A 52245-nucleotide genomic window follows, 5' to 3' on the forward strand; every position below is an offset into this window, starting at 1 on the left:
AGCAGGGTGAGCACGCCGGCCGAGGCGGGCGGGCAGTCCTGGGGCAGGATCCGGCCCATCTCGCGCTTGACGGCGCCGATGGCGCTGAGTTGCCTGGCCAGCTCCTCGAACTGACGGTGAGCGGCCACCGGCTCCTCCACGATCCTCGTTCGCATTTTGTTGCTTGGGGCAACCATAGGCAAGTTGGTTGCTGAAGGCAAACGATTGGTCCGGGATGAAAGTAAAGGAAGGGGAAAGTCTGTGGCCGCCGACGGTCAACGGGTCCGACGCGTCCCGCAAAGGCGCAGGTCGGAGGCGGTATCGCGAGCCCCGGCCGATACCGGTCGGTAGCGGGACAGCCTCAGACGACCCGCCCGTGACCCCGCCCACACCCCGGCCACCCCCCGTAGGCCGGCCCTCCCCGCTCCGTAGGCGCCCCTGCCGCGCACCCAGGGGTGCCCGCTCGCCCCCGGTTCGCTAGGGTCCTTGCCCATGGCGACCAACCCGCAGAACCAGGCCGGCGGCAACTACGACCCGGCCGGCAGCACGCAGATGTTCCGGGCCTTCGTGGACGAGGGCGGCACCCCGCAGGCCGGCGGTGGCGGCGGCCGCCGCGCGGCGGCCCCGCAGCAGGCGTCCGGCCCGCGCGTGGGCGTCATCGTCGGCGTGATCGTCGCGGTGCTGGTCGTCGCGGGCGCGGCCTGGCTGGCGCTGGCGTAACGCCCCGCACCTCCCCGTACGGGGGCCCGGCGTCCCGGGCTCCCGGCCGCGGCGGACGGCTCAGTTCAGGGCCGCGATCCGCTCCGCGGACCGCTGCGCATCCGCCAGTACGCCCGTCAGCCCGCCGTGCACCAGCCGCCCGGCACGCTTGACCGTGCGCCCGGCCACCAGGACCGTGTCGACGTTCCCCGGGTGCGCGGCGGTCACCACCGCGCCGATCGGATCGTGGTCCACCGGGGCGAGATTGACCGCGTCGGCGCGCAGCAGCACCAGATCGGCGCTCTTGCCGATCCCCAGCGACCCGGTCTCGTCGCCCAGGCCGAGCGCCGCGGCCCCCTCGGCGGTGGCCATGCGCAGCACGTCCGCCGCCCGGACCGCGGGCCCCTCGCCGTCGCCCCCCTCGAAGTGACTGCTCGTCAGCGCGGCCCGCATCTGCGAGAACATGTCGCCCGGCGCCGAGGTGACCGCGTCCGCGCCCAGCCCCGTGGTGATGCCCGCCCGGCGCAGCCGGGGGGCCATCGGCGCACCGAACCGCATCGAGGCCTCGATCGCCGGGGTGATCGCCACCGCGCCGCCGGACTCGGCGATCAGCCGCAGCTCGGAGTCGGGCAGCGAATTGCCGTGCACGTAGAGGGTGCCGGGGGCGATCAGCCCGTGCTCCCGGAGCGCGGCGACCGGCTCCGGCGCCACCGGCCCGGCCGTCACGTGCACCACGACGGGCAGCGCCAGCTCACGGGCCAGCAGCCAGTCCTCGCGCACCGTCTCCGGCGGGCCGAACGAGGGGCCGACGGGCGCCAGGGCCATCGTGAGCAGCGCCTCGGATGAGCCGAAGTGCTCGGTGCGCACCCGCCGCACCCAGTCGGCCCGCCGGGCGCCCTCGTCGAAGACCGGGTAGCCGTAGCCGAATACGGCGCGGATCCCGGCGTCCCGCAGCCCCTCGACGGCGGCCGCGCTGTGCTCCGGGGAGTACTGGACGTGGGAGAAGTCCTGCACGGTGGTGATCCCCGCGTCCAGGCACTCCAGGGCGCCCAGGAGGTTGCCGGTGTGCACGTCGGCGGGGGTGAAGCGGCCGGCGAGGTCGCCGAGGATCCGGCTGAGGTAGCCGTCCAGGCTCTCGTCGACGGCGGCCGAGCGCAGCACCGCCTGCCACACGTGCCGGTGGGTGTCGACGAACCCGGGCAGCACGATCATGCCGCGGGCGTCGAGCACCTCGATGCCGGGATCGTCCCCGTCGAGCGGCAGCCCGGGGCCCACGGCGGCGATCCGGCCCTCCTCGACGAGGACGTCGGTGTGCGGGTGGACGGTGGGGTGGGGGTCGGTGTCGATGACCAGACCGCCGCGCAGCAGCAGGCGCGGGGGGCGACGGCTCTCGCTTCCCATGGCAGATCACACCTCTACACACTCGGAAGAAAGCTTTTTAGAAAGCTATCATGGTGGTGAACTATCCTGCCCGACGTGACCGCCGCGCCCGGACCAGGATCCGACCCCGTCGACGCGCTGATCGGCGCCTGGCGGGCCGAGCTGCCCGACGTGCTGCGCCCCTCGACGGAGCTGTCGAAACGCATAACGCAGCTGGCCGGCGCGCTGGACCGGGCCACCCGCCGGATACTGCCCGAACTCGGCCTCACGGTCGCGGAGTTCGACATCCTGACCGCGCTGCGCCGAGCGGGTGAGCCGTACGCGATGAAGCCGAACGCGCTCGCCCGCGCCCTGCTGCTGTCGTCGGGCGGCATCAGCAACGTGGTCAACCACCTCGCGGCCCGCGGTCTCGTCCTGCGGGAGCCCTCCTCGGACGACGGGCGCAGCACCGTCATCCGGCTGACCCCGGACGGCGTGGCCGCCGCCGAGCACGCCGTCCGCCTCCATGCCGACGCCCACGAGTCGGTCTTCGCCGAGGCGTCCCCCGCCGCCGTGCACGCGGCCGCCCGGGCCCTGCGCGAGGTGGGCGTCCGCAGCGGCCCGGAGCCCCGGCCGCTGCGCACGGGACGGAACCGCAGCCGCTCGTGAGGGGCCGGAACGTCGCGGTCCGGGAGGCGCCCCGCCGTCCGGGGCGGCGGCCCCGTCCGGGCCGCCGCCCTCGGTGTGCGGGGTGCCGCCACCGGCCCGGGGGCCGGCCGCCCTATCCGGCGTCCGCGGCCGCCTGGAGCGCGGCGATGTCGATCTTCTTCATGCCGAACATGGCCTTCATGGCACGGGCCGCCCGGTCCTGGTCCGGATCGTTGAGCAGCTCCGCCATCCCGCCCGGCGCCACCTGCCAGGACAGGCCGTACCTGTCCTTCAGCCAGCCGCAGGGGCCCTCCTCGCCGCCCTCGGAGAGCTTGGCCCAGTAGTAGTCGATCTCGTCCTGGTCGGCGCAGGTGATCATCAGCGAGATCGCCTCGCTGAAGGTGAATTCCGGGCCGCCGTTGATCGCCAGGTACTCCTGGCCGTCGAGCTCGAACACCACGGTCAGCACGGTGCCCGCCGGACGCGGGCCCGCCTCGTTGTAGTGGGTGACGTCCTTGATCCGCGAGTTCGGGAACACCGAGCAGTAGAACTCGGCGGCCTCCTTGCCCTGGGTGTCGAACCAGAGGTTGGGGGTGATCTTGGGCATGGTCTTCTCCCTGGGACGGATGCGCTGCCGGTGGCCGCGTCTGTGCCTCTTCAGACCGTCGCACCCCGCGGAACTCATCGCTCTCCAGGAAGGAACATTCGGAGGCTTTTCGGGTCGGGGAGCGAGTGCGGACGTGCGGGCCCCCGCGCCGCCCCGCTTCCGGCTACTTCCAGGTGAAGGACACGTCCCTGGTGTCGAGGTGCATGCCCGCCGGGACCCGCCAGCCGTCCACGCACACCCGCCAGCTGCCGGACTTCTTCCGGCCCGGCGCGAGCGGCAGCGGCAGCTCGTGGGTGGAGGTGATCGTGGCCCAGTCGATGCCGAGGCCGCCGATGATGTGGGTGCCGAACGTGACGGTCCCGGCGGTGACGGGCCGGTCGCCGGTGTTGAGGAAGTCGAGGGAGACCTTCTCGCACCAGCGGACATCGGTGTCGGCGAGGCGGGGCCTGCCGATCAGGAGACCCGCGGGGGCGCCCGGACCGGGCGGCAGGGTGGGCGAGGGCGGCTCGGGGGAGGGCGAACCGTGCGAGGGGGGCCGGGAACCGTGCGGCGGCGCGGGCGAGTTGGGCGTGGCCGGCGGGGGAGCGGGAGTGCTTCCACCGCCCCGGCCGGCAGGTTTCCCGGGCGAGGGGGTGGTGCGGGCGCCCGGAGTGGCGGCGTCGCCTCCGGCCCGGCCCGGGCCGGAGGCGGGAGCGGAGCCGCTGTCGGAGGACGCGCTCGCGCCGGGGCGCGTGGGGTGCGTGGCGCAGTCGTCGCCGTGACCGCGGTCGCCGCTGCCGTGAGCGCCGTCGCCGCCGTCCAGCGGCGTCAGCTCGACACCGTCGCGGGGCGGTACGGGGGTGCCCGGCGGATGGCCGCCGGCGGGGTCCGCCGCGCCCACCGCGGCGTAGCCCTGCCCGGCCGCGGTCCCGCAGCCGGTGAGCAGAACACCCAGACACAGCACGGCCGCAGAGGCACGGGCAGCAGTCGTCCGTCGCATCGGGCCAGTGTTGCTGACGGGGTGTCAGGTGTACAGAGGGCGGACGGACGGCTCTCGAACGGGCGGGCGTGCGCCGCGTGCGCCACGCCCCCGCGGCCTCCGGTCCTCTGCAACTGTCCGCCGAGCGGCACCACGGAGCGCCGTACGGCCCCCCGGCGGACCGTTCCTCAGTCGGAGATCAGGCCCTCGCGCAGCTGCGCCAGGGTGCGGGTCAGCAGCCGGGAGACATGCATCTGGGAGATGCCGACCTCCTCGCCGATCTGGGACTGCGTCATGTTGGCGAAAAAGCGCAGCATGATGATCTGGCGCTCGCGGGCCGGGAGTTTGGCCAGCAGCGGCTTGAGGGACTCGCGGTACTCCACGCCCTCCAGCGCGCTGTCCTCGTAGCCGAGGCGGTCCGCGAGGGAACCCTCGCCGCCGTCGTCCTCGGGGGAGGGGGAGTCGAGCGAGGAGGCGGTGTAGGCGTTGCCGACGGCCAGGCCGTCGACCACGTCCTCCTCCGACACCCCCAGGCACAGGGCGAGTTCGGGGACGGTCGGGGAGCGGTCCAGCTTCTGGGAGAGCTCGTCGCTGGCCTTGGTGAGGGCCAGGCGCAGCTCCTGGAGCCGGCGCGGGACCCGCACGGACCACGAGGTGTCGCGGAAGAACCGCTTGATCTCACCGACCACCGTCGGCATCGCGAACGTCGGGAATTCCACGCCGCGTTCGCAGTCGAAACGGTCGATCGCCTTGATCAGGCCGATCGTGCCGACCTGGACGATGTCCTCCATCGGCTCGTTGCGGCTGCGGAAGCGGGCGGCCGCGTACCGCACGAGCGGGAGGTTCAGCTCGATGAGCGTGTCGCGGACGTAGGTGCGCTCCGCGCAGTCCTTGTCGAGCGAGGCGAGCCGCAGGAACAGGGAGCGGGAGAGCGTGCGGGTGTTGATGGCGTCGTCGTCGTGCACGTGCGGTGCGGGCGCGGGAATCGCGGAAAGCACCTTTGAGCTGCCCAGTTCTACGGACATGCCACCCCCTTGAGGTCGCGGACGGGTCGCTGCGGCGTCCCCGGGCCGGGGTGGACCGGGGAGGGATACCTCCACCTGAATACCGGAGGCAGCGCTACGGCAAACGCGGTTCCTGCAGAATGTCACATGTCGGCAACACGCTGTAGCGCCATGTCGACATATCTGCGCAGGCCGTGCGGGGACGGTCGCCCGTCCCGGTTAGGCGTCGATCCTGTTTGCGGATCGCAGCCGGGCGAAGCTCCGCGACAGTAGCCGTGAGACGTGCATCTGCGACACCCCCAGCTCCGCACTGATCTGGGACTGCGTCAGATTGCTGTAGTAACGCAGCAGAAGGATCCGCTGCTCGCGCTCGGGCAGCTGGACGAGGAGGTGCCGGACGAGGTCGCGGTGCTCGACCCCGGCGAGTTCCGGGTCCTCGTAGCCGAGGCGGTCGAGCAGTCCGGGCAGGCCGTCGCCCTCCTGGGCGGCCTCCAGCGAGGTGGCGTGATACGAGCGGCCGGCCTCCAGGCAGGCCAGCACCTCGTCCTCGCCGATCTTGAGGCGCTCGGCGATCTCGGCGGTGGTGGGGGAGCGGCCGTGCAGCACCGTCAGGTCCTCGGTGGCGCCGTTGACCTGCACCCACAGCTCGTGGAGGCGGCGCGGCACATGGACGGTGCGGACATTGTCTCGAAAGTAGCGTTTGATCTCGCCGACGACGGTGGGCATCGCGAAGGTGGGGAACTGGACGCCCCGGTCCGGATCGAAGCGGTCGATCGCGTTGATCAGGCCGATGGTGCCGACCTGGATAACGTCTTCCATGGGTTCGTTGCGGCTGCGGAAGCGGGCCGCGGCATAGCGGACCAGCGGAAGATTGGCCTCGATCAGCGCGGCACGGACCCGGGTGTGCTCCGGGGTGCCGGGGTCGAGGTCCGTCAGCTCGGCGAACAGCACCTGTGTGAGTGCCCGCGTGTCCGCGCTTCGGCTCTCGCGGGATGGAGCCTTGGGCGCAGTACGGGCCGTCACGGTCACGCCACCCTTCACAGTGCATGTATCCGGCAAAAGCGGTCATAGCATCACAAGACATGTGCACTGTGTGCAAGCACCCCATAACGCCGTGTTGAACAGAGAGTTGGGGTGGGTGCGGGGGATCCGGGGGGCCGGTGGGCGGCGGCGGGCGCCCGGGGGTACGGCAAAGCCCCCCGCCCGTACGGGACGAGGGGCTCGGCGGGGCCGGGCGCGGGGGCGCCGCGGCTCAGAATTCGTAGTCGGCGATCACCCAGGTGGCGAATTCACGCCACTGTGCGGCGGCCGCCTGATGGGCCGGATGCTCCAGGTAGCGCCGGAGGGCGTCCTTGTCGGCCACGGCCGAATTGATCGCGAAGTCGTGGGCGATCGGACGGTCGGTGATGTTCCAGGCGCACTCCCAGAACGTCAGCTCCGGAATCTCGCCCTCCAGCGCCGCGAAGGCACGGACGCCGGCCTGCACGCGTTCCTCGTCGCGGGAGACGCCGTCATTGAGCTTGAACAGGACCAGGTGGCGGATCACAGGGGCCTCCGTGGGCGGGCGGGTGCGGCTGGACCGTGCGGCCGGGCCGGTGGCCGGACGGGCGCGGGGCGGACCGCCGGGCGGCCTCGGCGCCGCCGGCCGGACGTGGCCTAGCTGATCAGCTGGGTCATGAACTGACCCATGCCCTGTGCGGCGGACGAGATGCCCTCGAAGCCTATCTGGACCAGGTCGGCGGCGCGCTTGGGGGAGGTGATGATCGTGTACAGCACGAAGACGATCAGCAGATACAGCACGATCTTCTTGGCCTGCGCCATCAGCCCGACTCCCCTACGCAGTCCCCTACGGCAGTGCCTGCAGTTCCCGTCTGCAGTCGGGCGAGTGTAACCACACGTGTTCGATCGCGGGGGCGGCGCCTGCGGGGCGGGCGCCGGTCCCGTCGCACGATCCGGCATCTCCTCTTGATCCGGATTTTATGGACCAAAGGCCCGCCAAAGGGGGCCCTTCGCCTGCCTGTTGAGACGGTCCGCGGCGGCACCATGGGCAGCGTGGTCCGCTGGATCTGGCAGGAATCCAGGGGACCCGGGACAGGACCTCACTGCGGGGTCCACGCCGACCGTCCCCGGACGGCGGCGCGGACTTGGGGGTTCGTCCGCATCGGGGGGAGCGGTCGTCCGTCGACGCCGCTCCCCCCGCCCGATCCCGGCCCCGCCTCGGCGCCGGCCCCCGGAGACCACCGGGGGCCAGGACACGACCCCGAGGCGGGGCTTCGTCGTGCGCGGCCGGCGGCGGCGTCCCGTGCCGAGCGCCCCCGGCCCGTGTGACGCACCGGTCCCCGGCGGGCCGCAACCAAGGGCGAGCGCCGCCGCGTCCTGCACTCCGTACGACTCGGATGTCCCGGGTGCTCCGCCGCGCCGTGTCCGGACCCGCCGCCATGCATCATGTACGCGACACAACGGAGCGCGGCAGCGCGCCGCGCCGCGGCGTGGGGCCGCGTGGGACCAGAAAGGAACACGGGCTCCAACGATGAAGATCGACTGGGACCGGCGTACCTGCGCACGCCGCGGGCACATCACCTACCTCCCGCACGAGGAGCACCTCCGGGAGAGGCTGCACGCCGCCACCGCCCTCGGCGAGGCCTGGCGCTGTCTGCGCTGCGGAGACTTCGTCCTCGGCGACCCGCACGGCTCCGGTCCGGCCGCCGACGCCCCGCTGGTCCCGCGCGGGAAGGTGCTACGCGATCTGTTCATCCTGCGCTTCCTGGCGGTCGAGCGGGCGGTGCGCGGGGTGTTCATCGTGCTGGCCGCGGTCGGCGTGTGGCAGTTCAGCAACCGCAAGGACGCGGTCCGCCGGTTCTTCGACGAGTACCTCGCCGTGCTCCGCCCGGTGGCCCGGCACTTCCACTACGACCTGGACCAGTCGCCGGTCGTCGGCACCATCCAGAAGACCTTCGGCTACCGGCACTCCACCCTGGTGCTGGTGGCCGCGCTGCTGCTGGTCTACGCCCTCGTGGAGATCGTCGAGGGCGTCGGTCTGTGGCGCGCCAAGCGCTGGGCGGAGTATCTGACGGTGGTCGCCACGGCGGCCTTCCTGCCGCTGGAGATCTACGAGCTGACCGAGAAGGTCAGCTGGCTCAAGATCGCCACGTTGGTGATCAACATCCTCGCGGTGCTCTACATCGCGGTCACCAAGCGGCTGTTCGCGCTGCGCGGCGGCCGCGCGGCCTTCGAGGCGGAGCGGCACAGCGCCTCCCTGCTGGAGGTCGAGACCTCGGCCGGAGTGCCCGCGGCCACCCATAATGGCTGAACGATCGATCCGAGGGGGAACCACACCATGTCCGTGAACTCCGCACCGTCCCGGCCCGATTCGCCCCGCGCGCAGGCCCGGTCCGTTCGCCCGCGCGCGCTGCGGCGGCGCCCGGCCGTCGTGCTGGCACTGCTCGCCGGACTGCTGGCGGCGGCCGTCGCCCCGGCGACCGCGGCCGGCCGCGGCGCGCCCGACACCGCGCGGGTGGCGACCACCGCGAGCGCCCCGGGCCACGGCCACGCCGCCCCGGCACGCCCCGCGGCCGCCCCCGCGCGCTCCGCCACCGCCCACCGTCACTCCGCACAGCTCACCTCGGCCTTCAAGGTCAAGAAGTCGAAGTGGAAGTCGAAGACCAAGAAGAAGGGCGGCTTCTTCAAGAAGCTCGGGATCTTCCTGGTCGTGCTCTTCGTGCTCTTCGTCGTCGCCGTGATCCTGGTGATCTGGCTGATCGTGCGCTTCTTCCGCCGCGCGGGCCGCAACCGGCGCAACGCCTAGCGTCCGCTCCCCGGCCGCCGCGGCGCTCGGCGGCCGGGGCGGGCCGGCCCCCGGACACGACGAAGGCCCCGATCCCTGAGGCATCGGGGCCTTCGTTTCGAGCGGTAGCGGTGGGATTTGAACCCACGGAGGAGTTGCCCCCTCACGCGCTTTCGAGGCGCGCTCCTTCGGCCGCTCGGACACGCTACCGAGAGAGAGCTTAGCCCACGGGTGGCCGTGCGCCGAAATCGGATTCCGGGAACCGGCCGCCGGGGCACCGGGGCGCGCTCAGCGCTCGCGGAAGAAGGCCGTGAGCAGCCCGGCGCACTCAGCCTCCAGGACCCCGGTGATGACCTCGGGGCGATGGTTGAGACGGCGGTCACGGACCACGTCCCAGAGGGAGCCGGCCGCCCCCGCCTTGGCGTCCCGGGCACCGTAGACGACCCGGTCCACGCGGGAGAGCACGAGCGCGCCCGCGCACATCGTGCACGGTTCGAGGGTGACGACGAGCGTGCAGCCGGTCAGCCGCCACTCCCCGGTGTCGCGGGCCGCCGCGCGCAGCGCGAGGACCTCGGCGTGCGCGGTCGGGTCGCCGGTGGCCTCGCGGGCGTTATGGCCGGTGCCGAGGACCGTGCCGTCCGCGGACAGCACGACGGCGCCCACCGGGACGTCACCGGTCCCGGGGGCGCGGGCGGCCTCGTCCAGCGCCTGCCGCATCGGTGCGATCCACGGATCGCGCAGCGGGTCGGGCGCGGGGGAGGGGAGTGAGGCGGAAGGGGGGACGGTCATGCCCCCAGTGTCGGGGACGTGACCGGGGGCCGGACCCGCCCCTGGGGGCGGGGACCCGGCCGGGACCGCTCAGCGCACGGCTTCGAGGACTTCCGTGCAGCCCAGCGAGTCGGCGATGGTGCTCAGCGCATCGCCGTCCAGGGTCAGCAGTTCCTGCTCGCTGACGCCCAGGTCGGCCAGCAGGGCGGCGTCGCCGAGCGGACCGCGGGGCGGGCCGTCCGAGCCGTTCACCGCGTCCAGGGTGTCGTCCGGTGCGTGGTCGTTGTTGTCGTCGGGGTCGGGGTCGGGTTCGCCGTCCTCCGTGCCGTCCAGGTCGAGGCTGTCCAGGTCGTCGGCCGCGTCGTCCTCCTCGCGGCCGAGCAGCTCGTCGGTCAGCATCGCGCCGTACGAGCTTTTGGCGGCGGCGGCGGCGTTGGACAGGAAGACCCGCGGGTCGTCCTCCCCGTCGACCCGGATGACGCCGAACCAGGCGTCCTCCTGCTCGATGAAGGCCACCACCGTGTCGTCGTCGACCGCCGCCTCTCGGGCCAGATCGGCCAGATCGGTCAGCGTCTCCACATCGTCGAGCTCCGTATCGCTCGCTTCCCACCCGTCTTCGGTGCGCGCGAGCAGTGCGGCGAAGTACACCGTGACTCTCCCACTGGTCATAGGCGTGCCGGGCCGGGCGGGGCGGCGCTGCACGCCGTTGGTCCCGCCCCTTTCGGAATCGTGGCAGAAACAACGCCGCCGCGCGGGGTCTTCGGTGCTGCGTCGTGCGGAGGTTGTGCGAGATGTCGCTCACGTGCCGCAGCGCAGACGGGTGCGCGGGGGTGTTCCGCTACCAGCGGAATGTACGCATCCGCACTGCCTGGCGCATGCGTTCGGCCCGTACGCGGCGCGGCTGGACGCGGTCGCGCAGCTCCTTGGCCTCGTGCAGGTCCCGCAGAAATTGGGCACGGCGCCGTCGGCGCGCCGCTTCCGTCCCCTCGTCCGGGGCCGGGTCCCGGCTGCCGGGGACGGTGTCGTTCGGGTCGTCGGTCCGCTTGCGGTCGGGCACGCGCACACCACCTCGGGCAAAATCCTCGCCCTCTGACAGGAGAGCCGATCGGGCGTATGTGCCCCCTTTCCCTCCTTTCGGTGGTTTGATGCCCACCACGTGCCACGGTTGCGCCGGTCGGCCGGGCACTGCACGGCGGGCGCCGGGGCCTTCCGGCTCGGTTACTGTCGATGTCATGCGGATCCACGTCGTCGACCACCCGCTGGTGGCGCACAAACTCACCACACTGCGCGACAAGCGCACCGACTCCCCGACTTTCCGGCGGCTCGCCGATGAGCTGGTCACCCTGCTCGCCTACGAGGCCACCCGTGATGTGCGCACCGAGCAGGTCGACATCGAGACCCCGGTGACGGCGACCACCGGCGTGCGGATGTCGCACCCGCGCCCCCTGGTCGTCCCGATCCTGCGGGCCGGACTGGGCATGCTGGAGGGCATGGTCCGGCTGCTGCCCACCGCCGAGGTCGGCTTCATGGGCATGGTCCGCAACGAGGAGACGTACGAGGCGCACACCTACGCCACGCGGATGCCCGACGATCTCTCGGGCCGTCAGGTGTACGTCGTCGACCCGATGCTCGCCACCGGCGGCACGCTGGTCGCGGCGATCCGTGAGCTGATCCAGCGCGGCGCGGACGACGTCACCGCGATCTGCCTGCTGGCCGCGCCGGAGGGCGTGGAGGTCATGGAGAAGGAGCTGGCCGGCGCGCCGGTGACGGTGGTCACCGCGGCGGTCGACGAGCGGCTCAACGAGGCCCGTTACATCGTGCCGGGCCTGGGCGACGCGGGCGACCGCATGTACGGCACGGCCGGCTGAGCCCACCGCGCCCCGCTCACCCGATCACTGTCCGGGCCCCGCACCACGCATGGTGCGGGGCCCGTCCGTACGCGCTCAGCACTTGGCGTCGCCGGAGGGGGCCGGGGACGGACGGGTCAGCAGGGCAAGGGACTTCGCGGCGTCCTGCGAGGCGGTGAGGTTCTTGAAGGTGTCGCCGATGATCAGGTCGAGGTCGGCGCCCTTGCGGGCGTCGGTCTTCTGCTGCGCGCCGGCGAGCTGGGTGGAGAGCACCTTCATCGGGCCCTGGACCGCGGCCGCGGGGCCGAGCAGTATCCCGGCGCCCTTGACCTTCTTGTCGTAGGCGGCGGGGGCGTTGCCCACCTTGCCGATCTTGAAGCCGCGCTTCTCCAGCTCGTCCGCGGTGCGTTTGGCGAGCCCGGAGCGCGGGGTGGCGTTGAAGACGTTGACGGTCAGGGCGCCGGGCGCGGGCAGCTTGCGGGCGGCGTCGTGGGCCCGTGCCGTCCCGGCCTTGGCGCTCTCGGTGCAGTGCCGCTCACCCGGGGCGGCGTGGGCGGTGTCGGACCGGCCGCCGAACACGTCGATGAGCTGCAGGGAGCCCCAGGCGGCCAGGCCGAGGACGCAGGCCGTGGCGGCGAGGGAAAGGACGATCCGGCGGCGGTGGCGGGGGCGGCGCATCCGCGGATACCTGTCGCCCGTGATGCGGTACTTCCCGCCCATGCCCGGGGGCGTCAGCATGCTCATGGGCGCAGCGTAGTGCGGGTGGCCGTCCGTGCCTACTAGATGATCAACGCGTGGCGCGAGACCCAACCCAAAAGGGTCAATACGGACAGGGTGGCTTGGGTGTCGACGGGCGTAAAGAGGGGATTTCCGGCCTGTTGGGCGGCGGGGCGCCGCGGGTCAGCCGAGTTCGAGCACGCGGGCGTGCAGCACCTGGCGCTGCTGGAGGGCCGCGCGGACCGCGCGGTGCAGCCCGTCCTCCAGATAGAGGTCGCCCTCCCACTTCACGACGTGCGCGAAGAGGTCGCCGTAGAACGTCGAGTCCTCGGCGAGCAGCGTCTCCAGATCGAGCTGCTGCTTGGTCGTCACCAACTGGTCGAGGCGTACCGGGCGCGGGGCGACGTCCGCCCACTGGCGGGTGCTCTCCCGGCCGTGGTCCGGGTACGGCCGGCCGTTTCCGATGCGCTTGAAGATCACACGGAAAGCCTACCGGGCGAGCGGCACCGGGCGCAGCCATGCCGCAGCAGTGCAAAAGGATCATTGGTGGCAAATTTGGATCATTGGGGAGCGGCGGCCCGGAGGATATGGCCGGAAGCGACCCGAACGGCCTATCGCGTGGCGCGATGCGGCGGCCGCTCCCCCGGCCCGCGCCACGGCGCGGGGCTCACCACGGACGGGCGGCCGCCCGGCTCGGCTGCCAGTACGTGACGGTGGCGGTGCGCGGGTCGACCCGGACCGGGGGGCCGTCCAGGCCGACCTGGACGGGGGCGCTGCGGGCGGCCAGCGCGACGCCGAACTGGGAGATCCGGTGGTGGTCCGGGCCGCCCCGCCCGCCGTTGCGGGTGACGACCATGGCGTAGGCGGTGGCGTCGGGCTTCAGGGCGACCGGGGAGAACGGGCGGCTGCCGGGGATCGCCGGGAGGGCGGGCCGCCGGCCGTCGCCGAACCGCAGCAGGGGGTAGCGCTGGGCGGCGAAGTCGCAGGTCCGGTCGGAGATGTTGGTGACGGTCAGCAGCATCCGGTGGTGTCGCCGCGGCATCGCGCCGGCGTGGAACTTGAGCATCTCGGGGGTGCAGGCCGCCGGTCCGCCGGGGGCGGGGGGAGGATTCTGGCCGTCTCCCGGGGCGGGGTGGTCGGGGGCCGGTGAGACGGCGGTGACGGGGCCGCCGGCCCGGCCGCCGTAGCCGTGGCAGGCCGTTGCCAGTGCCAACACGGCGGCGACGAGCAGACCCGCGGCGGCGGCCCGGCTGCGCAGGGCGGTGAACGGCATAGGGAGCTCCCCCCGGAACGGTGGCGTGCACACGACCTTCGGCGTGGGTGCTGGCGATCCGCTAACGCGCGGCTAACGCGGGCCGGTGCCGGGGGGCCGCGGGCCGGCGTGGTCCCGGTGCGGGGGTGGCGGCCGGATCGGTGGAGTATGCATCAATCACTCAATGTACGGCCTGAGTTGAGGGGGACGCAGGGGGTCCCGCGGTACCGGTGCCCTCCGGGGTGGGGCCGGCCGGCGGGGGCGTGGAGGGCGGATCGGGGGTGGCGGAGGAGCCGTCGCCCGGCCGTGCGCCCGCCCCGGGCGTGGCGGTGCCCGGCGGGTGCGGCCGTGCGGTGCCGGCGGGTGCGCCGGAGGGGCCGGGGCCGTGGTGGGGGGTGGCCGGCGGCCTGCTGGGGGAGGGGGTCGGAGTCGGTGTCCGGCCGGAGCCGGTGGAGGGGGCGGGGCTCACGGGGCTCGGCGGCCGGGCGGGCGCCGGCCGGTCCGGCCGGCCGTCCGGGGCGGCCACCAGGACGCCCACCGCGACGGCGGCGGCCGCGGCCGCGGCGGCCAGCGGCAGGCCGAACCGGCGCAGCGGGGGCTGCCGCAGGACGGACAGCCGGCCGCGGCGCAGGTGCGGCCCGGGGGGTGCGGCGGGCCGCAGGTCCCGGATGCCGATGCTCTCCGCGCGGGCCGTGAGGGCCTGGCGCAGCCGCTCCTCCACCGGGCCGTGCGGGGCGGCGGCGCCGGGGACGGAGCCCGTGCCGCCGGGGTGCGGGGAGCCGTCGCCGCTGTCGCCGGGCAGGCCCGGGGTGCGGCCGGTGCCCGGGCCGGGGCCGTTCATGACCGCGCCTCCAAGATCTTCTCCAGCGAGTCCAGCGCGCGGCTGGCGAGGGACTTCACCGCGCCGCGACTGATGCCCAGCGTCGTCGCGATCTGCGCCTCCGTCAGCTCGCCCCAGTACCGCAGGACGAGGACCTCCCGGCGGCGGGCGGTCAGCCCGCCCAGCGCGGCGAGCACCTCCCGGTGCTCCTCGTCGAGCACGATGCGCTCCTCGGCGGACGGGGCGTCCGCCTCGTGCGGCGGGGTGTAGTTGCGCGCGGTGCGCCGGCGCCGCAGTACCGAGCGGGCGGCGTTGACGACCGCGGTGCGCAGATAGGCCAGGGCGTTGTCGACCTCGCCGAGCTGTTCGCCGTGGCGCTTGTAGAGCGCGGCGAACGCGTCCTGGACGACGTCCTCCGCGGTGGCCCGGTCGTCCACGAGCAGCACGGCCAGCCGGACCATGGCCAGCCGGTGGGCGTGGTACAGCTCGCTGATCGTCGGCGGCGGGTCGGGCGGCACGGCGGCCCGGGCGCCCGGCAACCGGGCGCCGGTGCCGGGCGGTTCGCCGGCCGCCGGGCGTCCGGCGTACGGGGTGTCGCGGCGGGCGGCCACCGGGCGGACGGTGCGCAGCAGCCACCGCCACAGGGCAGGCCGGAGCCCCGGCACGGCGAACCGTACCGGGGCGAGCTGCGGACCGGCGGAGAACTCCATCACTTCCTCGGGACGCGGCGGCCGGGCGCGGGTTCAGCCGCGCCGGCGGCGGAGCGCGTAGACGGTGCCGCCGCCCGCGGCGATCAGGGCGGCGGCGGTGCCGCCGAGCGCCATGGTGGTGGTGGACGAGGCCCCGGTGCGGGCGAGTTCGCGGTCCTTGCCGGCGCCCTGGGCGGGGGCGGAGGCGGCCGGAGTGGGCGGGGCGGTCGGGGTCGCGCCGGGGTGGGCGGGGGTGCTGCTCGGCCGCGGGCCCGGGGCGGTGGGGGAGGCGCTGGGCCGCGGGGGCTCGGTGGCGCCGCCGGACGGGGCAGGCGTCGCCACCCCGCCGCCCGGCGGCGGGGTGGGCGACTCGGACGCCTGGACGGAGAGCGGCCGCGGCTTGGGTGCGTCGGCGTGGGCGGGGGCCGCCGTCGACAGCGCGACCAGCGCGAGCGCCGCGAGCAGTCCGGCGCCGGCCGCGCCGCGGGGAAGGGGGCGGGCGGCGGACGGCCGGGCTGCGGCGGTGGTGCGGGGGGTACGGATGGACTTCACGGTCGGCTGCTCCACGTTCGTCGACGGGGTGGCGCCCGGGGGGCGCCCTCACCCGTGACGACGTGCGGCCGGGGCCGGGGTTGCCGGTGGCGGCGGAAAAACTTCCCGGCCGTTGTACGGCCCCGCCCGGGACGGCACGCGGGCCGCCCCGGGCGGGGCCGTACAACGGGTTCGTGATGGGGGTGCGGGGCTCAGATCGTGGACGCGTCGATCACGAAGCGGTAGCGGACGTCGCTGGCCAGCACCCGCTCGTAGGCCTCGTTGATCCGGTCCGCGGAGATCACCTCGATGTCGGCGGTCAGCCCGTGCTCACCGCAGAAGTCGAGCATCTCCTGGGTCTCGGGGATGCCGCCGATCATCGAGCCGGCGATCGACCGGCGCTGCGGGATCATGGCGAACGGCGCGACCGGCAGCGGGCTCTCCGGAGCGCCGAGCTGCACCAGGGTGCCGTCGGTGCGCAGCAGCCCGAGGTAGGCGTTCAGGTCGAGCTGTGCCGAGACGGTGTTGACGATCAGGTCGAAGGTGCCGACCAGCTGCTCGAAGGTGGCCGGGTCGGACGTCGCGTAGTAGTGGTCGGCGCCCAGCCGCAGCCCGTCGTCCTTCTTGCGCAGCGACTGGCTCAGCACGGTGACCTCCGCGCCCATCGCGTGCGCGATCTTCACGCCCATGTGGCCGAGGCCGCCGAGACCGACCACGGCGACCTTCCGGCCGGGGCCGGCCTTCCAGTGGGCGAGCGGCGAGTAGAGGGTGATCCCGGCGCACAGCAGCGGGGCGGCGGCGTCCAGCGGAATGCTCTCGGGTATCCGCAGGGCGTAGTTCTCGTCGATCACCAGGTGGGTGGAGTAGCCGCCGTAGGTGGGCTCGCCGTCCCGGCCGGTCGCGTTGTACGTGCCGACGTTGCCGAGTTCGCCGGTGCAGTACTGCTGCAGTCCGGCCCGGCAGTTCTCGCACTCGCGGCAGGAGTCGACGAAGCAGCCGACGCCGACCCGGTCGCCCGTCCGGTAGCGGGTGACCTCGGCGCCGACCTCGGCGACCACACCGGCGATCTCATGGCCGGGGACGATCGGGAAGTTCCCGCCGTCGCCCCACTCGGCGCGCACGGTGTGGATGTCGGAGTGGCAGATGCCGGCGTACTTGATCTCGATGACGATGTCGTGGGCACCCGGTGCGCGGCGCGGAATCGTGATCCGCTCCAGCGGTGCCTTCGGGGCGGGCGCGGCATACGCCGGGACAGCTGCGACAGAGGTGTGGGTCATGCCACCGAGAATGCGTCGCTCCGCCTGCCCCAACCAGTGCACCCTTGAACCTATGCATGGCGTGCCTACTACTGACGGAACCACCCAGCCGCCCGCGGAGCCGGATCCGCGCACCGGCATCGGCGAGTTCCTGCGCTCCCGCCGGGCCCGGCTGCGGCCGCGGGACGTCGGGCTGCCGGAGCAGGGCGGGCTGCGCCGGGTGCCGGGGCTGCGCCGCGAGGAGCTGGCGCGGCTGGCCGGGGTCAGTGTGGCGTACTACATCCGTCTCGAACAGGGCCGCGGCCACAACGTGTCGGCCGCGGTGCTGGACGCCCTCGGCGACGCCCTGCGGCTGACCCCCGCCGAGCGCGACCACCTCACCCATCTCGCCCGCCCGGTCTCCCGGCGGATCCGCCCCGCCGCCCGGCCGCAGCGGGTCCGCCCGGCCGTGCAGCAGCTGCTCGACGCGATGGAGCAGGTCCCCGCCTACGTCATCGGGCGGCGGCTGGACATCCTCGCCTGGAACCGGCCGGCCCGCGCCCTGCTCGGGGACTTCGCGGCGCTGCCGCGCGAGGAGCGCAACCTGGCCCGGCAGGTGTTCCTGGACCCGGCGGCGCGGGCGCTGTACGAGAACTGGGACGCCAAGGCCGCCGACGTGGTCGGGTATCTGCGGCGCGATGCGGGCCGTCATCCGGACGACCCCGCGCTGGCCGGGCTGATCGGCCGACTCTCGTGCGACAGCCCGGAGTTCCGGCGGCTGTGGGCCGCGCACGAGGTGCAGGACAAGGGCTTCGGCGTCAAGGTGCTCCGCCATCCGCGAGCCGGACGGCTCACCCTGGCGTGCGAGACCCTGACGCTGCCCGCCGACCCCGGCCAGCAGGTGATCACCTACCACGCGGAGCCGGGGTCGCGGTCGGCCGAGGCGCTGCGGCTGCTGGCGTCGGCTCAGGAGAAGACCACCGAGCGGAGCTTGAGCAGTTCCGAGGCGCGGCCGCCGTTGGGCCGCAGCGTGTAGGAACTCCCGGTGCAGTCGGGGCCGGTGAAGACGGTGGCGACGGACGAGGTGTAGTTCTTCGGGGAGTGCGCGGGCAGCACGTTCGAGTCGGTCACCTCGGGCAGCGCGAGGCAGGCCCGGCTCGGCGGATCGGACAGCAGGCTCACGCGCGGGGTGCCGTCCGGGTCGTTGTACACGTAGGTGAAGGGGCCGGTGGACGCGCCGGCGGTGGAGGCCGGCAGGGCCAGTGCCAGGGCGAGGGCGCCGACGGCGGTGGCGGCGGTGTGACGAAGACGCATGGGACAGGTCCTTTCATTCCGTTTCCGTGCGGAATGTGTGGTGCCCAGGCATACGACCCCTGATGTCCGTTGTCACACGAAGGAGTTCCGGCGGGACGCCCGCGCGGTTGTTGTTCGGACCGGCCGGGAAACCGGCGGTGGAACCGGCCGGCGCCGTCGGGCGTGGCCCGCCGGGCGTCAGGCGCGGTGCGGTGCGTCCGCGCGCGCCCGCAGGACGCCGGCGATCCGCTCGCACCAGTCGCGGGTCTCCCGCTCGAAGCCCAGGCCGCGCAGGCAGGTCAGATACGGGCCGATCCGGGCGCCGTGGGCCAGGAACTCCGCCTCGTCCGCGCCGCCGCGCAGCCGGCTCAGCAGCTGCTCGAAGATCTCGACCTTGGCGGCGGCCGTCCGGGCCCGCTCGGTGAGCTGCGCGCGCACCGCCGTGGCGTCGATGTGGTCCACGGCCTGCACCTTGACCAGCAGATCGTCGCGGATGAAGGACGGCCGGGACGCGGCCGCCGCGAACCGCTCCAGCTCGGCCAGACCCTCGTCGGTGACCGAGAACAGCCGCTTGTTGGGCCGGGTCTCCTGCACCACCTGACGGCCGGTGACCAGCCCCGCCGCCTCCAGCCCGGCCAGCTCCGCGTAGAGCTGCTGCGGCAGTGCGTGCCAGAAGTTGGCGACGCCGATGTCGAACGCCTTGGCCAGCTGATAGCCGCTGTACTCGCCGTCGAGCAGCGCCGCCAGCACCGCGTGCTTGAGAGCCATCTCCCCGGCCACCCCTTCCCATACTCAAGAATATGACTAATCATAGTCGTGACTATGGGAGCGCGGGGCCGAGCGCCGGGACCACATCCGGTCCCGGCCGGTTCGCTGCCCGGCCGAGGCGAGGAGGAAGCTCATGGGGACGACCGCGGACCGCTTCAAGGCGGCGGTGGAGGAACGGGAACTGAGCGCGCTGGACGAGCTGTTCACCGAGGACGTCCGCCTCTACAGCCCGGTGAAGTTCACCCCGTTCGAGGGGCGGCCGATGGTACTCGGGCTGTTCGGGGTGCTGCTGCGCACCTTCGAGGACTTCCACTACGTCGGCGAGCTGGCGGGCAGCGCGCAGACGGCGGCGGGTGCGGACGGCGGCACCGCCGAGTCGGTGATCCTGATCTTCCGGGCCACCGTGCGCGGCAAGCAGATCCACGGCATCGATCTGCTGCAGTTCGACGAGGCGGGCCGGATCAAGGAGTTCACGGTGATGGTGCGGCCGCAGTCCGCGGTGCAGGCACTGGGCGAGGCGGTGCTGGCCGGACTCGTCGAGGACGGACTGGTGCCGCAGCCGTAGGGCGCCCGGCGCCCGCTCGGGGCCGGACCGGAGGCGCGGGCCGTGCCGGCCCGCGCCTCCGGCGGGGAGCGTCAGACCCGCTCGGTCTGCTCCACCGTGATCGCGGCGGCCGGGCAGATCGCCGCCGCCTCCTCGACCGCTTCGTGCAGCGCGGCGGGCGGTTCGGCGTTCAGCAGGACGACGATGCCGTCCTCGTCACGCTGGTCGAAGACATCGGGCGCGGACAGCACACAGCTTCCGGCGCCGCAGCACTTGTCCTGGTCGATGAGCACGCGCATGGTTCTCTCCTGGTCGGACTGCCCGGCTGTCCTGGGGCCGGGGCGGACGGGTGGTGACGGGAGGACGGAGGGACGGCGGGGGCCGGTGGGTTCCGGCGGCGGGCGATGATTCACCAGGCGAGGGGCAGCGCGTGCACCCCGTAGATCCCCATGTCGTGACGGAACGGGACGTCCTCGAAGGGGATGTCGAGCCGCAGCCCCGGCAGCCTGCGCAGCAGCGTCTCCAGGGCGATCTGGAGCTCCACGCGGGCCAGGGGCTGCCCCAGGCACTGATGGATGCCGAAACCGAAGGCCACGTGGCGGCGGGCGTCGCGGCCGACATCGAGCCCGTCGCCCCCGGGGAAGGTGTCCTCGTCGCGGTTGGCGGTGTTGAGGGTGCACACCACGCCCTCACCGGCCCGGATGGTGACGTCACCGACCCGGACGTCCTGGGTGGCGACCCGGGGCAGGCCGTTGTGCACGATCGTCAGATAGCGCAGCAGCTCCTCCACCGCGCCCTTGATCAGCGAGGGGTCCTCGCGCAGCCGGGCCAGCTGCTCGGGGTTGCGCAGCAGGACGAGGGTGGACAGCGCGGTCATGTTGGCCGTGGTCTCATGGCCGGCGATCAGCAACAGCCGTCCCATGGCGGCGATTTCGGCCGACGTCAGATCGCCGCGGGCGACCAGCCGGCTGATGATCGCGTCGTCCGGCTCCGCCCGCTTGGCGTCGGCGAGCCGGACCAGATACCCCACCAGCTCGTCCTGTGCGGCCCGTACCTCCTCGCGCGTCGAGCGGAGGTTGAGCAGGATCCCGCTGTGCCGCTGGAAGAACTCGTGGTCCTCGTACGGGACGCCGAGCAGCAGACAGATCACCAACGACGGCAGCGGCAGCGCGAATTCGGCCACCAGATCACCCGAGGTGCGGCCCTCGGTCATCCGGTCGAGCAGCTCGTCGGTCAGGCGCTGCACCTCGGGGCGCATCGCCTCCATCTTCTTCACCATGAAGTCCGCGGTGAGCATCCGGCGCAGCCGGGCGTGCCCGGGGTCGTCCATGCGCAGGAAGGTCGGGTCGGTGCCGATGATCTCCCGCCCGCCGGCGGTGAAGAACGGGAAGCCGGGACGGGTCGCGTCGGCGCTGAACAGCGGGTCGCCGAGGACCTGCCGTACGTCCTGATGCCGGGTCACCAGCCAGCAGGAGGAGCCGTCCCACAGTGTCGCCCGGGTGACCGGCTCCTCCCGGAGGGCCCGTGCGACGCCGGGTGCCGGGTCGAAGGGGCAGCCGGCGGCCCGCGCGGCCGGGACGCCGAGGGAGGGGAGGGGCGTGCCCGGTCCGGTGCCGGGGTCCGTGTCGATGCGTTCTGCGGTCGTCATGCGGCGGGTCCTTCCACGTACGGGTCACGGCACTGCCGTGGCAGTCGGTGCGGGTGGCGCCACTCCTCGATGGGGTCTGCTGGGCGTAAGTAGTTACCTAAGTTAAGCAACTATGGGAACGCTAACTCACCGCGGACGGGGGAGGGAAGGGGAGATCGGGGACCGTGCGAGGTTGGCTCAAACCGAGCGGGGACCCGGCCCGGAGCGGGTCGGGGCGGCGGGGTTTCCGGCGCCCCATGGACGGCTAAAGTGCCTGCATGCCGGACCCCGGAAGAGACCAGGACCCCACCGCCGCGCTGCAAAGAGTGCTGGCCACGCTGTCCTATCTGCTCACCCGCTCCCGGGCGCACGAACGCCAGGCCGCCCGGGCGGGGGTCACCGCGGCACGGTCCGATCTGTGGCTGCTGATGGCCCTGGAGGACAGCGGGGGCGTCAGCCGGGTCGGCGATCTGGCCGACCTGCTGATGGTCGAACCGCCCCATGTCACGCGCCAGATCGGCCAGTTGGAATCCCAGGACCTGGTCGCCCGGACCCCGGACTCCCTCGACCGCCGGGCCCGGAAGGTGGCGATCACCCCGCACGGCAAGGCCATCCTCAACCGGCTGCAGAAGACCAGCCAGGCCGGTCTGCACGAGGCCCTGGCCGGCTTCGACGACGCCGACATCGCCACCACCGTCGCCGTGCTCAACCATCTGGTGGCGCACGCCCGGGAGAAGCACGGGCGCTCCTGAGCGGGGTGGGGCAGGGCCCCACCCCGTCCGGTGTCACTCGATCTCGACGCGGCCGCTGTGGCCGTTGTCCTTGCCGGTGGTGCCGTTGCGGTCGGCGGAGTGGTCCGCCTCGGGGGTGCCGAGGTTGCGGCGGACCGAGTCCAGGATGGTCAGGCCCTGGCCGACCAGGCCCGCGGCGATCTCACCGAGGCCGTCGGTGCCGTTGAGGACGTTGACGTTGGCGTTGGCCAGGCCCGCGGAGGCCTCCTTGACGATCTGCGGGAGCTGGTCGATGAGCATCCGGTCCAGGGCCACGCGGTCGTGCGAGGCGGCCGCCTCGGCCTGGATCTTCATCCGCTCGGCCTCGGCCAGGGCCAGCAGCCGGATGCGCTCGGCCTCCGCCTCGGCGGGCTTGACGACCTCGGCCACCAGCTCCTGCTGACGCAGCAGGGCCGCGCGCTCGGCCAGCTCGGTACGGGCCGCGAGGACCTCCTGCTGGGCGTGGGCCTGCGCCAGCGGACCGGCCTGCGCGGACCGGGCCTTGGCGCGGTCCACCTCGGCGGCGTACTCGGCCTGGACCACGGCGGTCTGCCGGGAGTACTCCGCCTGATTACGGACGGCCTCCTGCTCCGCCTCGGCCGAGGCCTGGGTGGCCTGTGCCTGGGCGATCTGCGCCTGCCGCTGGATGGCCGCCTTGTGCGGGGCGGACATCGCCTCGATGTAGCCGGTCTCGCCGTCGTCGATCGACTGGATCTGCAGCGAGTCGACGATCAGACCGATCTTCGCCATCTCGGTCTTGGAGGTCTCCAGGACCTCGGTGGCCAGCTTCTGGCGTTCGGTGACGATCTCCTCGACCGTCATCGAGCCGATGATGGACCGCAGATGGCCGGCGAAGATCCGGCCGGTCAGGACCGACATCTGGTCCTGGTCGGACAGGAACCGCTGGCCGGCGTTGACCACGCTCTCGGTGTCGTTGCCGACCTTGAACGCGATCACCGCGCGCACCGTCAGCGCGATGCCCTGCCGGGTCACACAGGTCTCCGAGACCTCCGCCTCGCACATGGCGAGCGTCAGGAAGCGGACCTTGCGGAAGACCGGCAGCACGAATTTGCCGTGTCCGGTGACCACTCGGAACGGCGCGCCCCCCTGTCCACGCCTGCCTCCCGAGATCAGCATCGCTTGATCGGGGGCAGGAACGCGGTAACCGAACATCCTTCGTCTCCTCAACCGGCGTCGCCGGCATCGCCGGGCAACGCGTCCAACGGATCCGCCCACTCCATGACGTCGACCTGGCGACTGCCACGGGACTCGATCACGAGCACGGTGGCCCCTACCGGAAGGGGCTCGGCGGACCAGGCGAGAAAGGCCTCCGTGCCGCCCCTGACGCGCACCAGGACCTCACCGGGACCAGCGGCTCCACGTGTGCCGATCAACAGCACTCCCGTACAGCCGATCACGGCATCGTCCTGTGCCATCGGCGGCGGCCCTCCCCCGTTACGTTCCTGGTGAAATGACCATAGCGCTCCGGCGGGCGATGGCCTATGGGGGGATCACGGCGCGTTGGGGCCGCGGGGCGCGTCCGCCGGAAACGCGCTGAGAGCGGAGTGAATTGCGGGTGCGGATTCCGGGTGGCCTTTCCGGTCGGTCCACGGGAAGGCCCGTTCCGTTCACGGGGTGACGCGTTTTCGTCCGCGGCCCGGTGGACGGAATACGGAACCGGCCCCTCCGTGCCGGGTGGCGGGGAAGGGCCGGTGCGGAGGGGCCGGAGCGGCGGCCGGTAGGCGTGAGGGTCGGGGGAAGCCGGCCGAGGGTCTCGAAGTGGACCGTCGGCGTGCGGCGTTGTCGTTACGGGCTGGTGGCGATGACCGTGCCGCCCACCCAGCAGCCCTGGCTCGCGTCGGCCCAGTAGGTGATCGTGGAGCCGCCCTTCCAGGACATGGCGCACTCGACGCGGCCGGTCGCGGCCGACGCAGACGCGGGGGTGGCGGCCGCCGCGGACTGCACGGGCACGGCGAGCAGGCCGAGGCCGCCGATCGCTGCCACGAGGGTGAGGCGCCTGAGGTTTTTGCGCATGCCGATCTCCTGTACGTCGGAGGGAAGGTGGGCAGCCGGCGAGGGCGGAGTGAATGACGCAATCCAGGCGAGCTGCACTCGCCTGGATTGTTCACCGGCCCGCTCTAGGGAATCACCTAAGAGTCCCGCCGTAGGCTGCGAAAGGAGCCGGAAGGCGTGCAGAGCCTCCGGTCGCGGTGTGTTCAGCCGGGATCGGTGCCCCGGACGCCCGACCTCCGCCGTGCCGGAGTGTGCCACCGAACGCCCCTGCCGCAGGCGACTTTCTCCTGCCCGCCGGTAAGCAGCATGCGGTGCATGACGGGTTGACAGATTTCCGGGACCAGGATTTCTCGAGCGGGAGGCCGAGAAAGTAATTCGAGGTCAGAAGTTCGTGCGGAATTCTGAAACCCTCCCGGAAATGTACGCCCCGGCACGAACAGCGGCATCGCAGGATACGAGTGAATTCGCAGGCGGAGCTGACAGCAGACGGAGGGTTCGTGCGCAATCGAGAGATCACACTGACGGCGGGAGCCGCGCCGCAGGAGGCCCTGGGTGTCGCCCGCGCGGCGCTGGAGCGGCACGGCTACCACTGGGTGCCGCAGACCAACAGCAGCGCGGAGGTGCGCGAGGGCGAGAACGAGGTCCGCAGCAAGCTCTTCACCGGCCGGCTCTGCATGAGCCTGTCCGTGCAGGGCGACCGGCTGGTCATGGAAGCCGAGACCAACGGCCTGGGGCTGGCCGCCACGACCGGAGCCCCGGCCGCCACGGTACGGATCCGCAACAAGCTGAACCACTGCGCGGACATGGTGGGCAGCGCGCTCGCCCAGGCGGGGCTGGCCCGCTGACCGCCGGCCGGCGCTGACCGCCGGGCCGGCGCGCCGCCCACCACCGGGGTGTCTCAGGCGGCCGGGCCGGCGAACGGTCCGCCGCCCTGGAAGGCCAGTTCGGCGAAGCGTGCGCCGATGCGGCGGTGGGTGGCCGCGTCCGGGTGGAGCTGATCGGGCAGCGGCAGTTCGGCGAAGTCCGCCTCGCCGTAGAGGGCGCACCCGTCGAGGTAGGACAGGTGCGGGTCCTCGGCCGCCCGTTGTTTCACGATCCGGGCCAGCTCGGCGCGGATGACGCCCAGCGTCAGCTTCCCGGGGGCCCGCTCCGCGGGATCCCCCGCCGCCCGGAACTGCAGCTCGCCGCCACCGAGGTTGCTCAGGTCCGGGAGGCTGGGGCCGGGGGCGTCCTCGTGGATCGGGCAGTGGATCGGGGAGACGACCAGCAGCGGCGTGTCCGGGTGCCCCTCGCGGACGGTGTCGAGGAAGCCGTGCACGGCCGGGGTGAAGGCGCGCAGCCGCATCAGATCGGCATTGACCAGGTTGATGCCGATCTTGATGCTGATCAGGTCCGCCGGGGTGTCCCGCAGGGCGCGGGCGGTGAACGGGTCGAGCAGGGCGCTCCCGCTCAGGCCGAGGTTGATCAGTTCGACCCCGCCGAGGGAGGCGGCCAGCGCCGGCCAGGTCGTGGTGGGGCTCGCGGCGTTCGACCCGTGGCTGATCGAACTCCCGTGATGCAGCCACACCTTGCGGTCCCCCCGCGGCACGGCCTCGACGGGGGCGTCGGTGCGCAGGGCGACCAGCTCGGTCACCTCGTTGTGCGGCAGCCAGATCTCGACGTCCTTCACCCGCTCGGGCAGACCGCTGAACCGCACGGTGCCGACCGGTCCGGGCCGGACGTCCACGGACCCGGTGGTCATGTCCACCATCCTGACGTTTCCGCCGGTCCCGCCGCCCTGGCCGGCCAGGCGGCCGTCCACGAGCAGGTCGTAGACGCCCTCCGGGCGCGGCGGGGCGCCCCGGTACTCGATCCTGGTGCGCAGCGTGTCCAGTTCGACGGCGGTGGCCCGGGTCCGGAACACCAGCCGGACGCCCGAGGCCTGGGCCTCGGCCGAGGCCAGCTGGCCGTCGTCGCACTGCGCGCGGGCCCGGGCCGGCAGCCGGTGCGGCAGCAGGCCGTGCGCGGTCCGCTCCAGATCGAGCGCGCCGCGCAGCAGGTCCGCGGTGAGGGGCGTGGTGCTCCAGCCCGGCGCCTGGGGCGGGTCGGAGGAGCCGGGGTCGGGGGCGTGCTCGCGAGTCATCCCCCCAGCCTGCCAACCGGTTGCCCGATGCACACATTAATTTTCGCCGGGGGCGGCCGGGAGCCGGCGAACTCGCCGCGGGTGCCTACCGCTTGCCCGCCGCCCCCTCGTGACGGTCGAGCGCGGTCAGCAGCCGGCGCAGCGAGGCCCGGGTGGCCGCGATCTCCTCGTCCGGCAGGTCGGCGAAGAGCGTGCGGTGGGTGGCCGTCGCCCGGTCGGTGACCCTTGCGAGCGCCTCCGCGCCGCGTGGTGTCAGGGCCAGCAGGGGCGAGCCGCGGTGATCCGGGTTGGACGCGTACGCGGCGAGCTCGAACGCCACCAGGTCGTTGGCGACCCGCTGGATGTTCTGGCGGCTGACGCCCAGCCGGCGCGCGGCCTGCGGAACGGTGAGCGAGTCCTCGGACACCACGCTCATCAGCTGCCACCGGGCCTGGGTGAGCCCCTCCGCGCCGGCCGTCCGCTCGCCCAGCCGCCGCAGGGCCCCGGCCGCCTCGAAGACATCGGCGATCAGCAGGGCGGTCTCGTCCGGCACCGTCTGCGGCACCTCGTTCGGCATGGCACGCCACCTCTCTTGACAACACATTGCTAGTGAAGCAACATGTTGTCATCGTACCCGAATGGCGACCCGAAGGACAGGCCATGCCCAGGACCGATCTCTACCGGAACGTACACATGGGGCAGCGGGCGCGGCTGTTCACGCTCGCCGTCGAACTCGGCGCCGCGGACATGTCCCGCGGCGGCGCCGCCGCCGAGCAGGCGCACCGCTGCCTCGCCATGACGCAGGAGCTGCGCGAGCACGCCGACCACGAGGACACCTACATCCACCGGCTGCTCCGGGAGCGGGCGCCGGAGGCGGCCGACGCGCTGGAGGCCGAGCACGTCCGCCTCGACGCCACCTTCGCCGCCCTGGACGAGCGGGCGCGGGCCCTGCCCGGCACCGCCGCCGACGCCCTCCCGGACGCCCGGCACGCGCTGTACCTGGCGCTCGGCGAGGTGATCAGCGCCTACCTCGCGCATCTGCACCTGGAGGAGACGGTCGCGATGCCGGCGCTGTGGCAGTCCGCGAGCGAGGAGGAGCTGCGCGCCGTGTTCGATGCCTTCCACTCCTCCCGGACCCCCGAGGAGGCCCTCACCGACCTGCGGCGCATGCTGCCCGCCCTGCCGCCCGCGGACCGTGCGGCGATCATGCGCGAGGTCGTCGACAGCGCGCCGGAACAGGCCGGCGCCACACTCGCCGCGGCCGCAACGACCCTCGGCCCCGACCAGCGCGACCGCCTCTACGACGACCTCGGCGCACCGGAGGTGTGGGCGCTGCGGCGGGTCGGGACGGCGTAGGCCCGTGTGGTGGGGCGGAAGGCGGCGCGATTCAGTCCGCGGGAATGTCCGGGTAGGACTTCTTTCCGTCGACCACCGGGTTTCCGGACGGGATGGTTCCGTTCAGGAGGTAGTCGGTGACCGGCTTGTCGACGGCCGCGTTGTCCCGTGAAAGGTACTGCTCGTGATCGGGGGCGTTCTTCACGGTGATGAGGGTGTCGTCGAGGGTTTTCGCCATCTCCCGCCCGCCCGCAAAGGGCGTCCTGTTGTCCCGCCCCGCCTGCACGACCAGCCCCTTCGTCGGATATCCGCGCCGTGTGATCCTGGGCGGCTCCGGCGGGGTGAATCCCCGGAAGGTCGAGGCGGTGGGCAGATAGGCGCTCATGTCCCGCCCGTAGTCGTGCTTGTTGAGCATCTCGCGTGCCTTCGCGCGATAGGACTCGGGATCGCTGGACCACTGCCACTCGGACGAGACAATTTCGTTGCTCCTGACCGACCACTCTTCCTTCGCGCTCCCGGTCGCGTTCTTCGCGGTCTTCTTCGCGGCCTTCTCGGGGTGGTCCCTCCGGTCGCCGACCATTTTCGCCAAGTCGGCCCACTGTGATATGTCGTGCGCGTCCGACGTCATGGTGGCGTCGAATTCCTGGGCACCCTCCTGCCCCAGCTTCTGAGATACCTTCGCAACGGTGTCGAGCACGTCGGCTCGGGACGTCCCGAGATGGAACGTCCGGTCCCGCTGTCCGGCCCACCGCGCCCACTCCGCCACGGTGCGCAGGCCATCCTGTGACTGCAGCTCGCCGTAGGTCTGCCCCATGCCGGACGGAGGTACGGCGGAGTCCAGGACCGACCGGTCGAGGCGGGCGGGGTACAGGCTTCCGTACACGGCACCCAGGAACGTCCCGTACGAGTACCCCAGGTAGTTGATTTTCTTCTCGTTCAGCAAGCCCCGGATGACATCCATGTCCCGGGCCGTATTGCTGGTGTTGAAGTGCTTCACCCTCGCGGCGCCACCGTTCTTCTTCTCGATGCGCCCCATGTATTCCCTGGCCCAGGCGGTCTGCTTGTCGAAGACGTTGCCCGGGCCGTCGAGCTTCGGCCGGGAGCCGACATACGGCTTCGTGGCCATGGCCCAGTCCAGCGGGGCATACAGCGGGGCGGACTCGCCCGTACCCCGGGGATCGAAACCGATCAGGTCGTAAGTGCCGCGCAGTGAACTCTTCCTGATGTTGTCCGGAATCTTCAGCCCGGAGCCACCCGGCCCGCCGGGGTTGTAGAACAGCACTCCCCGGCGCTTCCCGGTGGCCTTCAGGCGGCTGAAGGTGACCGATATTTTCTCGCCCTTCGGGTTCTTGTAGTCCAGCGGGACGCTGATCGAGGCGCACTGCGCCTCCTTGTCGGCCCGGCACGCCGTCCAGTTGATTTTCTGCCCGTAGAACGACGCCAGCTCTTTCGGCGTGCCCGGGGCACTCGCGTGTGCCGGTACGACGGTGACTCCCGACAACACCCCCAGTACGCCCAGTGCGGTGGCGCCCCGCAGGACCGTACGAGGCAGGCCGGACCCGCTCTTTCCGTGCGTGAAATTCATGTCCGCTCTCCCTTGCCGGCACGCTGGAATTCCGTGCGTGTGCAGATTGATAAAGCCACCGTAGGGTCAGCCGCGTGATGGCTCCGTGACAGCGAAATGATGGTTTACTGACGGCCCTCGCATTCCTCCGGCGGCCCTGAACCGACGGGGTGCGGGATCAGGCCGCCAGCGCGGTGAGGAGGTCTCGCACGGTGGTCGCCACGGCGTCCCGGGCGGGGCCGAGGTAGCGGCGCGGATCGGTCAGCGCCGGCTCCTCACGCAGCACGTCGCGGACGGTGTGGGTCAGCGAGACGTTGAGCGCCGTGCCGATGTTGATCTTCGTCATGCCGGAGTGGACCGCGGCGCGGAGTTCCGCGTCGGGAACGCCGGACGAGCCGTGCAGCACCAACGGGACCGGGACGGCTTCCCGGAGGCGGGCGATGAGCGCGTGGTCCAGGTGCGCCGACCGCCGTGTCATGGCGTGGCTGTTGCCCACCGCGACCGCCAGGGCGTCCACCCCGGTGCGCGCCACGTACTCGGCGGCTTCCGCCGGGTCGGTGCGGACCCCGTCGGCGTGTGCGCTCGCGGGGGAGTCGGGTTTGCCGCCCACGTACCCCAGTTCGGCCTCGATCCACAGGCCGGCCTCGTGCGCCCACCGTGCCGCCGCGGCGGTGGCGGCGAGATTGTCGGTGTAGGGCAGCGCCCCGGCGTCGAACATGACGGAGGAGAAGCCGGTGGCGGCCGCCTGGTGCAGCAGGCCGATGTCGGTGACGTGGTCGAGGTGCAGCGCGACGCCGACCGCCGCCGTGCGGGCCATCGAGGCGGTCGCCAGCGCGAGGGGCGCGAGCCGGCCGCCGTGGTAGCGCACGGCGTTCTCGCTGATCTGCAGGATGACCGGCCGGCCGGCGGTCTCGGCGCCCGACACGATGCCCTCGGCGTGCTCCAGGGTGATGGCGTTGAACGCGGCGACGCAGCCGCGCCCGGCGGCTCGGCCGACGAGGTCTCCGGTGGGGACCAGGGGCATGGCGTACTCCTCGTACGGGGAAGGCTCGACGTGCGGGGCCGAGCGGGCGGCGGCTCAGGGGCCGGCGGCCGACGGCTCGGTGGGCTCGGCGGTGTCCCCGCGCTTCTCGTCGGCGTAGACCATCAGCGTCGATCCGCCGAGGGCGAGCACGATGCCGACCGTCGCCCAGATCGTCGGCAGCGTCCGGTAGACCAGCAGGGACAGCACGATCGTGAGGACCGGCGCCAGGGCGTTGGTGATCGGCGCGACGACGCTGGCCTTGCCGCGGCTGAGCGCCATCACCAGGAACAGTGCGCCCACGGCGTTCAGGATCTGGGTGCCGGCGGTGAGCGCCGGGGCCTGCCAGGGGGCGTCGGGCAGCCCGCCCATGATGAGGACGGCGACCGGCACGAGGAGCAGCCCGCTGACGGTCATCCAACCGAACGTCGTGGCCTCGTTGACCCCGGCGAGTGCGGCCTTGCGCATGAAGAACGCCTGCGACCCCCAGGCCACGCAGACGAGCACGGCCAGCGCCAACCAGGAGCCGGTGGCGGCCGAACCCCCGGCGCCCGCGGGGATGCTGAGCAGCACGATGGCGACCAAGGCGGCGATCACGCCGGTGACGGCGAGCTTCCCGATCCGCTCGCGGAGCAGCGCGACGGCCATCAGGACGGTGATCACCGGGGAGAGCGAGACCACGGGGAAGATCAGATACGCGGGGCCGTCGGACAGCGCCTGGAACAGCAGGAGCTGACCGCCCGCTCCGGTGAGCCCGGCCGCGAGCCCGTACACCGCGGCGACGGGGCGGCGGTCGAACCGTCCGCGGCGCAGCGCGATCGTGCACGGGACGAGCATGGTGAACGCCCAGATCACGTAGACCATCTCGTTCGGGTAGCCGTACCGCTCGCCGGGCTCGTTGGAGAACGCCCCCCAGACTCCCCAGAACAGCACCAGCAGTCCCGCCCAGAGGATCCAGCTGTTCTTGTCACGCGTCGTCATGGCCGACCTCCGCGGTGGTGGGGTCCGAGGCGGCGCGCAGGGCGGCCAGCGCCTCGGTGCCGAGAGGGGCGCCGGCCAGCTTGGCCGCGTAGAGCGCGGCGCCCACCACCGGTTCGAACAGGGGGCGGCGCAGCTCGTACGCCGCCGCGCCGTTCCCGAGCGCGGCAGCGAACGCCTCGCGCACCCGGGCCGAGCGGAAGACCCCGCCGGAGTAGGAGACCGGGGTCGTCTCGTCACGGGAGAAGCCCAGGCGGCGCCGGGCACTGTCCACCAGCAGGGCCAGTTCGCCGCCGGCCTCGGTGAGGAGGGCGGCGGCCGCCGTGTCACCCGCCCCGGCCGCCTCGATCACGACCGGGGTCAGCGCGGCGATCTCGCTGCGGTGCCCCTGCCGGCGGTTGAGCACGATATCGATCACTTCGAGGTCCGCGGTCAGCGCGAGGTCGCGGCGCAGCAGGTCCGCGAGCGGTCCCTCGGGCAGCCTGCCGTCGCTCATCCGGGAGAACACGTTCAGCGCCCGGGTGGCGATCCAGTACGCCGAGCCCTCGTCGCCGAACAGCTCGCTCCAGCCGCCGGTGCGCACCCCGCGGCCCCGCCGCTCGCCGTACGCCATCGAGCCGGTGCCGCTGATGACGTTGATCCCGTCCACGGCGCCCAGCGAACCGGCCCAGCCGCAGATCATGTCGTTGTCGCACGTGTAGCGCCGGTGCCCCAGCACCCGGCCGGGGGCGGCGTCCAGCGCGGCGAGGTCACCGGGGACCTCGCCGTACCCGGGCAGGCCCAGGAAGGTGTGGTCGATGTCCGCGGGGGTGAGGCCGGCTGCCCCGGTCACGGCACCGATGCCCCGTTCGAGGACCCGTACGACGTGGTCGACGCCACCGGTGGCCCGGTCCGCGAAGTAGTAGGCGCCGTCACCCAGCGCCCGGGCCCGGACGGCGCCCGCGCTGTCGATCAGGCAGAAGGCCGTCTTGGTGCCTCCGCCGTCCACACCCAGAAACATCATTGCTCCTCCGTTCGGCTTTCCCGGCACGCGGTTACGCGAGGTCGTCCCGACCGCCGGGGAGCGGGTGCACGGTCACGCCCCGCACCACGCGGTTCACCTCTCCCGACGGGAACGGGTTGTCGGGCCGGATGCCGTGCGCCAGGGAGGACCGCAGCGCGATCAGCTGTGCGGTGATCACGGCGGGCAGGGCCAGGGTGGCGTCGTCGGCGTCGGCGAGCCCGGGCAGCAGCCAACTGCCGTCCTCCGGCAGCCCGTCGGGGGACGCGGTGACGGCCACGACGCTGCCGGGTGCCGGGCCCGCGCGCAGCTCGGCGATGATGTCGAGGTCGTAGCGGCGTGTGTAGGGGTCGTTGGAGACGTACACGAGGACGGCCGTGCGCGCGTTCAGCACCGACTTGGGGCCGTGCCGAAAGCCCAGCGCGGACTCCGCGGACGCGACGAGCGCGCCCCCGGTCAGCTCCAGCAGCTTCAGCGCGGACTCCTGGGCCAGCCCCTTCAGCGCACTGCTGCTGCCGAGGTAGACCACCCGCTCGGGCCGGCGGGCCAGCAGGGTGTCGATGTCCCGGTCCAGGCTCCCGGTGGTGAGGTGCTCGGCCGCCGCGGCCGCCACCTCGACGCCGTCGGTGTCGAGCGCGCCGAAGGCGAGCAGGCACGCCACCAGCATGCCGGTGAAGCTCGATGTCATGGCGAAGCCCCGGTCGTTGGCCGCGGCCGGCATCAGCAGCACGTGCGACGCGGGGTGCTCCCGGTGCGTCCGGGCCAGCTGCCCGCCGCTGTTGCAGGTGACGACGAGGTGGTGCACGCGGTGCAGGACCTGCTCGGCGAGGCGGGTGGCCGCGACGCTCTCCGGGCTGTCCCCGGACCGTGCGAAGGACACCAGCAGGGTGGGGACGTCCTCCGGGAAGGCCGCGTAGGGGTCCGCGACGATGTCGGTGGTGGACACCGCGTCCACGCGCCGCCCGGTGGCCTCGGCCAGCGCCGCCCGGACGACCTCCCCGGCGAAGGCCGAGGTCCCGGCTCCGGTCAGGACGATCCGCAGGTCCTTCTCGCCGAGCAGCGGGCCGAGGAAGGCGTCCAGTTCGGCCCGTGCGCCGGCGAGGAGCGCATCGATCTCGCGCCACACCGCGGGCTGTTGGGCGATCTCCGCGACCGTGTGGTCGGCTCCGTCGCCCCGGGGCGACGCGTGGGGGGTGGAGGTGGTCACACGTACTCCTCGTCTCGGACCCGGCATGCGTGGTCGTAGTCGCGCAGGACGTCCCGGATCCGGTCGACGACCAGTTCCCGGGGCGTCAGGTTCAGGGTCCCGGTCCGCACCCGCCGGTACTGCTCGGGCAGATGGGCGCTCACCAGGGGAAGGGGGATGGTGACGGCCGAGAGGTGGGCGAACAAGCGGTCCTGTGCGGCGGCGATCTCGGGGTCGGGCCAGTAGTAGCGCATGCGGTCGCTGTAGCTGTAGCGCCGGGCCAGCCGCTGCTGGGCGGCGCCCCCCTCGTAGTAGCCCGCCCACTCGGAAGGGTCGTCGCGCATCCGGCGGTCGACGACCTCGGGGAGCCCGGATCGCGCCTGCGGGTCGAGGAGTTCGTCCTCGATGGCGGCCAGTGCGAACAGGGCCTCGCGCAGCGCGAACGTCAGACCGGGGCCCACCTTGAGCACGGCCCAGTGGTCCGCTACGAGGGCGGCCAGCCCCTCGGCGGTCTGGTAGTCCGTCGAGTGGGCCTCGAAGACCATGTGCGGCTCACCGGCGAGCACGTCCCGCAGTTCGGTCGTCCGCTCGTGCCGGTAGTCGACGACGTGGCGGTGGTCGAACTCGACGCCCGGTTGCACGACCAGGGCCATCACCCGGGGCCAGGCACCGGCGACGCGGTGCGCCGCGAAGGCGTCGCGATGGCGCGCAAGGGTGCGGCGGGCGGCCCGGGGGCTGGTGGGCGCCACACCGTCCAGCGTCTCGTGCGCCCCGCCGGGCACCGGCACCTCGGTACCGATGACATAGCGCAGGGCGGCGGCGGAGCGGCCCGCGGCGTGCTCGGCCACGGCCACCAGGCGTGTGGTGCGCTCGGCGACCATGTCGTCCGTCAGCGCTGCGGGGTCGCCGGCGCAGGAGAAGCTGCAGTCGAGGTGGATCTTCGTGAAGCCGGCCCGGACATAGGCCGCGACGAGGGCTTCCGCTTCGGCCATCGCCTGCTCCGGCGGCTGCGCGCGCCACCGGTTCGGCCCCAGATGGTCCCCGCCGAGCACGATCCGGTCCGGCGGCAGGCCGTGTGCGGTGGCCGTGCCGTGCACCAGCGCGCGAAAGTCCGCCGGCCGCATGCCGGTGTACCCGCCGTACTGGTCGACCTGGTTGGAGGTGGCCTCCACCAGCAGGGTGCCTCCCGAGGCGAGCGCCTGGCGCACGGCTGCCTCGATGACCAGCGGGTGGGCCGAGCACACGGAGGTGATGCCGCGCGGCTCACCCGCCTTCTGGTCTCGCACCACTCCGTCCAAGGGGTTCCACATGATCCGCTCCAAGGTTCACCGAAGAGCGCGCGGCCCAAATCGGAACGTATGCCTCCGGAAACGACACCGGAATGCTATTGGTATGCACTTTGGTCGTCAATGGCCCGATTCTGGTATTGAACTGGCATGCACCAAACTGGTATATATCTGGTATGCCATCGGACAACGCTCTCCCGCAGGGCCTCCTGGGCGGCGACTCCCTGCCCCTGTACTCCCGGATCGCCGGACGCCTCCTGGACGACATCACCGCCGGCGGCGCCCGGCCCGGGGACCGCCTGCCGTCCGAGCGGCTGCTGGCCGGCCGGTACGGCGTCTCGCGCGTCACCCTGCGCAGCGCGCTCGGCGAACTGGCCGAGCGCGACATCATCGAGTCCGCACCGGCCCGCGGATGGTTCCTCGCCCAGGGCTACGAGGGCGCGGTCCCGGCCCCCCGGCCGTCCGCCGCCCCCGGGGGCGGCCAGACGGTGCAGGGCTTCGCCGACTACGCCGAGCAGTACGGCTTCCGGCTCCGCGACGAGGTCCTGGAATCCCGGGTCCGGGCGGCCACCGTCCAGGAGTCCGAACTGCTGCGCGTCACCCCGGGGGCCGCGCTCTTCGAGATGCGCCGGCTCCGCTTCCTCGACGACATCGTCGTCGTGCTGGAGCACAACCGGCTGCCCCTCGGGCTGTGCCCGCAGCTGGCGGAGACCGACTTCACCAAGGACACCCTGTTCGCCAGCCTCCGCCGCGCCGACCCGCCCCAACTGCCCAAGGTCGCCGACTACTCGGTGGAGGCCCGGCATCCCACGGAGGAGGAGGGAAAGCTGCTCGAAATCACCGATGCGACCCCCGTCCTGGTCGCCACCCAGCTCGCCTTCAACCAGAACGGTCAGCCCCTGGAGCTCACCGCCGCGGTCTTCCGCGGCGACCGGTACCACTTCCGGGCCTCGATCACCGGGTGAGTCCGCCTCGTGGGCGAACGGGTCCTATTCCCGACCGTCCTTCGGTACGGGCAGCCGCCCGCCCCGGCTGTCGGCGATGCGCAGGACATCGCCGAGCGCCATCGTGGTCCGCAACAGCGTGACCCGGAGGGTGAGCGGTCCGGCCGCCGGATCCTCCAACACCTCCCCGGCGTCGTGGAGTACGGCGGCCCCCTCACGCATCTGCTCCGCCTCCATCAGGTCGGCCTTCCGGGCGAGATAGCCGCCGCCGGCGTCGTCGCTCCGCAGGAAGCACGGGTTCCCCGCGAGCGACGCCCACGGCAGCAGCCGCAGCCCGGAGCCCGGCCGCTGGGGATTGTCGGGGTCGTAGCAGCCGATCGTGTTCCTCAAGTCGTCAACCTCCAAAGGGCGGTGGCCAGACCCCGGCCGGTTCACCGGACGCGGGAGTCTTTCTCCGTACACCCCCCTAGCGTTGGGTCACGGCGCTAGCCTCGCCAGTGCACAGAGCGTGACAACACATTCGTCACAGGGGAGTTGACGAAATGGGCACCGCCTACGGGGACTGGCTCCGCGAACAGCGCGAGCTGGCCGGCATGACACAACAGCAACTGGCAGACGCGGCGATGATGACCCGCTCCCACATCGCCCACATCGAGGCGGGCCGCCGCATCCCGTCGAAGGAGGACGCGTGGCGCCTGGACCGGGCGCTGAACACGGGGAACGTGCTGAGCAGCTTCCTGCCGCAGGACGACTCAGCGGTTGCCGAGCACTTCAAAGCAGCTAAGCATCTCGAACAACAAGCCACGATGATCCGAGAGTTCGCGCTGTCTTACGTCCCGGGCATCCTCCAGACCGACGCGTACGCGCATGCGGTTCTGAGCGTTGCCTTCCCTCCTCGGAGTGACGAGGAACGTGACAGGCACGTGGTCACACGTCTTGAGCGAGCCAAGGTGCTCAGTAATCCCGTATCGCCCGTGGTGTGGGCGCTGCTGGATGAGGCCGTGTTGCGTCGACTGATCGGTGGTCCTGCCGTCATGGCGGACCAGATCATGCACATTGTTCGTCTGGCGGAGGACGGCAGGGCGCGTATCCACGTGATGCCGTTCGGGCTGGGTGCGTATCCGCTTCTGCAAAGCATGCTGACGTTGATGTGGTTCGACGACCAGCCACCCGTGGCCTATTCCGAAGGTCAGGCCATCGGCAAGGTGCATGACGCCCCGGACATGGTCCAGCAGCTACAGAGCATCTACGCTCTCGCGATGGGGGACGCCCTGCCGTTGAAGGAGTCAATCGCCCTGATGCGGGCGACAGCGAGGGAATACGAAGACCATGACTGAGCCCATCATCCCGGACGCCTCCACGTTGTGTGGCTGGCGCAAGTCGTCGTACAGCGGGTCGGATTCGGGCAGCTGCCTGGAGGTCCTGGACGGCAACCCCTCCGGTGTCCCCGTCCGTGACTCGAAGGTTCCACATGGTCCCGCGCTCGTGTTCGAGATATCCGTGTGGTCGTTGTTCGTCGCCGCCGTCAAGCACGGGGCACTCACCGGCTCCGGCTGACCCTGCGGCGCCTCAGCGGAACGGAAGTGGCCGGCCCTGTTCCGATGCCGGGCGGGGGCCGAAGATCCGGCGTTCCGGCTCCGTGATCGGGACGTCGTGGATGCCGGCCTCCCGGCGGCGCATGAGGCCGTCCTCGTCGAACTCCCACAGCTCGTTGCCGTAGCTGCGCCACCACTGGCCGGCCGCGTCGTGGCACTCGTACTGGAAGCGCACCGCGATCCGGTCGCCGTGGAAGGACCACAGCTCCTTGCGCAGCGCGTAGTCAAGCTCGCGGGCCCACTTCCGGCGCAGGAAGGCGACGATCTCCGCGCGGCCGGTGAGGAAGGTGTCCCGGTTCCGCCAGACCGAGTCCTCGGTGTACGCCAGGGCGACCCGCTCGGGGTCGCGGGTGTTCCAGGCGTCCTCGGCGGCCTGCACCTTCTGCAGCGCGCCCGCCTCGTCGAACGGCGGGAACGGTGGGCGTGGCGGCATGGCGGGCTCCCTCTCGCGATCCGGAGAACGAGCGTTCTCGCTCGTTCGGCTAGTGTAGAGAACGACCGTTCTCCTGGAAAGCGCCGGAAGGGCCATGAACCACGACGAAGCCCGTGCGCGGATACTCGACGCCGCGGAGACGCTGTTCTACGACCGGGGCATCCAGTCCGTCGGCATGGATGAACTCCGCGCCGCCGCAGGGGTGTCGCTCAAGCGCCTCTACGGGTGCTTCCCCGCCAAGCAGGACCTCGTCGAGGCGTATCTGCGCCGCCGCGACGACCGGTGGCGCACCGCCCTCGCCGGGTACGTCACCCAGCGTGCCGAGGCCCCCGGGGCCCGTCCGCTGGCGGTCTTCGACTGGCTGCACGACTGGTTCTCCGGCCCGGACTTCCGCGGCTGCGCGTTCGTCAACTCCTTCGGCGAGCTGGGAGCCACCTCGGACGGGGTCGCCCGGATCGCCCGCGCGCACAAGCGCGCGCTGCGCGCGTACCTGACGGACCTCGTCCGGGACGCCGGATCCGCTGAACCGGACGTCCTGGGCGTCCAGTTGGCGCTGCTCGTGGACGGGGCGATCACCACGGCCGCGATCGCGGGGGAGCCCTCCGCCGCCCGGCAGGCCCGCAGCGCCGCCGCGGCGCTGCTCACGGCAGGCGCGGCGGGCCGGTGACGGGCCGGGGCGCGACGCCACCGGGCGCCGCGTGCGCGAGGTGAGCTGGTAGACAGTCGGGATGGAGATCCGCACGATCCGCTACTTCCTCATGGTGGTCGACACCGGGTCCGTCTCGGCGGCGTCGCGTGCCCTGCACGTCGCCCAGCCCTCGCTGTCCCGCCAGATCCGGCAGCTGGAGAAGTCCCTGGGCTTCGAACTCTTCGTCCGGCACCGCGGGCGGCTGCACATCAGCCCGGCCGGGACCCGGCTGCTGCCCGTCGCCCGCGATCTGGTGACCCGGCACGACCAGGCGGTGGCGATGATGCGCACCCTCGCCGAGGGGCACGAGCCGCGGCTGACGGTCGCCGCGACGGTGACCACCATCAACGACGTGCTCGCGCCGCTGGCCGCCGTCTCGCGGCACGCCGTGCTCAATCTGGTGGAGGTCGCCACCGCGGGTATCGCCGACACCGTCTCCAGCGGGCAGGCCGACCTCGGCTTCTCCGCGCATCCGGGGGCGACCGACCTGGAGGTCCGGCTCGTCGTGCGCTTCCCGGTGTTCGCGCAGGTGGCCGCCGGACACCGGTGGGCGGGCCGGCCCACCGTGCCGCTGCCGGAACTCGTGCGCGAACCGCTGATCGTGCCCACCCGTACCTACTCCGCGCGCCGGGTGTTCGACGACCATCTGTCGCGGATGTCCGGCCCGCTCGGGCGGCACACCGTGCAGGAGATGGACCTGCCCCGCGCCGCCCAGGCCCTGGCGGCACGCGGCCAGGGCGTGGCGATCGTCACCGACGAGCCGCAGTACGGGCTGCACCCGATAGTGATCACCGGCCCCGCCGAGGACGAACGCGTCGACCTGCCGCTGTTCGCCCTCTGGAACGCCACCCATTACGCCGCCGAACTCATCGAGCGGTGCGTGGCGGAGGTGCGCGACTTCTGTGTCCACACCTTCCCCGAGGCGGGGGAGGCCTGACGGGCCGGTGCCCCGGCCGGCTCCCGCCGCGCGCTCCCGGAAACCCATGCCCATCAGGCATGGGAGGTAGCGAAAACAGGTCGTGGACAGTCATGGGTGGCCTGCGAAGACTGAGACGGCGGAAGCGGAAGGGGCACCGGGCCCGGTCGCCGCCGGGCTCCCACGCGCCGGGCACCCCGTCCGCTCCGGTTCCGGGAAGCGAAGCCCGTGCCGATCGCGCATCGGCCCGACACGAAGGACGGCCCCCATGGCACTGGCCAGTGACGAGCAGCGCGGCGCCCCGTCCGACAGCCCGCCGACCGAGGCCGACCGCTGGTTCCTCGGCCATCCCCGGGGCCTGGTGACGCTCTTCAGCGTCGAGATGTGGGAACGCTTCAGCTGGTACGCGCTCCAGGCACTGCTGGTGCTCTATCTGTCCGACACGGCCGCGCACGGCGGACTGGGCATGTCGCAGGGCGCCGCCGCCTCCCTCGTCTCCGCGTACGGCACCCTCGTCTACCTGCTGTCGGTCGTCGGCGGATGGTGCGCCGACCGGCTCCTCGGGGGCCGCCGGTCCGTGCTCGTCGGCGGCGTGGCGATCGCCTGCGGCCACTACGCGATGGCCGTGCCCGCCCCCTGGTCGACCTGGGCCGGGCTCGCGCTGATCATCCTGGGCACCGGCTTCCTGAAGCCCAACGCCGCCAACGTGGTCGGCAAGCTCTACCGCCGCGACGACGTCCGCCGCGACGCCGGCTTCTCGCTCTACTACATGGGCATCAACATCGGGGCGCTGCTCGGCCAGCTCCTCGGGGGTTGGCTCGGGCAGGGCTGGGGCTACCACTGGGGCTTCTCCTGCGCCGCACTCGGCATGACGCTCGGGCTCCTCCAGTACGTCCTCGGCCGGCGCCATCTGCCGCCGCGGGCCGACCGGCCCGACGCGCCGCTGCGGCCGGGCGAGGGCGCGCGGGCCGCCCGGCGGGCCGGCGCGGTCGTCCTCGCACTGGCCGCCGCCGGCTGCGTCCTCGCGCTGACCGGCACGCTGACGCTGGGGGTGGGCGTCGACCTGGTCTCGGGCGTCTCGGTCGCGGTGCCGGTCGTCGCCTTCGCCGTCATGTTCGCCAGCCCCAGGACGACGCGCCGGGAGAAGTCCGCGCTGGCCGCCTACGTCCCGCTGTTCCTGGCGGCCGCGGCCTTCTACGTCATCTTCAACCAGTTCTCCTCGGTGCTGACCCTGTTCGCCGCCGACCGTGTGGACGCCGACCTCTTCGGATGGCACTTCCCGTCCTCGTGGTTCTTCGCGGTCAACCCCGGCGCCGGGCTGCTCATCGCCCCGCTCCTGGCGTCCCTGTGGACCCGGATGGGGGCCCGGCAGCCCGCCACCTCGCTGAAGTTCGGCGCCGCGCTGTTCTTCGTCGGGGCCTCGTTCCTGCTGATACCGCCGGCCGTGACCCTGTCGCAGGGCCACCGGGTGGCCGCGCCCTGGCTGATCCTGGTGTACCTGGCGCAGACCGTGGCCGAGCTGCTGCTCGCACCGATCGGCATGGCCGTCACCTCACGCCTCGCACCGCGGGCCTTCCACGGGCAGACCCTGGCCGTGTGGTTCTGCGCGCCCGCGATGGGCGCGGGCCTCGGCGCCCAGCTCGTCGGGTACTACGGCAAGGTCTCCGACCTCGTGTACTTCGGCACCACCGGCGCCGTCGCCCTCGTCCTCGGCCTCGTCATCGCCGCCGCGACGCCGTGGATCCGCCGCCGCGCCGGCGGACTCGCCTGACCGCGCCGGCCGCCCCACCACCCAACTCCCGCCTTCGGAGGCACTCTTGTCCACCACCACGCTCGTGCACGACCGGATCCGGCAGGCCATGGCGGAGCGCGCCCCGCGGCTGTGGGACGTCGCCCGGGACCTGCACCGGCACCCGGAACTCGCCTTCGAGGAGCACCGGTCGGCCGCCCTGCTCGGCAAGGAACTCGAAGCCGAGGGCTTCACCGTCGAGCGGGGCGTGGCCGGCCTGGAGACGGCGTTCACGGCGCGGGCCGGGAAGGGCGACGGGCCCTGTGTCGCACTCCTGCTGGAGTACGACGCGCTGCCCGGCATCGGCCACGCGTGCGGCCACAATCTGATCGCGGGCGCCGGACTCGGCGCCGCCCTGGCCCTCCGCGACGCCCTGCCGGACATCGACGGCACCCTGCTCGTGGTCGGCACCCCCGCCGAGGAGGGCGGCGGCGGCAAGGCGATCGAGGTGGAGGCCGGGGTGTTCGACGGCGTCGACGCCGCGCTGATGTTCCACCCCGGGGTGCACAGCTGGACCTCCGCCCCGCTGACCGCCCAGGTGCAGTACCGCGTCGCCTTCCGTGGCCGCGCCGCCCACCCGACCGGCAACCCCACCGAGGGCCTGGACGCCCTCGCCGCCCTCATCCAGCTGTTCCAGACCCTCGCCGTGGTGCAGCGCCGGCTGCCCGAGGGCTCCCACATACAAGGGATCATCACCGACGGCGGCCGGGCCACGAACATCGTGCCGGAGTACGCGGAGGGCCGCTTCGGACTCCGCGGGCTCACCGGCGCCCTCCTGGACGAGGTGATCGCGGAACTCACCCGGGCCGCCGAGGGCGTCGCCCTGGCCACCGGCACCGGCGTGGACGTCGCCCAGGTCTCCACCCGCTACGCGCACTTCCGCAACAGCGACGTGCTGTCCGAGACCTTCGCCGCACACCTCGCACGCGCCGGCATCACGGTCGGCGAGCCCACCCCGGGCGTCTACCTCGGCTCCTCCGACATCGGCAATGTGAGCGTCAGGGTCCCCGCGATCCACCCGTTCGTCGCCATCCTGGGCCCGGACGAGTCCGACCACACCCCCCGGTTCGCCGAAGCGGCCGGCGGTCCCGCGGGCCGCACGGCGATGCTGGCCTCCGCCGAGGCGCTGGCCTGTACCGCCGCCGATGTGCTGCTGTGCCCCGACCTCGGCGCCCGGGCCTGGACGGAACTTCGCGCAAAGGAAGCCGCGGGCCGCTGACCCGCGGGCCGCTGACCCCGCGGGCCGCGGTCGTGGCGGCGGACGCCTACGGCCGGTCGTCGCGCCGGAACAGGCCCGTCCACAGGAAGGGCTCGCCGAAGTGCGGGGAGCCCGGCGGCTCGTCACGCATGCGGCGCAGTTCGCGTTCCGTCAGGCCGGCGAAGATGCCGCGCAGGGAGTCCGGGGTGTAGGCCAGGCCGCCTTGGAGGCCGCGGCCGCGGTAGCAGTCGCGGTCGTCCAGCTCGGAGCCCATCGCGCCGGCGGCGAAGCAGGTGAGGGCGAAGTGGCCGCCGGGCGCCAGGCACCGGTCGAGCAGGGCGAGATAGCTCAGACGGCGGTGCGGCGGCAGATGGTGGAAGCAGCCGGAGTCGTAGATCAGGTCGTACGGGCCGCGGAGTGCGGTGCCGGCGAGCGCGAAGGCGTCCCCGCGGAGGAAGCGGACCGGCGACGAGGTCTCCGCGGCCCGCTCCCGGGCCCAGTCGAGGGCGGCCGGGGAGAGGTCGACCGCGTCCACCTCGAAGCCCGCGGCGGCGAGATGGAGCGCGTTGCGGCCCGGGCCGCAGCCCAGGTCGAGGGCGCGCCCCGGGGCGAGCAGCCCGCGCTCCAGCCAGGAGACGAGGCTCTCGTCGGGCTTCGCCACGAAGAACGGCACCGGCTTGGAGCGGTCCGCGTAGAAGCCGTCCCACCAGGAGGCCGCGCCGGCGGTCTCGCGGCCGTCCTCCGGCGCGCACAGGCCGTCCAGGAGCGTGAGGACGTCGTCGAGGGTGCGCAGGTGGCGGTCCATCAGGTCCCCTTTCCCGTGGCCTCGATCGTAGGCCCGGGCAGGGCCGAAGCCCAGGTCAGGCCGTGGAGGGGGAGGCGGTGGCGCGGGGTGTGCGGGCCGTGGCGACGGCGGGGGAGGGCCGGGGCCGCACGGGGCGTGGCGGCGCGGCCGGGCGGTCGCCGAAGGCCGTCCCGGGGGTGTTTCCGCGGGCCCCGGGGCGGGTTTCTCGGCGAGGAGCCGGGCAGGCCCTGGTGCGGGCCCGCCCGGCGGTCACGGGGACAGGGCGGGGGAGCGGGTCAGATCAGCACCCGGGCCAGCGAGCCGAGCGCCCCGTCCAGTTCCTCGGCGGTGATGGTCAGCGGCGGGGCCAGCCGGATCGTCGAGCCGTGGGTGTCCTTGACCAGCACGCCCTCCTTCATGAGGCGTTCACTGATCTCCCGGCCGGTGCCGAGCGCGGGGTCGATGTCCACGCCCGCCCACAGGCCGCGGGAGCGGAAGCCGGTGACGCCCTTGCCGGTCAGCGCGGCCAGGCCGGCCCGCAGCCGCTCGCCGAGTTCGGCGGCGCGGTGCTGGAACTCGCCGGTGGCGAGCAGCTCGATCACGGCCGAACCGACCGCGGCCGCCAGCGGGTTGCCGCCGAAGGTCGAGCCGTGCTGGCCGGGGCCGAGCACGCCGAGCACCTCGCGGCGGGCGACGACCGCGGAGACCGGGACGATGCCGCCGCCGAGGGCCTTGCCCAGCAGCAGCACGTCGGGGACCACGGACTCGTGCTCGACGGCCAGGGTCTTGCCGGTGCGGCCCAGGCCGGACTGGATCTCGTCGGCGATGAGCAGACAGCCGGCCCGGCGGGTCAGTTCGCGCACGCCGGTGAGGTAGCCGTCGTCGGGGATGAGGACGCCGGCCTCGCCCTGGATCGGCTCGATCAGCACCGCGGCCGTGGTCTCGTCCACGGCCGCCTCCAGGGCGGCGAGGTCGTTGTAGGGGACGGTGCGGAAGCCGGGCGCGAAGGGGCCGAAGCCGGCGCGGGCCTCCTCGTCGTCGGAGAAGCCCACGATGGTGGTCGTGCGGCCGTGGAAGTTGCCGCCGGCCACCACGATCGTGGCGCGGTCCGCCGGGACGCCCTTGACGTCGTAGGCCCACTTGCGGGCGACCTTGATGCCGCTCTCCACCGCCTCGGCGCCGGTGTTCATCGGCAGCACCATGTCCAGGCCGGTCAGCGAGGCGAGGGCCTCGGCGAAGCCGGCGAGCCGGTCGTTGTGGAACGCGCGGGAGGTGAGGGTCAGTTGATCCAGCTGGCGGTGCGCGGCGTCGATCAGGGCCGGGTGCCGGTGGCCGAAGTTCAGCGCCGAATAGCCGGCCAGCATGTCGAGGTAGCGGCGCCCCTCGACGTCCTCGACCCAGACGCCCTCGGCGCGCGCGACCACCACGGGCAGCGGGTGGTAGTTGTGCGCCAGGACCGGGCCCTCGGCCTGGATCAGCTCCGCGGACGAACGGGGAGCGAGCACCGGGGCGGTACGGGTGGGAGCGGTCATCAGCGGATCTCCTGGGTGCAGCACTTGATGCCACCGCCGGCCTTGTGGAACTCGGACAGGTCGACGGGGACGGGGACGTAACCCCGGTCGGTGAGCCGGCCGATGAGGCCGGTCGCCTGCGGGGCGATGAACACATGGCGGCCGTCGGAGACGGAGTTGAGCCCGAAGGCCAGGGCGTCGTCCCGGTCGGCGAGCACCGCGTGCGGGAAGAGCCGGGCGAGCACCTCGCGGCAGCCGGGGGAGAAGGCCTCGGGGTAGTACGCGATGTTCCCCTCGTCGAGCACGAAGAGCGCGGTGTCGAGGTGGTAGAAGTGCGGGTCCACCAGCTGGAGGCTGATGGTCGGCACCCCGAAGAACTCCTGCACCTCCTGATGGGCGGCGCGGGTGGTGCGAAAGCCGGTGCCGGCCAGCACATAGGGGCCCACCGGGACCAGATCGCCCTCGCCCTCGCACACCGACTCCGGGCGGTAGACGTCGAAGCCGGCGGCCTTGAACCACGTCTCGTACGCGGTGGACTCCGGCCGCCGCTGCGGGGCGTGGAAGAGCGAGCCGAAGACCCGCCCGGCCATCACGAGGGCCGAATTCGCCGCGAACACCATGTCGGGCAGCCCGGGCACCGGCGCCACGGCCTCCACCGTGTGCCCGTGGGCGCGGTAGACGCCGGTCAGCGCCTCCCACTGGCGGGCCGCCAGCGCGGTGTCCACCGGTGCGTCCGTGCGCATCCAGGGGTTGATGGCGTACCGCACATCGAAATGCCGGGGCTCGCAGACCAGAAAGCGCCGGGGGCTCGCTACACGACTCGTCGACACGTCCACATCCCTCCACTCCTGCCCTGACAGACCGTAAAGGGTTGTCACCTGGGGTGTTTCCACGGTACGGAGCAGGGGATTCCGGCAACAAGCGACAAATGCTGCGTGCTGGCGCAGGAATGCTGCGTATCGAGGTCTATTTCTGCACGATGCCTGCGTCGCCTGCATCGAGGGGGCCGCGGGCCCCCGCCTCCGGGCTGTCCGGCAGCAGGTGGGACAGCACCATGTAGCTGATCGTCTTGCGGATGAAGGGTTCGGCCCGGATCCGTTCGAGCACCTCCTCGAAGTGCTCGACGTCGTTCGCCCGCACGTGCAGCAGCGCGTCGGCGCCCCCGGTGACGGTCATCGCCGCCGCGATCTCCGGATGGTTGCGGACCACCTCCGCGAGGCGGCGGGGCGGGGCGGCGCTGTCGCAGTACACCTCGACGTACGCCTCGGTCAGCCAGCCCAGCGCGGACGGCCGGACGGTGGCGCTGAAGCCGGTGATCACGTCGTTCTCGCGCAGCCGGTCCACCCGCCGCTTCACCGCGGTCGCCGACAGCCCGATCGCGCCGCCGATCTCCGCGAAGCTCGCCCGGCCGTTGTCGATCAGCGCCGCGATGATCTTGCGGTCGAGCTCGTCGAAGGGTGCCGCCTTGTGGGTCACTGGACCTCCCGTTGCATCCGGTCCCGCTGCGCTCTGCCGGGTCCGCCCGGTGGCGGTGGCCTCACCGTAGCGATTCCGGCCACCGGGCACGTGGGCCCACGGCGCCGCCCGGGCCCCGCATGGGATCCTGGTGCGTCATGGATCTGCCGGACGGTCGGTGGACGGACGTGCGGCGATGACGAGGGTGCCCCGATGAGACTCTGCTTCCTGGTGGAGGAGCAGTACCGCCACGACGGCATGCCCCTGGACGTGATCCGCCAACTCGGCGCCTGGGGACACCAGGTGGACGTGCGCTGGCCCGGCCGCTCGCTGATATCCCTGTCCGAGGAGATACGGGCGGGCAGCCACGACGCCTGGGTCCTCAAGACCGTCTCCGGCGGCCCGGGCCTGACCCTGCTGGAGGCCGCGGCGTCCGCCGGGCTGACGACGGTGAACGACGTCCGGGCGATCCGGGGCGTGCGCGACAAGGCGCTGGCCGCGGTGATCGCCCGCGACACGGGGCTGCCGGTCCCCGTGACGTACGCGGCGGCCCGGGCCGAGGAGTTCGCGGAGATACCCGCGGCGCAGTTCCCGCTCGTGGTCAAGCCCGCGGACGGCAGCTCCGGCCGGGCCGTCCGGCTGGTGGCGAGCCCGGAGCGGCTGCGGGAGCCCGCGGCGCCCGGCCCGGCGGCCCCCGACGCCAGCGGCAACGGGCTGCTCATCGCCCAGCCCTACGTCCCCAACTCCGGTACGGACCTGAAGGTCTACAGCGTCGCCGGCGAGCTGTACGCCACCGAGCGCTGCTCGCCCCTGCACCCCGCGCACGCCGTCCGCGAACGCCAGGTGCCGCTGACCGCCGAGGTCGCCCGGATCGCGGCCCGGATCGGCGAGGTCTTCGGCCTCGACCTCTACGGCGTCGACATCCTGCTCGGGCCCGACGGCCCGGTGGTCGTCGACATCAACGACTTCCCCAGCTTCCGTCAGGTGCCGGACGCGGTCGCCCGGGTGTCCGCCGCGGTGCTGGAACTCGCCCGCCGCGGGACGGGCGGCCCCGGCGCCGGACGGACCCCGGCGGCCGCCGCACCGGCCTCGCGCACGGTGCCGGTCCTCCCGCGCCCCGCCCGCCCCACCGCGCCCCTCGGCGGCGGCCGGTGAGGATCGGTCTGCTCACCGCCGACCCGAGCCATCCGCTGCTGGCCGCGGTCACCGCGCTGCTGACGCCGGAGCACCGGGTCGTCCCCCTGGACCCGGGCACCGCCACCGCGGGGCCCGGCCTCTTCCCGCTCGCCGATGTCTATCTGCTCAAGGCGCGCACCCCGCGGGCGCTGGCGCTCGCCGCCTTCCTGGAGGAGCACGGCGCCCCGGTGCTCAACTCCGCGGCGGCGACCGCCCGCTGCCAGGACCGGGTCGCGATGGCCGAGGTGGCCCGCGCGGCCGGGCTGCCGTTCGCCGCCACCACCGCGGTGACCACGGTCGGCCGGCTGGCGGCGGCCGGGGAGCCGGCCACTCCGCTGGTGCTCAAGAGCCGGTTCAGCCGTCGCCACGACCTGGTGACCCGCGCCGACGGCGCCGCACGGCTGCGCGAGCTGGCCGCCGACTGGGCCGAGGAGCCGGTGGTGGTCCAGGAGTTCACCGCGAACAGCGGCTGGGACCACAAGCTGTGGGTGGTCGACGGCCGGCTCTTCGCCGGGCTGCGCCGCTCGGAGCTGGCCCCGGGCGGCCGCGGACCGACCCGGTCGCTGCCGCCCGGCGAACTGCCCGCGAGCTGGCGGGCCGCCGCGCTGCGGGCCGGCGAGGTCTTCGGCCTGGAGGTCTACGGCGTGGACGTCCTCGACGCCGGCGACGGCGCCCCGCTGCTCGTGGACGTCAACGCCTTCCCCGGCATCCGGGGCCAGGCAGGCGCCCCCGAGGCGCTCGCCGCACTCGCCCTGCGCACCGCGGAGAGCGGTCCGAGGGCCGCCACGGACGAAAGAAAACTGCCAGAAGTCAGCGGCAGATAAGCCTCGTTCGAAGCCGATCGAACCGAAGTGACGTGGAGGCGGAAGCTCCTCCTCCATAAGGCCTAAGCCACCGGTCACCGGGGTAGCGCTGCCCCCGTCAAGGGGGGCGTGGACCGGCGCGCCGTCCTTCCGTGCACCGGGAATCCGCAGGGAACCCGCAGGGAAAGCGAAGGAAAGAGGCCAGCAACGGTGTCGCAGCAGCCATTCGAATTGCCCACCTTCTACACGCCCCACCCGGCGCGGCTGAACCCGCATCTGGAGGCGGCCCGCACGCACTCCCGGACGTGGGCGCGCGGGAGGGGAATGCTGGAGGGCTCCGGCATCTGGGAGCAGCGGGACCTCGACGCCCACGACTACGCCCTGCTGTGCGCCTACACCCACCCGGACTGCGACGCGGACGCGCTCTCCCTGGTCACCGACTGGTACGTCTGGGTCTTCTTCTTCGACGACCACTTCCTGGAGGCGTTCAAGCGCACGCTGGACCGGGCGGGCGGCAAGGAGTACCTCGACCGGCTGCCGGCGTTCATGCCGATGGACCTGTCCACGCCCGTGCCCGAGCCGGCCAACCCCGTCGAGGCGGGACTCGCCGACCTGTGGGCGCGCACCGTGCCGCACATGTCCATGGACTGGCGGCGGCGGTTCGCCGAGAGCACCGAGCATCTGCTCAACGAGTCGCTCTGGGAACTGTCCAACATCGGCATCCACCGGGTGCCCAATCCCGTCGAGTACATCGAGATGCGCCGCAAGGTCGGCGGCGCGCCCTGGTCGGCGGGCCTGGTGGAGTACGCGACCGGCGCCGAGGTGCCCGCCGCCGTCGCCGGGTCCCGTCCGCTGCGGGTGCTGCGCGACACGTTCTCCGACGCCGTCCATCTGCGCAACGACCTCTTCTCCTACCAGCGGGAGACCGAGGAGGAGGGTGAGCTGAGCAACGGCGTCCTGGTGCTGGAGACCTTCCTGGACTGCACCACCCAGCAGGCCGCGGACTCCGTCAACGACCTGATCACCTCGCGGTTGCAGCAGTTCGAGAACACCGTCGGCACCGAACTCCCCGTGCTCTTCGCCGAGCAGGGCCTGGACGCGGCATCCTGCGCGGACGTGCTGACGTACGCCAAGGGGCTCCAGGACTGGCAGTCCGGCGGCCACGAATGGCACATGCGCTCCAGCCGCTACATGAACGGCGGCGGGTCCGCGGCCCGCACCTCGCCCACCTGGTCGCCCTTCTCCGCCGGCGGCCTGGGCACCTCGGCGGCGGACCTGCACACCGCCCTGGCCACCACCGCCGGGCCCCGCCTGCGCAGCACCACCCATGTGCCGCACCCCAAGGTCGGCCCGTCCCGCATCCCCGAGATCTCCCTGCCGTTCACCACCACCCTCAGCCCCCATCTGGAGGGCGCCCGGGGCCGGCTCGTGGCCTGGGCGCACCGGATGGGCATGCTGCGGCCGCAGCCCGGGGTGCCGCTGTCCGACGTCTGGGACGAGCCCGCGATGATCCGCCACGATCTGGCGCTGTGCGCGGCCGGTCTGCACCCCGACGCCACCCCCGGGCAACTCGACCTCGACGCCGCCTGGCTGGCCTGGGGCACCTACGCGGACGACTACTACCCGCAGGTCTTCGGGCGCCCGCGCGACCTCGCCGCCGCGAAGCTGTGCACCGCGCGGCTGTCGTCCTTCATGCCCCTGGACCTCTCCGCCCCGGCGTCGCAGCCGGTCAACGCCCTCGAACGCGGACTCGCCGACCTGTGGGCCCGTACGGCGGGTCCGATGCCCCCCGAGTCGCGCCGGGCGTTCCGGCAGGCCGTCGACACGATGACGGCGAGCTGGCTGTGGGAGCTGGACAACCACGTCCAGCACCGGATCCCCGACCCGGTCGACTACATCGAGATGCGCCGGGCGACCTTCGGCTCCGACCTCACCATGAGCCTGAGCCGCCTCGGCCACGGCCGGCGGATCCCGCCGGAGGTCTACCGCAGCGGCACCCTGCGCGCACTGGAGAACGCCGCCGCCGACTTCGCCTGCCTGCTGAACGACGTCTACTCGTACCAGAAGGAGATCGAGTACGAGGGGGAGGTCCACAACGGAATCCTGGTCGTCCAGACCTTCTTCGACTGCGACTACCCGACCGCGCTGCACATCGTCCACGACCTCATGACCTCGCGCGTGAACGAGTTCCGGCATGTCGCGGAGCATCAACTCCCGGTTCTCTGCGATGACTTCGACCTTTCCGCGGAGGCCCGGGCGACGCTCGACGGTTACGTCCGTGAGCTGGAGAACTGGATGGCCGGCATCCTCACCTGGCACCGGGGCTGCCGCCGCTACGCCGAGCCCGAGCTGCGCCACCCGGCCGGTTCGCCGGGGTGGCTGGGCGCACCCGGCGGACTGGGCACGTCGGCGGCGCGGCTCCATCGTGCGGGTGCGGGAGCCGGAGCGGGGGTGGGGTAGCCCGGGGGTCGGCCCGTAGGGGGAGCGGTCGCGGTCCGGGGGGCGGCGGTGGTGGCGGGGACGCCACGCCGGTCGGCCCCCGGACGCCTCGTGGCATGTCCTGCTGCATGGTGAATATCCCTTATGAGGTGAATATTCTGATGGGGCGTCGGGAACCCACATGGCGACATCCCGTAAGGGCCTGACCCGGGCCGTTCGGACCGCCGCCCGTGGCTGACGAGGAGTTCCGACTGTGCGACGCATGACCGCTTTCCTTGGCGCCCTGGCCCTCACCGGGGCGTTCGCGGCGTTCGCCCCCCATGGCGCCCAGGCCGTCACCGGCGTCATCACGTACCACACCCGCCCCGAGAACCGGCCGCACGAGATCCTCGACCCGGGCGACGACCACTGCTACGGGGTGGGGGACGGCTACGGCACGGTGGACAACGACACCCCCACCGACCTCTACCTGTACAGCTCACGTGACTGCACCGGCCCCAGGCTGACCGTGGTGCCCAGCCGCGACTGGCGCAACGTCCGCTTCGGCAGCCTCCAGCTGAGCCCGGACGGCCCCCGCGAACCGGTGCCCAACGACGACCCCTCCGACCGCCCGAACCCGTCCGACAGCTCCGACCCGTCCGCCCGCCCGGACCCCGCACACCGCGCGGACCCGCGCGATGACGACGACCCGTCGGACGCCGGTGACCCCTCGGACGCCGGCGACCCGTCGGACAACTCCGACGACACCGGTGCCTCGGACCCCTCGGACGACCAGGAGCGCCCGGCGAACCCGGAGGACCCGGACGGCACCCGTGGGACGAACGGCGTACAGGGACACGGGCAGCTTCAGGGGCACCGGCAGGCGCAGGGGCACGGACAGGTTCAGGGCCACGGACAGGCGCAGGGGCACGGACAGCGGCAGGCTCAGGGACCGGCGCGGGTTCAGGCGCACGGGAAGGTTCAGGGGCACGGACAGGTGCAGGGGCACGGGAAGGTTCAGGCACACGGGAAGCCGCAGGGGCAGGGGCACCGGCAGGTGCAGGCCCAGGGACACGGGCGGGTTCAGAGCCACCGGCAGGTGCAGGGTCAGGGGCACCGGCGGGCTCAGGGACACGGGCAGGTGCAGGGGCACCGGCGAGTCCAGGGGCACGGGCGGGCGTAGGGGGCGGAGGTAGGGGGCGGTCGGCCGTGTGACGGGGGCGGGTCGGGCCGGGGTGGTGCCGGGCACGGGGCGATGGTTGGCACCGGGGCCGTGCGGTGGGCACCACCCCGGCCGTCGCGGCTCTTGGCCCCCGGCCGTCCGGCTACCGCCGCCCCGCCGCTCCGCCGTCCGGCTGTCGCCCGGCCGCCCGGACCAGGAACTCCCGGAAGCTCCGGGGCGGGCGGCCCGTGAGGCGTTCGACGGTGTCGGTGACGCGGTCCTCGGCACCGTCGGCGATGGCCCGGTCCAGCCCGGCCAGCAGGGCGGCGAACTCCGCGGGCATGGTGGCGGCCAGACGCTCCCGGAGCTGTTCGGCGGCGAGGGGGAGGTGGCGCACGGGCCTGCCGGTGACCTCGGTGACGAGGGCGGCGATGTCGTCGTAGCCGAGCGCCTGCGGGCCGGTGAGGATCAGGTCGTCGGCGGGGACCCGTTCGCCGGTGAGGGCGTGGACGGCGACGGCGGCGATGTCGTCCGCGTCGATGAAGCCGACCCGGCCGGTGCCGGTCGCGGTCAGCAGGACGCCGTCGGTGCGGATGCTCTGCGCGTGCGGATGGTCGCCGGTGAAGTTCTGCATGAACCAGGAGGGCCGCAGCACCGACCACTCGTCGACGTGGTCGGGAAGCGCCGCATGCACCCGGCCCACCCCCGGACCCCCGGCGGGGAGGGCGGAGGAGCTGAGGAGCACGACGCGGCGCGCACCGGCCGCACGGGCCCGGGCGAGGAACGGCAGCATGACCGCGGCCGGGTCCGGATCACCGACCGGCGGCACGAGATAGAGCCGCGACGCGCCCCGCAGAGCGGCGTCATGGGTGGCGGGATCGTGCCAGTCGAAGGACACACCCTCGGCGCCGGGCAGTTCGGGGGCGCGGCGTGCGGCGGCCCGCACCGGGTGGCCGAGCGCAGCCAGCCGCGCCACGAGGCGGCTGCCGG

At 72.8% G+C, this 52245-nt stretch carries 61 protein-coding genes and 1 tRNA gene (2 of these 62 only partly in view); 21 read left to right on the plus strand and 41 right to left on the minus strand.

Features of this window, described 5'->3' with window-relative positions; all coding sequences use genetic code 11:
• Positions 1-128 carry the beginning of a MarR family winged helix-turn-helix transcriptional regulator gene (locus ACQP17_RS19385; protein ID WP_364873229.1) on the minus strand. The gene continues 343 nt to the left of window position 1, outside the view, so 128 of the gene's 471 nt are visible here — the first part of the coding sequence; its start codon is at positions 126-128; the stop codon falls past the left edge of the window.
• A gap of 343 nt (positions 129-471) precedes the next feature.
• Here ACQP17_RS19385 and ACQP17_RS19390 point away from each other — a divergent pair, with 343 nt between their 5' ends.
• Positions 472-699: a hypothetical protein gene (locus tag ACQP17_RS19390; protein ID WP_364873227.1), complete on the plus strand. Its 228-nt coding sequence runs from the start codon at positions 472-474 to the stop codon at positions 697-699.
• Positions 700-759: 60 nt separating this feature from the next.
• Here ACQP17_RS19390 and ACQP17_RS19395 read toward each other — a convergent pair whose 3' ends face one another.
• Positions 760-2079, minus strand: coding sequence for an amidohydrolase family protein (locus tag ACQP17_RS19395; RefSeq protein WP_433857406.1), 1320 nt, complete (start codon positions 2077-2079; stop codon positions 760-762).
• A 75-nt stretch (positions 2080-2154) separates the two neighbouring features.
• Between ACQP17_RS19395 and ACQP17_RS19400 the strand changes: the two genes are divergently transcribed.
• Complete coding sequence (locus ACQP17_RS19400) at positions 2155-2706, plus strand: MarR family winged helix-turn-helix transcriptional regulator (RefSeq protein ID WP_433857407.1); 552 nt, start codon at positions 2155-2157, stop codon at positions 2704-2706.
• Between the two features lie 112 nt (positions 2707-2818).
• Here ACQP17_RS19400 and ACQP17_RS19405 read toward each other — a convergent pair whose 3' ends face one another.
• From ACQP17_RS19405 to ACQP17_RS19430, 6 genes are all read right to left on the minus strand, one after another.
• Complete coding sequence (locus ACQP17_RS19405; protein ID WP_433857408.1) at positions 2819-3292, minus strand: VOC family protein; 474 nt, start codon at positions 3290-3292, stop codon at positions 2819-2821.
• 163 nt (positions 3293-3455) lie between these two features.
• A complete protein-coding gene (locus ACQP17_RS19410) occupies positions 3456-4271 on the minus strand; it encodes a hypothetical protein (protein WP_433857409.1) in 816 nt (271 codons plus the stop codon).
• A gap of 167 nt (positions 4272-4438) precedes the next feature.
• On the minus strand, positions 4439-5275 hold the full coding sequence (locus ACQP17_RS19415) for an RNA polymerase sigma factor SigF (protein ID WP_006604265.1): 837 nt from the start codon (positions 5273-5275) through the stop codon (positions 4439-4441).
• A gap of 198 nt (positions 5276-5473) precedes the next feature.
• Positions 5474-6283, minus strand: coding sequence for an RNA polymerase sigma factor SigF (locus tag ACQP17_RS19420; RefSeq protein WP_168480565.1), 810 nt, complete (start codon positions 6281-6283; stop codon positions 5474-5476).
• A 223-nt stretch (positions 6284-6506) separates the two neighbouring features.
• Complete coding sequence (locus ACQP17_RS19425) at positions 6507-6800, minus strand: Dabb family protein (RefSeq protein WP_433857410.1); 294 nt, start codon at positions 6798-6800, stop codon at positions 6507-6509.
• Positions 6801-6910: 110 nt separating this feature from the next.
• Positions 6911-7075, minus strand: a complete 165-nt coding sequence (locus ACQP17_RS19430) for a hypothetical protein (RefSeq protein WP_433857411.1) — start codon at positions 7073-7075, stop codon at positions 6911-6913.
• Between the two features lie 709 nt (positions 7076-7784).
• Here ACQP17_RS19430 and ACQP17_RS19435 point away from each other — a divergent pair.
• A complete protein-coding gene (locus ACQP17_RS19435; RefSeq protein ID WP_433857412.1) occupies positions 7785-8564 on the plus strand; it encodes a DUF2127 domain-containing protein in 780 nt (259 codons plus the stop codon).
• Positions 8565-8591: 27 nt separating this feature from the next.
• Positions 8592-9059, plus strand: a complete 468-nt coding sequence (locus ACQP17_RS19440; protein ID WP_433857413.1) for a hypothetical protein — start codon at positions 8592-8594, stop codon at positions 9057-9059.
• A gap of 102 nt (positions 9060-9161) precedes the next feature.
• Here the strand turns inward: ACQP17_RS19440 and ACQP17_RS19445 are convergent.
• The 4 genes from ACQP17_RS19445 to ACQP17_RS19460 form a co-directional block, all read right to left on the minus strand.
• Positions 9162-9248 (minus strand) — tRNA-Ser (locus tag ACQP17_RS19445).
• 78 nt (positions 9249-9326) lie between these two features.
• On the minus strand, positions 9327-9755 hold the full coding sequence (gene tadA / locus ACQP17_RS19450; RefSeq protein WP_433859947.1) for a tRNA adenosine(34) deaminase TadA: 429 nt from the start codon (positions 9753-9755) through the stop codon (positions 9327-9329).
• A 141-nt stretch (positions 9756-9896) separates the two neighbouring features.
• Positions 9897-10454 (minus strand): hypothetical protein, encoded by a 558-nt coding sequence (locus tag ACQP17_RS19455; protein WP_364873207.1) that lies wholly within the window; start codon positions 10452-10454, stop codon positions 9897-9899.
• Positions 10455-10644: 190 nt separating this feature from the next.
• Complete coding sequence (locus ACQP17_RS19460) at positions 10645-10863, minus strand: hypothetical protein (protein ID WP_433857414.1); 219 nt, start codon at positions 10861-10863, stop codon at positions 10645-10647.
• 175 nt (positions 10864-11038) lie between these two features.
• Here ACQP17_RS19460 and upp point away from each other — a divergent pair, with 175 nt between their 5' ends.
• Positions 11039-11674, plus strand: coding sequence for a uracil phosphoribosyltransferase (gene upp, locus ACQP17_RS19465; RefSeq protein WP_364873203.1), 636 nt, complete (start codon positions 11039-11041; stop codon positions 11672-11674).
• Positions 11675-11749: 75 nt separating this feature from the next.
• On the opposite strand, the gene ACQP17_RS19470 is transcribed toward upp, so the two are convergent.
• The 7 genes from ACQP17_RS19470 to ACQP17_RS19500 form a co-directional block, all read right to left on the minus strand.
• Positions 11750-12397: a LytR C-terminal domain-containing protein gene (locus ACQP17_RS19470; RefSeq protein ID WP_433857415.1), complete on the minus strand. Its 648-nt coding sequence runs from the start codon at positions 12395-12397 to the stop codon at positions 11750-11752.
• A 156-nt stretch (positions 12398-12553) separates the two neighbouring features.
• Positions 12554-12850 carry a type II toxin-antitoxin system VapB family antitoxin gene (locus ACQP17_RS19475; protein WP_030084955.1) on the minus strand — a complete coding sequence of 99 codons (297 nt, stop codon included), beginning with the start codon at positions 12848-12850 and terminating at the stop codon, positions 12554-12556.
• A 187-nt stretch (positions 12851-13037) separates the two neighbouring features.
• Positions 13038-13643, minus strand: coding sequence for a DUF4232 domain-containing protein (locus tag ACQP17_RS19480; RefSeq protein WP_433857416.1), 606 nt, complete (start codon positions 13641-13643; stop codon positions 13038-13040).
• Between the two features lie 160 nt (positions 13644-13803).
• The gene (locus ACQP17_RS19485) at positions 13804-14463 is read right to left on the minus strand and encodes a hypothetical protein (RefSeq protein WP_433857417.1); all 660 of its coding nucleotides are present in this window, start codon (positions 14461-14463) and stop codon (positions 13804-13806) included.
• On the minus strand, positions 14460-15152 hold the full coding sequence (locus ACQP17_RS19490) for an RNA polymerase sigma factor (RefSeq protein ID WP_433857418.1): 693 nt from the start codon (positions 15150-15152) through the stop codon (positions 14460-14462). The genes ACQP17_RS19485 and ACQP17_RS19490 overlap by 4 nt, the downstream gene beginning before the upstream one ends.
• A 33-nt stretch (positions 15153-15185) precedes the next feature.
• A complete protein-coding gene (locus ACQP17_RS19495) occupies positions 15186-15683 on the minus strand; it encodes an LPXTG cell wall anchor domain-containing protein (protein ID WP_433857419.1) in 498 nt (165 codons plus the stop codon).
• Between the two features lie 191 nt (positions 15684-15874).
• Positions 15875-16939 carry an NAD(P)-dependent alcohol dehydrogenase gene (locus ACQP17_RS19500; protein WP_433857420.1) on the minus strand — a complete coding sequence of 355 codons (1065 nt, stop codon included), beginning with the start codon at positions 16937-16939 and terminating at the stop codon, positions 15875-15877.
• A gap of 52 nt (positions 16940-16991) precedes the next feature.
• On the opposite strand from ACQP17_RS19500, the gene ACQP17_RS19505 reads away from it, so the two are divergent.
• Positions 16992-17933, plus strand: coding sequence for a helix-turn-helix transcriptional regulator (locus tag ACQP17_RS19505; RefSeq protein ID WP_433857421.1), 942 nt, complete (start codon positions 16992-16994; stop codon positions 17931-17933).
• Here the strand turns inward: ACQP17_RS19505 and ACQP17_RS19510 are convergent.
• Together ACQP17_RS19510 and ACQP17_RS19515 are read right to left on the minus strand one after the other, a co-directional pair.
• Positions 17864-18211 carry a hypothetical protein gene (locus ACQP17_RS19510; RefSeq protein ID WP_433857422.1) on the minus strand — a complete coding sequence of 116 codons (348 nt, stop codon included), beginning with the start codon at positions 18209-18211 and terminating at the stop codon, positions 17864-17866. The two genes, ACQP17_RS19505 and ACQP17_RS19510, sit on opposite strands and share 70 nt — an antisense overlap.
• A gap of 177 nt (positions 18212-18388) precedes the next feature.
• The gene (locus ACQP17_RS19515; protein WP_433857423.1) at positions 18389-18958 is read right to left on the minus strand and encodes a PadR family transcriptional regulator; all 570 of its coding nucleotides are present in this window, start codon (positions 18956-18958) and stop codon (positions 18389-18391) included.
• 133 nt (positions 18959-19091) lie between these two features.
• Here ACQP17_RS19515 and ACQP17_RS19520 point away from each other — a divergent pair, with 133 nt between their 5' ends.
• Positions 19092-19523 carry a nuclear transport factor 2 family protein gene (locus ACQP17_RS19520; RefSeq protein WP_433857424.1) on the plus strand — a complete coding sequence of 144 codons (432 nt, stop codon included), beginning with the start codon at positions 19092-19094 and terminating at the stop codon, positions 19521-19523.
• 71 nt (positions 19524-19594) lie between these two features.
• Here the strand turns inward: ACQP17_RS19520 and ACQP17_RS19525 are convergent, their stop codons facing one another.
• The gene (locus ACQP17_RS19525) at positions 19595-19801 is read right to left on the minus strand and encodes a ferredoxin (RefSeq protein ID WP_189104381.1); all 207 of its coding nucleotides are present in this window, start codon (positions 19799-19801) and stop codon (positions 19595-19597) included.
• A 110-nt stretch (positions 19802-19911) separates the two neighbouring features.
• Positions 19912-21150, minus strand: coding sequence for a cytochrome P450 (locus tag ACQP17_RS19530; RefSeq protein WP_433857425.1), 1239 nt, complete (start codon positions 21148-21150; stop codon positions 19912-19914).
• 257 nt (positions 21151-21407) lie between these two features.
• Here ACQP17_RS19530 and ACQP17_RS19535 point away from each other — a divergent pair, with 257 nt between their 5' ends.
• The gene (locus ACQP17_RS19535; RefSeq protein ID WP_433857426.1) at positions 21408-21881 is read left to right on the plus strand and encodes a MarR family winged helix-turn-helix transcriptional regulator; all 474 of its coding nucleotides are present in this window, start codon (positions 21408-21410) and stop codon (positions 21879-21881) included.
• A 33-nt stretch (positions 21882-21914) separates the two neighbouring features.
• Here ACQP17_RS19535 and ACQP17_RS19540 read toward each other — a convergent pair whose 3' ends face one another.
• The 3 genes from ACQP17_RS19540 to ACQP17_RS19550 form a co-directional block, all read right to left on the minus strand.
• Positions 21915-23072 carry a flotillin family protein gene (locus tag ACQP17_RS19540; protein WP_189104386.1) on the minus strand — a complete coding sequence of 386 codons (1158 nt, stop codon included), beginning with the start codon at positions 23070-23072 and terminating at the stop codon, positions 21915-21917.
• An 11-nt stretch (positions 23073-23083) separates the two neighbouring features.
• Positions 23084-23335, minus strand: a complete 252-nt coding sequence (locus tag ACQP17_RS19545; RefSeq protein ID WP_433857427.1) for a hypothetical protein — start codon at positions 23333-23335, stop codon at positions 23084-23086.
• 370 nt (positions 23336-23705) lie between these two features.
• Positions 23706-23933, minus strand: coding sequence for a hypothetical protein (locus ACQP17_RS19550; protein ID WP_433857428.1), 228 nt, complete (start codon positions 23931-23933; stop codon positions 23706-23708).
• A 476-nt stretch (positions 23934-24409) separates the two neighbouring features.
• Here ACQP17_RS19550 and ACQP17_RS19555 point away from each other — a divergent pair, with 476 nt between their 5' ends.
• Positions 24410-24757: a hypothetical protein gene (locus tag ACQP17_RS19555; RefSeq protein WP_433857429.1), complete on the plus strand. Its 348-nt coding sequence runs from the start codon at positions 24410-24412 to the stop codon at positions 24755-24757.
• 53 nt (positions 24758-24810) lie between these two features.
• Here the strand turns inward: ACQP17_RS19555 and ACQP17_RS19560 are convergent, their stop codons facing one another.
• Together ACQP17_RS19560 and ACQP17_RS19565 are read right to left on the minus strand one after the other, a co-directional pair.
• On the minus strand, positions 24811-26034 hold the full coding sequence (locus ACQP17_RS19560; RefSeq protein WP_433857430.1) for a GDSL-type esterase/lipase family protein: 1224 nt from the start codon (positions 26032-26034) through the stop codon (positions 24811-24813).
• Positions 26035-26119: 85 nt separating this feature from the next.
• Positions 26120-26590, minus strand: a complete 471-nt coding sequence (locus ACQP17_RS19565) for a MarR family winged helix-turn-helix transcriptional regulator (protein ID WP_433857431.1) — start codon at positions 26588-26590, stop codon at positions 26120-26122.
• Positions 26591-26673: 83 nt separating this feature from the next.
• Here ACQP17_RS19565 and ACQP17_RS19570 point away from each other — a divergent pair, with 83 nt between their 5' ends.
• Positions 26674-27369, plus strand: coding sequence for a hemerythrin domain-containing protein (locus tag ACQP17_RS19570; protein WP_433857432.1), 696 nt, complete (start codon positions 26674-26676; stop codon positions 27367-27369).
• A gap of 31 nt (positions 27370-27400) precedes the next feature.
• Here the strand turns inward: ACQP17_RS19570 and ACQP17_RS19575 are convergent, their stop codons facing one another.
• From ACQP17_RS19575 to ACQP17_RS19600, 6 genes are all read right to left on the minus strand, one after another.
• Positions 27401-28933, minus strand: a complete 1533-nt coding sequence (locus ACQP17_RS19575; RefSeq protein ID WP_433857433.1) for an alpha/beta fold hydrolase — start codon at positions 28931-28933, stop codon at positions 27401-27403.
• Between the two features lie 157 nt (positions 28934-29090).
• Positions 29091-29936, minus strand: coding sequence for a class II fructose-bisphosphate aldolase (locus tag ACQP17_RS19580; protein WP_433857434.1), 846 nt, complete (start codon positions 29934-29936; stop codon positions 29091-29093).
• A gap of 54 nt (positions 29937-29990) precedes the next feature.
• A complete protein-coding gene (locus ACQP17_RS19585; protein ID WP_433857435.1) occupies positions 29991-30914 on the minus strand; it encodes a DMT family transporter in 924 nt (307 codons plus the stop codon).
• A complete protein-coding gene (locus ACQP17_RS19590) occupies positions 30901-31914 on the minus strand; it encodes an N-acetylglucosamine kinase (RefSeq protein ID WP_433857436.1) in 1014 nt (337 codons plus the stop codon). The genes ACQP17_RS19585 and ACQP17_RS19590 overlap by 14 nt, the downstream gene beginning before the upstream one ends.
• 31 nt (positions 31915-31945) lie before the next feature.
• Positions 31946-33118, minus strand: a complete 1173-nt coding sequence (locus ACQP17_RS19595; RefSeq protein WP_433857437.1) for an SIS domain-containing protein — start codon at positions 33116-33118, stop codon at positions 31946-31948.
• Complete coding sequence (locus ACQP17_RS19600) at positions 33115-34407, minus strand: D-tagatose-bisphosphate aldolase, class II, non-catalytic subunit (RefSeq protein WP_433857438.1); 1293 nt, start codon at positions 34405-34407, stop codon at positions 33115-33117. The genes ACQP17_RS19595 and ACQP17_RS19600 overlap by 4 nt, the downstream gene beginning before the upstream one ends.
• 152 nt (positions 34408-34559) lie before the next feature.
• Here ACQP17_RS19600 and ACQP17_RS19605 point away from each other — a divergent pair, with 152 nt between their 5' ends.
• A complete protein-coding gene (locus tag ACQP17_RS19605) occupies positions 34560-35348 on the plus strand; it encodes a GntR family transcriptional regulator (protein WP_433857439.1) in 789 nt (262 codons plus the stop codon).
• Between the two features lie 24 nt (positions 35349-35372).
• On the opposite strand, the gene ACQP17_RS19610 is transcribed toward ACQP17_RS19605, so the two are convergent.
• A complete protein-coding gene (locus ACQP17_RS19610) occupies positions 35373-35717 on the minus strand; it encodes a hypothetical protein (RefSeq protein ID WP_433857440.1) in 345 nt (114 codons plus the stop codon).
• A gap of 152 nt (positions 35718-35869) precedes the next feature.
• On the opposite strand from ACQP17_RS19610, the gene ACQP17_RS19615 reads away from it, so the two are divergent.
• Positions 35870-36664, plus strand: a complete 795-nt coding sequence (locus ACQP17_RS19615) for a helix-turn-helix domain-containing protein (protein ID WP_433857441.1) — start codon at positions 35870-35872, stop codon at positions 36662-36664.
• Positions 36657-36884 (plus strand): DUF397 domain-containing protein, encoded by a 228-nt coding sequence (locus tag ACQP17_RS19620; RefSeq protein WP_433857442.1) that lies wholly within the window; start codon positions 36657-36659, stop codon positions 36882-36884. Before ACQP17_RS19615 ends, ACQP17_RS19620 begins: the two co-directional genes overlap by 8 nt.
• 12 nt (positions 36885-36896) lie before the next feature.
• Here ACQP17_RS19620 and ACQP17_RS19625 read toward each other — a convergent pair whose 3' ends face one another.
• On the minus strand, positions 36897-37355 hold the full coding sequence (locus ACQP17_RS19625) for a nuclear transport factor 2 family protein (protein ID WP_433857443.1): 459 nt from the start codon (positions 37353-37355) through the stop codon (positions 36897-36899).
• A gap of 94 nt (positions 37356-37449) precedes the next feature.
• Between ACQP17_RS19625 and ACQP17_RS19630 the strand changes: the two genes are divergently transcribed.
• The 4 genes from ACQP17_RS19630 (at position 37450) to ACQP17_RS19645 (ending at position 41967) form a co-directional block, all read left to right on the plus strand.
• Positions 37450-38022: a TetR/AcrR family transcriptional regulator gene (locus tag ACQP17_RS19630; protein ID WP_433857444.1), complete on the plus strand. Its 573-nt coding sequence runs from the start codon at positions 37450-37452 to the stop codon at positions 38020-38022.
• 61 nt (positions 38023-38083) lie between these two features.
• Positions 38084-38980, plus strand: a complete 897-nt coding sequence (locus ACQP17_RS19635) for a LysR family transcriptional regulator (protein ID WP_433857445.1) — start codon at positions 38084-38086, stop codon at positions 38978-38980.
• A 247-nt stretch (positions 38981-39227) separates the two neighbouring features.
• Positions 39228-40730, plus strand: coding sequence for a peptide MFS transporter (locus ACQP17_RS19640; protein WP_433857446.1), 1503 nt, complete (start codon positions 39228-39230; stop codon positions 40728-40730).
• Positions 40731-40818: 88 nt separating this feature from the next.
• Positions 40819-41967, plus strand: a complete 1149-nt coding sequence (locus tag ACQP17_RS19645) for an amidohydrolase (RefSeq protein ID WP_433859948.1) — start codon at positions 40819-40821, stop codon at positions 41965-41967.
• A 46-nt stretch (positions 41968-42013) separates the two neighbouring features.
• On the opposite strand, the gene ACQP17_RS19650 is transcribed toward ACQP17_RS19645, so the two are convergent.
• From ACQP17_RS19650 to ACQP17_RS19665, 4 genes are all read right to left on the minus strand, one after another.
• Positions 42014-42751, minus strand: coding sequence for a class I SAM-dependent methyltransferase (locus ACQP17_RS19650; RefSeq protein WP_433857447.1), 738 nt, complete (start codon positions 42749-42751; stop codon positions 42014-42016).
• A 275-nt stretch (positions 42752-43026) separates the two neighbouring features.
• The gene (gene rocD / locus ACQP17_RS19655; protein WP_364873143.1) at positions 43027-44262 is read right to left on the minus strand and encodes an ornithine--oxo-acid transaminase; all 1236 of its coding nucleotides are present in this window, start codon (positions 44260-44262) and stop codon (positions 43027-43029) included.
• Complete coding sequence (gene ddaH, locus ACQP17_RS19660) at positions 44262-45071, minus strand: dimethylargininase (protein ID WP_433857448.1); 810 nt, start codon at positions 45069-45071, stop codon at positions 44262-44264. The genes rocD and ddaH overlap by 1 nt, the downstream gene beginning before the upstream one ends.
• A 136-nt stretch (positions 45072-45207) precedes the next feature.
• Positions 45208-45717 carry an Lrp/AsnC family transcriptional regulator gene (locus tag ACQP17_RS19665; RefSeq protein WP_433857449.1) on the minus strand — a complete coding sequence of 170 codons (510 nt, stop codon included), beginning with the start codon at positions 45715-45717 and terminating at the stop codon, positions 45208-45210.
• Between the two features lie 192 nt (positions 45718-45909).
• On the opposite strand from ACQP17_RS19665, the gene ACQP17_RS19670 reads away from it, so the two are divergent.
• The 4 genes from ACQP17_RS19670 to ACQP17_RS19685 all read left to right on the plus strand — a co-directional run bounded on the left by ACQP17_RS19670 (position 45910) and on the right by ACQP17_RS19685 (position 51276).
• Complete coding sequence (locus ACQP17_RS19670; RefSeq protein WP_433857450.1) at positions 45910-46851, plus strand: ATP-grasp domain-containing protein; 942 nt, start codon at positions 45910-45912, stop codon at positions 46849-46851.
• Positions 46848-47696: an ATP-grasp domain-containing protein gene (locus tag ACQP17_RS19675; protein ID WP_433857451.1), complete on the plus strand. Its 849-nt coding sequence runs from the start codon at positions 46848-46850 to the stop codon at positions 47694-47696. Before ACQP17_RS19670 ends, ACQP17_RS19675 begins: the two co-directional genes overlap by 4 nt.
• Positions 47697-47885: 189 nt before the next feature.
• Positions 47886-50135 (plus strand): terpene synthase family protein, encoded by a 2250-nt coding sequence (locus tag ACQP17_RS19680; RefSeq protein WP_433857452.1) that lies wholly within the window; start codon positions 47886-47888, stop codon positions 50133-50135.
• Positions 50136-50376: 241 nt separating this feature from the next.
• The gene (locus ACQP17_RS19685) at positions 50377-51276 is read left to right on the plus strand and encodes a chitin-binding protein (RefSeq protein WP_433857453.1); all 900 of its coding nucleotides are present in this window, start codon (positions 50377-50379) and stop codon (positions 51274-51276) included.
• Positions 51277-51418: 142 nt separating this feature from the next.
• Here ACQP17_RS19685 and ACQP17_RS19690 read toward each other — a convergent pair whose 3' ends face one another.
• Positions 51419-52245, minus strand: partial view of an NAD(P)H-binding protein gene (locus ACQP17_RS19690; protein WP_433857454.1) — the 3' portion only. It continues 76 nt past the right edge of the window; 827 of the gene's 903 nt are visible here — the last part of the coding sequence; the start codon falls outside the window, past its right edge — the gene reads right to left on this strand; it ends in the stop codon at positions 51419-51421.

The sequence above is a fragment of the Streptomyces kronopolitis genome (assembly GCF_050953795.1).
GTDB lineage: Bacteria > Actinomycetota > Actinomycetes > Streptomycetales > Streptomycetaceae > Streptomyces > Streptomyces kronopolitis_A.

Excerpts from the sequence above, each read along its gene's own strand:
- ACQP17_RS19390 (WP_364873227.1), top strand. The coding sequence starts at position 472 with ATGGCGACCAACCCGCAGAACCAGGCCGGCGGCAACTACGACCCGGCC.
- ACQP17_RS19395 (WP_433857406.1), bottom strand. The coding sequence starts at position 2,079 with ATGGGAAGCGAGAGCCGTCGCCCCCCGCGCCTGCTGCTGCGCGGCGGT.
- ACQP17_RS19405 (WP_433857408.1), bottom strand. The coding sequence starts at position 3,292 with ATGCCCAAGATCACCCCCAACCTCTGGTTCGACACCCAGGGCAAGGAG.
- ACQP17_RS19410 (WP_433857409.1), bottom strand. The coding sequence starts at position 4,271 with ATGCGACGGACGACTGCTGCCCGTGCCTCTGCGGCCGTGCTGTGTCTG.
- ACQP17_RS19415 (WP_006604265.1), bottom strand. The coding sequence starts at position 5,275 with ATGTCCGTAGAACTGGGCAGCTCAAAGGTGCTTTCCGCGATTCCCGCG.
- ACQP17_RS19430 (WP_433857411.1), bottom strand. The coding sequence starts at position 7,075 with ATGGCGCAGGCCAAGAAGATCGTGCTGTATCTGCTGATCGTCTTCGTG.
- ACQP17_RS19435 (WP_433857412.1), top strand. The coding sequence starts at position 7,785 with ATGAAGATCGACTGGGACCGGCGTACCTGCGCACGCCGCGGGCACATC.
- ACQP17_RS19440 (WP_433857413.1), top strand. The coding sequence starts at position 8,592 with ATGTCCGTGAACTCCGCACCGTCCCGGCCCGATTCGCCCCGCGCGCAG.
- tadA (WP_433859947.1), bottom strand. The coding sequence starts at position 9,755 with ATGCGGCAGGCGCTGGACGAGGCCGCCCGCGCCCCCGGGACCGGTGAC.
- upp (WP_364873203.1), top strand. The coding sequence starts at position 11,039 with ATGCGGATCCACGTCGTCGACCACCCGCTGGTGGCGCACAAACTCACC.
- ACQP17_RS19470 (WP_433857415.1), bottom strand. The coding sequence starts at position 12,397 with ATGAGCATGCTGACGCCCCCGGGCATGGGCGGGAAGTACCGCATCACG.
- ACQP17_RS19480 (WP_433857416.1), bottom strand. The coding sequence starts at position 13,643 with ATGCCGTTCACCGCCCTGCGCAGCCGGGCCGCCGCCGCGGGTCTGCTC.
- ACQP17_RS19485 (WP_433857417.1), bottom strand. The coding sequence starts at position 14,463 with ATGAACGGCCCCGGCCCGGGCACCGGCCGCACCCCGGGCCTGCCCGGC.
- ACQP17_RS19490 (WP_433857418.1), bottom strand. The coding sequence starts at position 15,152 with ATGGAGTTCTCCGCCGGTCCGCAGCTCGCCCCGGTACGGTTCGCCGTG.
- ACQP17_RS19500 (WP_433857420.1), bottom strand. The coding sequence starts at position 16,939 with ATGACCCACACCTCTGTCGCAGCTGTCCCGGCGTATGCCGCGCCCGCC.
- ACQP17_RS19505 (WP_433857421.1), top strand. The coding sequence starts at position 16,992 with ATGCATGGCGTGCCTACTACTGACGGAACCACCCAGCCGCCCGCGGAG.
- ACQP17_RS19510 (WP_433857422.1), bottom strand. The coding sequence starts at position 18,211 with ATGCGTCTTCGTCACACCGCCGCCACCGCCGTCGGCGCCCTCGCCCTG.
- ACQP17_RS19515 (WP_433857423.1), bottom strand. The coding sequence starts at position 18,958 with ATGGCTCTCAAGCACGCGGTGCTGGCGGCGCTGCTCGACGGCGAGTAC.
- ACQP17_RS19520 (WP_433857424.1), top strand. The coding sequence starts at position 19,092 with ATGGGGACGACCGCGGACCGCTTCAAGGCGGCGGTGGAGGAACGGGAA.
- ACQP17_RS19525 (WP_189104381.1), bottom strand. The coding sequence starts at position 19,801 with ATGCGCGTGCTCATCGACCAGGACAAGTGCTGCGGCGCCGGAAGCTGT.
- ACQP17_RS19530 (WP_433857425.1), bottom strand. The coding sequence starts at position 21,150 with ATGACGACCGCAGAACGCATCGACACGGACCCCGGCACCGGACCGGGC.
- ACQP17_RS19535 (WP_433857426.1), top strand. The coding sequence starts at position 21,408 with ATGCCGGACCCCGGAAGAGACCAGGACCCCACCGCCGCGCTGCAAAGA.
- ACQP17_RS19540 (WP_189104386.1), bottom strand. The coding sequence starts at position 23,072 with ATGTTCGGTTACCGCGTTCCTGCCCCCGATCAAGCGATGCTGATCTCG.
- ACQP17_RS19545 (WP_433857427.1), bottom strand. The coding sequence starts at position 23,335 with ATGGCACAGGACGATGCCGTGATCGGCTGTACGGGAGTGCTGTTGATC.
- ACQP17_RS19550 (WP_433857428.1), bottom strand. The coding sequence starts at position 23,933 with ATGCGCAAAAACCTCAGGCGCCTCACCCTCGTGGCAGCGATCGGCGGC.
- ACQP17_RS19560 (WP_433857430.1), bottom strand. The coding sequence starts at position 26,034 with ATGACTCGCGAGCACGCCCCCGACCCCGGCTCCTCCGACCCGCCCCAG.
- ACQP17_RS19565 (WP_433857431.1), bottom strand. The coding sequence starts at position 26,590 with ATGCCGAACGAGGTGCCGCAGACGGTGCCGGACGAGACCGCCCTGCTG.
- ACQP17_RS19570 (WP_433857432.1), top strand. The coding sequence starts at position 26,674 with ATGCCCAGGACCGATCTCTACCGGAACGTACACATGGGGCAGCGGGCG.
- ACQP17_RS19575 (WP_433857433.1), bottom strand. The coding sequence starts at position 28,933 with ATGAATTTCACGCACGGAAAGAGCGGGTCCGGCCTGCCTCGTACGGTC.
- ACQP17_RS19580 (WP_433857434.1), bottom strand. The coding sequence starts at position 29,936 with ATGCCCCTGGTCCCCACCGGAGACCTCGTCGGCCGAGCCGCCGGGCGC.
- ACQP17_RS19585 (WP_433857435.1), bottom strand. The coding sequence starts at position 30,914 with ATGACGACGCGTGACAAGAACAGCTGGATCCTCTGGGCGGGACTGCTG.
- ACQP17_RS19590 (WP_433857436.1), bottom strand. The coding sequence starts at position 31,914 with ATGATGTTTCTGGGTGTGGACGGCGGAGGCACCAAGACGGCCTTCTGC.
- ACQP17_RS19600 (WP_433857438.1), bottom strand. The coding sequence starts at position 34,407 with ATGTGGAACCCCTTGGACGGAGTGGTGCGAGACCAGAAGGCGGGTGAG.
- ACQP17_RS19605 (WP_433857439.1), top strand. The coding sequence starts at position 34,560 with ATGCCATCGGACAACGCTCTCCCGCAGGGCCTCCTGGGCGGCGACTCC.
- ACQP17_RS19615 (WP_433857441.1), top strand. The coding sequence starts at position 35,870 with ATGGGCACCGCCTACGGGGACTGGCTCCGCGAACAGCGCGAGCTGGCC.
- ACQP17_RS19620 (WP_433857442.1), top strand. The coding sequence starts at position 36,657 with ATGACTGAGCCCATCATCCCGGACGCCTCCACGTTGTGTGGCTGGCGC.
- ACQP17_RS19625 (WP_433857443.1), bottom strand. The coding sequence starts at position 37,355 with ATGCCGCCACGCCCACCGTTCCCGCCGTTCGACGAGGCGGGCGCGCTG.
- ACQP17_RS19630 (WP_433857444.1), top strand. The coding sequence starts at position 37,450 with ATGAACCACGACGAAGCCCGTGCGCGGATACTCGACGCCGCGGAGACG.
- ACQP17_RS19635 (WP_433857445.1), top strand. The coding sequence starts at position 38,084 with ATGGAGATCCGCACGATCCGCTACTTCCTCATGGTGGTCGACACCGGG.
- ACQP17_RS19640 (WP_433857446.1), top strand. The coding sequence starts at position 39,228 with ATGGCACTGGCCAGTGACGAGCAGCGCGGCGCCCCGTCCGACAGCCCG.
- ACQP17_RS19645 (WP_433859948.1), top strand. The coding sequence starts at position 40,819 with ATGGCGGAGCGCGCCCCGCGGCTGTGGGACGTCGCCCGGGACCTGCAC.
- ACQP17_RS19650 (WP_433857447.1), bottom strand. The coding sequence starts at position 42,751 with ATGGACCGCCACCTGCGCACCCTCGACGACGTCCTCACGCTCCTGGAC.
- rocD (WP_364873143.1), bottom strand. The coding sequence starts at position 44,262 with ATGACCGCTCCCACCCGTACCGCCCCGGTGCTCGCTCCCCGTTCGTCC.
- ACQP17_RS19670 (WP_433857450.1), top strand. The coding sequence starts at position 45,910 with ATGAGACTCTGCTTCCTGGTGGAGGAGCAGTACCGCCACGACGGCATG.
- ACQP17_RS19685 (WP_433857453.1), top strand. The coding sequence starts at position 50,377 with ATGACCGCTTTCCTTGGCGCCCTGGCCCTCACCGGGGCGTTCGCGGCG.